Source organism: Thermobaculum sp. T2p (assembly GCF_059335935.1).
In genome coordinates this window covers 1-48550 of sequence record NZ_JANZYQ010000023.1, presented here as the reverse complement: position 1 = coordinate 48550, position 48550 = coordinate 1, and the positions used below count along the sequence as shown (strand labels likewise).

The following is a 48550-nucleotide window of genomic DNA, read 5'->3' as shown; positions in this document are numbered from 1 at the left end:
ATGAGTGTCCGAATGCGGTTTGGATATTAATTCCTGAAAATGGTTCGCTAACTAGTGATTGACAACGCCCGTAGTGAACCGAAAAAATGTTCTCCACAAAGTCTTGACTGACTCATAGCGGGGTATATTGGGCTCGACAGGTACATCCTGCCCCTGGTTGGGGTGCCGGGGCACGCAGGACCGGTGGTCGAAAGGATCCTCCAGCGCGATGCCTCTCCGGTGGTCACGCCTCGATAGGCATGCGCTCCAGATCTCTGCCGGCCAGCTCTTGCTGGCCGGTCTGCATATTTAGAGTGAGGTAGTTATGGGTAGATATCACTGATGGCTCGCCACACTTCCTCCGAATCAAACAGCACGGATCACTCATGATGTGGAGGCAGGGTCTGACGTGACTTGAGCAGATGAGTCCCCACAAACTGTATTACCTGATACGCACTTGAAAGGAGATCAAATCATGAGGGTTCAACAATTGGAGAGGAAGCTGCCGACTTTGCTGGACGGATTCTTGAGGTTCGCGGTCGTTGCCCTGTCCCTGCGGCAGTGGTTTGGGCACACCGAAGAAGGCTGCCATGTGTGAATATGGGAGAGACAAGCACCAGTTGTCGGGTTTGAGCGAGCAGGAGGCACGTAGGAGGCTCCGGGAGGTCGGTCCCAACGAACCTGTGCAGGGGAGGCGCGTTGGGACCGTCGGCCGGCTGCTAGCTCCTCTGGCCAACCCTTTATCGCTCCTCCTGCTTACCGCGGCAGGAGCTTCGGCGCTCGTTGGCGAGCAAGTCAACGCTGCGATCATTGTGGCGATGGTGATGCTCTCTAGCGCCCTCAGCTACGTGCAGATCTACCGCTCACATCGGGCGATCGAGCAGCTGAGGGCCCAGGCCATACCCACTGCCAAGGTAATGCGTGATGGGACCTGGCGGGTCGTCCCGCGCCGCGAGGTAGTACCGGGGGATCTGGTGAGGCTCGTGGCGGGAGATCCTGTGCCGGCCGACGGCTGGCTGCTGACGTCCGAGGGGCTGCAGGTACAGGAGTCGGTGCTAACCGGCGAGTCCCTACCAGTGGAGAAGCCGCCAGGCAGGGATTCGCACGTCTACCTCGGCACGTACGTGGTGAGCGGCAGTGGCATCATGTGCGTCACTGCCACAGGGGCGCGCACTCAATTCGGGGAGATTGCGGCCAGGCTATCCGAACGACAGCCTGAGACCGAGTTCGAGCGAGGGTTGCGGACGTTCAGTCTCCTCATCATGAGGGTGATCCTCTTCTTGGTGGGTTTCGTGCTCCTGGCCAGCCTCCTGCGGAGGCGCGACCCTCTGGAGGCGTTGCTCTTCTCAGTTGCCCTGGCGGTGGGGCTCACACCTGAGTTCTTGCCCATGGTCACGACGATCGCCTTAGCCTACGGCGCAATGCGGATGGCCAGTCGCCGCGTGATCGTCAAGCACCTGCCGGCGATCCAAAACCTCGGGAGTATCGACATGCTGTGCAGCGACAAGACGGGCACACTCACCACTGGAGAGATGCGGCTCGTGGAGCATCTGGATGCTCTGGGCTCCCCAAGCGACAGGGTGTTGGAGCTGGCCTTCCTCAATAGCTACTACTCTGCAGGAGCGGACAATCCGCTGGATGCCGCCATCCTCGCCCAAGTCAAGTCCCCGGCCCCTAGTTACATCAAGTTGGGTGAGGTGCCGTTCGACTTCGATCGGCGCAGATTGTCGGTGATGTTGGAGGGCAGCGAAGGATACCTGCTGGTTACGAAGGGGGCTCCGGAGAGCGTGCTCCCCATCTGCTCCAGCTACGAGATGGACGGTGAGGTCCTCTCCCTGGACGAGGCAGTGCGGGAACACTGCCTAGCAGTCCCGAAACGCCTGGGTGCTTTGGGTTACAGGACGTTGGCCGTGTCCTACCGGCTGGCGGATCGGCCCACTCAGCTAGCCGAGGCGGAGCTGGTGCTAGCGGGGTTCCTGGCCTTCCTCGATCCCCCGCTGGACGATGCCGGGAGCTCGATCGCCACACTGGCAGCGGACGGAGTGAAGGTCAAAATCCTCACTGGGGATAGCGAGCTGGTGGCCAAGCACGTCTGTGCCAGCGTGGGCATAGATGCCTCGCGCATCGTCCTGGGGACGCAGGTGGATGCACTCGACGATGCCGGGTTGGGACGGCTCGCCGAGGATGTCCAGGTGTTTGCCCGCGTGTCGCCCGTCCAAAAGAGCCGCATCATCCTGGCGCTGCGTGGCAGAGGTCACGTGGTGGGCTACCTGGGGGACGGCATCAACGATGCTCCGGCCCTGCGGAACGCCGACGTAGGGATCTCGGCCGCCAAGGGGACAGAGGTGGCCAAGGATGCGGCCGACGTCGTGCTATCAGAGCGCAGCCTGCGAGTTCTCCACGAAGGGATCGTGCACGGTCGCAGAGCCTTCGGCAACGTCATGAAGTACATCCTGATGGGCACCAGCTCAAACTTCGGGAACGTGGTCAGCATGGCCGCGGCAGCCTTGTTGTTGCCCTTCCTGCCCCTGCTGCCCACGCAGGTGCTGCTGAACAACTTCCTGTACGATCTCGCGCAGGTCAGTATACCCACCGATAACGTGGATCCGACCTTCGTGCGCAAGCCCAGACGGTGGGATGTGGGCTTGGTCCAGGAATTCATGTTGGTCATGGGGCCCGTGAGCTCGGGCTTCGACCTACTCACCTTCGCCGTCCTGCTCAAGCTGTTCCACTCTTCGGAGAGGATGTTCCACACGGGTTGGTTCGTGGAATCCTTAGCGACCCAGACCCTAGTCGTGCTTGTAGTCCGGACCTTCGGCAACCCCCTCGCATCGCGGCCCAGCAAACCGCTAGCGGCGACGGTCGCGTCGGTGGTCCTCTTGGGCATGGCGCTGCCCTACTCTCCCCTAGCTGGCAAGCTGGGCTTTGTGCCGTTGCCCGCCGGCTACCTGCTGGTCATGGTGTGTCTCTTGGCGACATACCTGGTCATGACAGAGCTGGTCAAGCGCTGGTTGTACTCGCGGCACCTGGGGCGGCCGCGGAATTCAACCCTACAGGGGCAGCCTGACCGTGAAGGTCGAGCCTGATCCTTCCTTGCTGTCTACCTCGATCGTCCCGCCATGTTGCTCGACTATCTGCTTGGCGCTCGCCAGGCCCATCCCAGTGCCCCCGGAGGTGCCCTTGACGTTGCTCGCCCGATAGAAGCGGTCGAACACACGCCACAGCTCCGCCGCAGGTATGCCTATGCCGTTGTCCCGCACCGTCAACACGCCTATCCCGCTATTGGCGCCTCCCTCCAAGCGGACGCTGATTTCTACGTCCTGCCCCTCAGGACTGTACTTGATGGCGTTGGACAGCAAGTTGGCAACCACCCGCTGCAGGCGGGCAGCATCCCACATACCGATGGGTTCGGGTTGGTCGATTCTGAGCCGCAGCTGGTGCCCCCGGGCAGTCCTCCTGAAGTCCTCGACGACCTTCCTGACGACCTCCGCCAACGATACCGGGCGCCGCACAAGCTCCAGTTTCTGGCTGCTCTGCAGTCGGGCTATGTCCAAGAGCTCTTGGATCTGATCGGCCATCTGGTGGATGACACGCTCTATATTGCCCAGTATGGCCTCGATGCCTGGATCCTCGTCCTGGCCACTGGAGGCGAGCCGCAGCCTCAGGGCCTGGAGGTACGTACTGGCTGCCGCCAGGGGGGTCTTGAGGTCGTGAGTGATCATAGCTAGGAAATCGTTCCTGGTCTTGATCGCATCCTGCAACTCCTGATAGAGACGGGCGTTGTCCAGAGCTACGCCGGCGCGTCGGCCGAGCTCCTCCCCCAGTGCTAGCTCCTCCTCCTTGTATCTGTCGGGCTCACTTGAGAGGAGCAGTATGGTGCCCAGCACTCGATCTCCGGCCAAGAGCGGCACGCAGAGGTACGAGCGCGGGGCGAGTGTCTCCAACAGGCACAGTTGGCTGGAAGAGCTCCCCAGCCAAGCGTCGTTAGGCTGGGATGACAGGCAGGCGCGGCCGGTGCGCAGCACCCTCCATATGGGATGTTCGCTGCCCGGCTCGGCTGTGTACTCACCCAGCGCCTCCTGGAGACGCACTTCCAGATCGCTGTCCTTGTGGCTGATCGCCACCCTCTGGAGGCGGCCATCGCCACTCAGCACATCCACGATGCAGCAGTCGGCTAGCACGGGCACCGGCAAACGGGCCGTCACCTGCAGCAAGGTATCACGGTCGATGGCGGACGCGAGCAACCTGCTGGCCTCCGAAAGGAATCGCAAGTCATCCTCAAGCCTCTTACGAGGGGTGATGTCGCGCACCGCGGCCGACACGAGCAGGCCATGGTCCGTGTCCAGCGGGCTGAGGCTGATCTCCACAGGGAATTCCGTGCCATCCTTGCGCCTTGCCCAGAGCTCCAGCCCTATCCCCATGGGTCTAGTGCGGGGCGCTCGGGAGTACTCTTGGCGGTGGTGCTGGTGGATCTCTCTCAGCTTCTCGGGCAGCAAGATCTCGATCGTCTGTCCGAGCAGCTCCTCCCGGTGGTATCCGAAGAGCTGCTCGGTTTGCGAGTTGGCGAAGAGTATCAGACCCTCGCGGTCGACCGTGAGGATCGCGTCGGGCGCCATCTCCAACAGCTGCCTGAGAATGCTCTCATCCAGGTGATGGTTGTGGGCATGTATACCCATCTCCCTCCTCCCCAGAGCTTACCAGTGCGGTCATTATACCACCGGTTGCACGGCGGGTGCGAGCTAGACTACCCCAAGGGGTAAGGCTTGCTTCGCTAAGACCACCCTTAGGTGTGTGGTGCCTAGGCAGTCCACGCGTTATCCTGGGCTTAGGTGCGATAGGAGGTGCGGTGATGAAGGTGCTCATAGCGTACGCCAGCCGGTTGGGATCGACGGCGGAGGTCGCGGAGTTCATGGGGGAGGAGCTGCGGCGCCTAGGAGCTGAGGTGGACGTTATGCCGGTGGGTGCGGTGCGGAGGGTAGCTCCGTACGACGCCGTGCTGATCGGCAGCGGTGTTCGCCACATGCACTGGTTGCCCGAGGCCACGGAGTTTGTAAGGGTGTATCAGGACGAGTTGTCAAAGAAGCCCGTTGCTCTGTTCCTCCTGAGCATGATTATGAGCACGGATACGGCGCAACACCGTCAGGAGGCGATGCGGACGCTGGAGGATGTGCGCCAGCTGGTGCAGCCAGTGGCCGTTGGACTCTTCGGCGGGGAGGTGGCGGGCAGGATGGTGCCTTTCATGTCGCGGCAGCAGGTTGGGCTGCCGCGGTCGGAGGAGCGCGACTTCCGTGATTGGGAGGCCATAAGATCCTGGGTGAAGAGAGTATATCGGCAGTTTGCGAGGCTCAGCGGTCATAGCGCTGTCAACGAAGGAGGCGAACTATGAATAGGTATGATGCCAAGTTATGGGTCTACGTGCTAGTTGGTTCTACTGCCCTGCTGTTGCTTATGCCCTTGATGGGCATGGGCGCGATGATGGGGTGGGGAGGAGGCTGGGTGCACAACTGGGGTTGGGGATGGGGCATGGGCGCGGTACTGATGCTCCTCTTCTGGGGAGCACTGATCTTGGGAGCCGTAGGGCTAGCCCGATCCCTATCCCGACCGCAGGATGACGCCGCGCTACGCACGTTGCGCGAGCGCTATGCTCGCGGGGAGATCGATCGCGAGGAGTACGAAGAGCGTAGGCGTGTGCTGACCGATGACTCAGATCATTAGCATTAGATAGGAAGGTGGTTGGGATGCGAACTCTACTGGTGCCATTGGATGGTTCCAGCCTGGCCGAGCAGGCCTTGGCCTACGCCGAGGTGCTGGCTTCTAGGCTAGAGGCGAAGTTGCTGCTGTTGAGGATTTCCGAGCTTGACGATCGACGCGAGGCGTACTTGACCGCGAGAGATGAGGAGGCTCATCACGCCGCGGGGAAGTACGTGGGGGCGCTGGCGGAGGAGGTATCCCGACGTGGGGTCCCAGCCCGGGGCATAGCACGGTGTGGGAGGGCGGCAGCGTGGATTCTGGAGGAGGCGAGACTGCACCAGGCGGACCTGATCGTTATGACCGCCCATGGGATGGGGCGCACGGGTCCGGCCGCGTACGGCCGAGTCGCTAGCGAGGTGCTATCGCGTGCCCAGGTGCCCGTGCTGCTGGTGCCCACCGATCCCTCGAAATCCGTAGCGTTGTTGGCCCAAAGGCACCCCGGGATCCTCGTGCCTTTGGACGGCTCGCTGGCTGCCGAAGAGGCATTGGTTGTGGCCAAGTCCCTGGCAGATCGGTTGTGGGCTGAGCTATGGCTGTCAACAGCCTACCCTCGACGGGAGGATGTATCGCGGCGGCAGATGGTGCTTGGCAGGATCGAGGCGCTAAGCTACCTGGCGCAGCTTCGGCTCCAACTAGCCTTGGAGGGCTACAGAGCTCGGATAGAGGTGCGCCCTGGACCGCCGGCCGAGGTCATAAGTGAGGTCTATCATCACAGAGATGCGGCGCTGGTAGTGATGGCCACGCACAGCCGCATCGGACGAGACTGGCTGCCGACTGGGAGTGTGCCGTCTCGGCTCGTCGAGAACGGTACTATGCCGCTGCTCCTGGTACGGCCCCGTAGGTTCGGGTGGACCAACTATCTGTATCTACCAAGCTCCGACTGCCGATTGGAGCTTGACGGTTCTGAGCGTGTACTCGTATGGGCGGCGCTCAGAGCGTTGTCCCAAGCTATCCCGGACGGCGAAGAGGATGCTCGTAATATCCTACAGGATCTGGAGCGGAAGCTGCTATCCCCGGAAGAATAGCGCACGTTTCCTCTAAGGAGGTATCCAGCATGAGTTTCTTCCCAACAACTATCCTACTGGCCACGGACGGCTCTCCCGACTCCAGGCTCGCCATGCTGGCAGCCTCGGATCTAGCCAGCAGGACAGGGTCCAAGCTGCACCTGATCCACGTTGAGAGGCCCAAGCGCCTGGCGACGCACCCCTTTGGGGTGGACACCGGGTTCGAGGGGGCGGAGGAGAGCTCTTGGGAGCTACTGCTGGGAGAGGCACGGGAGGTGGAGCGGTGCGGTACTCCCGTAGCAGATATCCACTTCGTGGAGGGCAGACCATCTCAGGAGATTGTTAAGCTCGCGCTCGACCTGTCGGCGGGGCTTGTGGCGATGGGCAGCCGCGGGCTTGGCCGTCTCCAGCGGTTGGTGCTGGGCAGCGTATCCGAAGGGGTTGTGCGGCACGCTCCGTGCCCCGTGCTAGTCATGCGCGGTGGGGAGGCGGCCTGGCCGCCTCGGTGGGTTGTGGTGGGGGAGGATTTCTCCCCCGAGGCTGAGAGGGCCGCCGAGATCGCCTGCGAGCTTGCCAAGCTCTACTCAGTCAGTGCGACGTTGCTGTGGGCCTATCCCCAGCCACCTGGGGGCGAGGCAGATATGCCTCCGGCGTGGGAGGAGATTCTGAGGCTCGCGCTGCGGCACCTCAACGATCGGGCTTTCGACCTACAGGGAGTGGCTGGCCGTAGGCCTGAGATCCGGCTGGAGGCGGGCGACGCGGCGGAGGTGCTGGTGCGAGCCTCCGAGGAGTTATCGGGGCGGGCGCTCCTCGCTGTGGGCCGCAGGGGACTGGGTGCTGCCCAGCCTCCCGACCTTGGCAGCACCTCGATCAAGGTGTTGCACGCTGCACCTGGTCCGGTCCTGATATGCCCTTCTAGGGAGGCTCCTTAGCTGTGAGGCATTGTCTGAGAGCGGAGGCCGTTTACGGTTTGTCGGACAAAGACCTCACTCGGGAGGAAGCTCCGCATGGCTAGTCCCGGTGAGCTGCGCGAGACGGTGCGCGACGCGGCCTCCCGCTACATCGGGGATCTGGTGTACGGAGCCAACGACGGCGTCGTCACCACCTTTGCCGTCGTAGCCGGCTCCGCTGGGGCCGATCTCCCACCCTATGTGGTCCTGATACTAGGGGTGGCCAACCTGCTTGCTGACGGCTTCTCGATGGGTGCGAGCAGCTACCTCGCCATCCGCTCGGAGTCGGCCAAACTGGAGGCGAGCGGCCGGGAATCGGACGGCCGCTCGCCTTTGCGGCATGCTTTGGCAACGTTTGGAGCCTTCGTTGTGGTGGGTGGCCTCCCGCTAATCGCCTTCCTGGCGCCGGTGGCTCCTACTCATCGCTTCACGCTCACAGCAGCGCTCGCGCTGACCACCATGTTCGCGTTTGGGGCCGCACGTAGCTGGGTAACCCATAAGTCGTGGTGGCGGAGTGGGCTGGAGATGCTCCTCATAGGCGCTGCCGCGTCTGCAGTGGCTTACGCCACGGGCGCCCTTGTGGCGGTCCTGAGCAGCACATAAGGTGTGGCTCCACGCGGAGCCATACCCCTGATTCTTGGGTCTCGAGAGCCAAGCGGGCGTGCGGCGCATCTCCGGCCGCATATACTCATAGGGGTGGTGCGATCGCACCACCCCTATGAGTACGAACTGGGAAGGCGACTGTACGGTTAGGTTGCCTCTCGGGCTCGCGCACTCGTGGCCCGGCCCTCGCCCCACAATGGTTGGATGCGTGGAATGATCCAGCGGTCCAACCCCCACCAGCCGGCAGGCCGCCAGCCTATGATCAGCACCAGCTCTAGCGCGAGCATGATGGGGTTGGTAGAGACCGCGCCCGCCAACAGGAAGTTGGCGTTCATAAACCCGCCGAAGAAGGCCGCTATCCCCGTGAGCACCCCAAGGATCAGCGCGATGCCCACCAGCACCTCTCCCCACGCCACCAGGTAGCTGAACAGTGTGGCGTTGGGCAGCACCAGCTCCCGCAGGAACCAGGCATACCAACCTTGGACGTTAGGGTGCTCGCCGCTGGTCTGAGCGAGCGCTCCTTGCACGAACCCCCGCAGAGCTACTCCAGCCTGACTACCGGTCCATGCAGGACTTGTCACTTTCTCCCATCCGGATGAGAGCCAGAGGTAGCCCAGGTAGATGCGGATGGGCAGGAGGAGCACCGCCGCGTTGTACCCATGGCGGAGGAACTGGTACCACTTCCATTCGCGATGGGGGAAGTCGTCAGGCCCGGGCGTGTAGTCCCCCGGCTTGTAGGCGCTTACTAGTACCCAGGTGGTGGCTACGAAGAGGATCACGCCGACCACCAGCGCCGCGAACGCCAAGCCTTGATTGGCTCCCCTTAGACCACTATAGTAGAGCAACAGACCTCCTATGATGGCAGCTACTAACGCCCCCCACATCAAGTTCTGCTTGCTGTCGCGCATAGCTTTACCTCCTTTATCTGCGATCTGATGTGGTATCCCACATCTACTATCCTAAGCGTACGCAGGGCAATCCAAGAGGGACAACACCCCAATAGGTGGTTTCGTCCCACACCTTTGGGTGGCGCCTTTGGGCTAAGCACCGGATAGAGGATTGTATTAGAGAACGTACACACCTTGAGGTGATGCAATCCCAAGGTAGACGACCGGACAGTCCCTACGTGGTGCTAGTCTTGGACGACCTCGCAATCACCGAAACTACCTCTGACCTTGCTAGCTTCCTGATGGGATTTGAGTCCCTATAGGGTAACAGGTTGGCGCACATCTGTTATGGGCAATGCCCGTGGCACTCTTCGCGAGCACGTCATTGTCGGAGTGACGTGTTGCGGTGCTACCTCCTGCCTCCAGTCATGGATCGTCCACCCGGGGGCCAGTAAGTATGGCGACCAGAGCATGAGTCCAGCCAACACTGCCCTTTTAGGTAGCAGCCAGACTACCCGCTTATGTTTCACCAACCACCCCACGTCGCGGTCCGCATTGTAGGCGGTTGGTGTACCATGGGTGGAGAGCGAAAGGAGACAAGATGGGTAAGGGACTGAAGAGTAAAGGTATGTGGGGGCTCGGGCTGATACTGCTGGGCACATGTGTGGCGGCTAGCTCGATATTGGGGCCGCTCGTCCTGGAGGTGATCAGGTTTCGGGTATCAGCCAGTGCGGAGATACAACTGGTAGGCGGCGAGATAGTGTCGCTCCTGATCGTGGCTCCGATGGCCATAGCTGCTGGGCTACTGGCGATCAGAGGGCACAATTTGGCTCCTCCCCTCGCGCTTGCTTCAAGTTTGTATGCCCTGTACCTGGCCTTCTCGTTGGTTCTGGGCATCGACTACGCGAGGTATCCAGGCAACAACGAGCGGTTCTTCCCCCTGTACTGGGCGATCACCGTACTGGCTGCCTACGGTACTCTGGTAGCTTGGGCGAGACTATTGCGGCAGGAGATGCCCGAGCCAGGGACCCGACTGAGGTGGACGACCTCAGGCGTGCTCATACTCCTGGGAGTCCTGCTGGGACTGGCTTGGAGCAAGTCCATTTGGGATGTGCTCTCGGGCTCGAACATTAGCCAGGAGTACCTGAGTGACCCCAACACCTACTGGGTCATCAGGCTACTGGATACGTCCTTCGTCATCCCGGCGGCACTGGCTACTGGCATGGGCCTCCTCATGCGCAGGCGATCTGCTATCAGAGCGGTGTATGGCCTGCTGGGATTCCTGATGTGCGAAGCTGGCGCAGTGGTCGGGATGGCAGCAGCAATGGCGATCAGGAGAGATCCCTTTGCCAGTGTACCTTTCCTCGTGATCACGGCCATAGGCACCGTGGTTCTGGCTGTGCTGACCGCTTGCTGGCTTCTGCTGTATGCGACTCATACAAGAGATGTTTCAGATGCTGTGATGAGCCAGCAAGCGGCGTGACAATATAGCAATAATAGTAGATGCTTGGAGGGAGATCGTGGAGACACGTAGACTGTACCGCTCTAGGGAGAATCGAATGATATCAGGTGTGGCCGGCGGGATAGCTGAGTACTTCGGAGTGGACCCTACGCTAGTTAGGCTTGCGCTGTTCTTTGGACTGCTGTTCACCACAGGGCCTTTGGCTCCCCTGATGTACTTCATCCTGGTCTGGATCATCCCTAAGAGGCCCATAGGCGAGTAGGTGCAACGAGGAATACTAGGAGGAGTTGACATGAGGGTACTGGTGTCCTTTGCCAGCAAGCATGGCAGCACCCGGGATATCGCACAGGCGATTGCCGATGAGCTGCGGACACAAGGTGTAGAGACCGACCTCCATGAGGCCGGTAATATTGGGGAGATCGCCGGGTATGACGGTGTGATCCTTGGGAGTGCCGTGTATATGGGCCGGTGGTTGGAGCAGGCGCGGGAGCTAGTCGCTCGACACGCCATAGAGCTGGCAGAGCGACCTGTTTGGCTGTTCTCCAGCGGGCCCATAGGGGGCAAACCATTGCCGGAGGAGGCGGTAGATGTGTCCGAGATTATGGAGACCACTAGGGCACATGCCCACCAGGTGTTGGCTGGTAAGCTGGATAAGCACAAACTGGGTTTTGGGGAGAGAGCGGTCGTGTTAGCGCTAAGGGTCTCAGAGGGAGACTTCCGTGACTGGGAGCTCACCCGGCAGTGGGCACGGGGGATCGCTACCGAGCTCCATACACTAGTTAGCCGTCATCCTGATGGCTAACGTCCTAAGACGTTTGTTAGCGTGCCACCGCTGCTGTGGCCGCGAGTTGATGTTTGGAGTTCCTGTCTCAGCTCTTTGCCTGCGCGGGCTTCATCGAGGCTTGATGCAAAGCTAAGGAGGATCATCATGACCAACGATGCGGAAGCACTGGTCCGTCAAAAACATACAATTACGCGTGGGTACAGTCCTGAGGAGGTACCGGTCAGGGTATCCGGTGTCGTCGTGGGCCTCTCGCTGCTGGTCGTTCTGCTTGCGGCCATTGCGATGGCAATCTGGTTGCTGTGGCGAGGCGAAGGAAAACCTTACCTCTACGAGACGCCGCGGAGGCAGACGGCCGAGATTCACGGGCGAGGTCTCTACCGCTACGACACGTTTTTCCAGGACGTGGGAAACACGGGCACTGACCTCACGTTACTGCTTCTGGGTATATCGTTGCTCCTGGCATTCAGGTCTATCGATCTGCAGGCGTTGAGGACCCATTTCTCAGTCCACATGCCGCGCCGAGTGCCAGCAGGAAGAGGGCTGGCAAGCGGCTTGGTGTCCCTAGCCATATGGCTTATAGAGCCAGTATCCTTGCTCATCCAGCACGAGCCCCCACAACACTTGGATACCTATACTACCCTGTTCGCCAACGTGCTGGATATGGCAACGCAGTCCCATGGGTTACCTGATAGCACTGCTGCTCGTGCTGAGATATTCCTGGCACCGGCGATCGGCCTTCAAACGCCGCAGCAGGTGCGGTCGGGAGTCAGATTCAGTATGGGTGAGATCATGGGCCAGATAGTGAGCTTTGGAATGTTCGCCATTCTTGCCGCCGTGATCGTGACCCACATAATGAGCAACATCCCGAAGAAGCTTCTCATACGAAGGATTAGCTGCTGATAGCTTGCTATGATTAGATCAAAAGTGCTGTGTATGGAGAGGGCTGATGGTGCAGGAAGTGAAGCGATATTGGAACAACTGGCAGGATGAGGTAGACAGTGCGGCGCTGTACAGGGCGCTGTCGAGGGCGGAGCGTGACCAGCAGCTGGCCGAGGTGTACAGAAGGCTTGCGGATGCGGAGCAGGCACATGCCGAGTTTTGGGCCCGCAAGCTGCAGGAAGCAGGGGTATCGGTACCGACAGCGCGTCCAGGCTGGAGAACGCGCGTGCTGATGCGCCTGGCTTACTGGCTAGGTCCGCAGGTGGTGCTGCCAACGATCGCTGACATGGAGCGGGCGGACAGTCACAGCTACTCGGGGCAGGAGGAGACCATCGGCACCGGTATGTCGGGCGAGGAGCTATCCCACGCGCGGATCCTGCGCACGATCTCCGCTCGTGGACTACAAGGGCCAGCGCTTGCGCAGCTGGAGGGTCGGCACCGGGCAGCGGGAGGGAACGCGCTGCGTGCGGCGGTGCTGGGAGCAAACGACGGCCTCGTCTCTAATCTTAGCCTTGTGATGGGCGTTGCGGGTGCAGAGCTATCGGGTCGATCCATACTGATAACAGGGCTTGCGGGACTGCTGGCAGGTGCGGGTTCGATGGCGATGGGCGAGTGGCTCTCAGTGCAGAGTGCGCGCGAGCTGTACCAGCGGCAGATCCAGATCGAGGCCACAGAGCTACAGGAGATCCCACAGGAGGAAGAGGAGGAGCTGCGGTTGATCTACCAGGCCAAGGGACTTCCCGAGCAGGAGGCCCGTGACCTAGCTCGTAAGCTGCTGGCGGACCATGAGGTGGCGCTGGATACCCTTTCGCGCGAGGAGCTGGGTATAGATCCGGAAGAGCTGGGTGGGTCCGCGTGGGTGGCGGCAGGCATGTCCTTCGTCCTGTTCGCGATCGGTGCTATCGTGCCGGTGGTGCCGTTCATGTTGCTCTCCGGGATCATGGCCGTAGGAGCCAGTCTGGTGCTCAGCACGCTCGCGCTGTTCCTCATCGGTGCAGCAATCACGCTGCTGACCGGACGCAGCGCAGCCTACTCTGGACTCCGGCAGGTGCTGATCGGGCTGGCCGCAGCGTTGCTCACCTACGGCGTCGGGCGGCTGATAGGGGTGACCATCTCGGGATGAGGTGCCGCGCGATGCGGGCATCGGTTGACCACCCAATAGGTCAGGTCAGGACCACCCTTATGGGTGTGGTGCAGCCTATGGGATGATGCTACCCTAGCTTGACATCTATAGTGGAAGGGTGGTTGATGAGGTACTCGATCGAGACGGTACCTAACAGGTCGGTTATAATCCTGAGAGTCCAGGAGGACAGATGGTCCCCAGATAACCATCAGGTAGAGATCTCCGAATCGGAAGCGAACAACTACGTCGACCTGGAGAAGCTGGTGCGCTGGTGGCGATGGGTGGAGTTCGAGCCTCGAAGGCTTGGCCATGCCTACCTTGGGCTGGCGAGCATCCTTGCTACTCACCTCTCAGGATGTACGACATCACCCTCCTCGCCGATGCGCGGACGAGCGGACGTGGCCGCGGAGTACTATAATCAAGGTTATGAGGGTGCGTTTGACGCTTTCTAGGTTGAAGTGGGTCACGGTGATTGCGCCGATCCTGTTCATAGGGCTGCTGGAGTTTATCCGGCGTGCTCTCGGGGATGCCTTCATATCCTCCTGGGCGGGTTACCTGTTGCTCGGAGGTATACTGCTCCTGGGCACCCTGCTCTTCTCTGAGGCGGTGTTCAGGTACGTCGAGTATCTGCAAGAGCAGCTAAAGCATCAGAACAGCGAGCTACTGGCGCTGCACGAGGCAGGACTGGATATCTCGGGGGAGCTCGAGCTGGAGAAGGTGCTGCAGCGGATTGTGGACCGCGCCCGCCAGCTCGTAGGTGCGCGCTACGGAGCCCTGTCGGTGCTGGGAACCGATGGGGAGGTGGAGTACTTTGTGACCTCGGGAATTACCCCTGAGGAGCGAGAGAGGATAGGTCCACCTCCTCAAGGGCATGGACTCTTGGGAGTTGTGCTGGAGGAGGGCCGCAGCCTTCGCCTACGCGATCTCACGCGGCACCCCCGCTCGGTAGGATTCCCCCCTAACCATCCCCACATGCGATCTCTTCTGGCCGTGCCGATAGAGGCGCGGGGCAAGATATTGGGCAGTCTGTACCTGACGGAGAAGGAGGGAGCTCCAGAGTTCACCGAGGAGGACGAGCAGGTCCTCTCGAGATTCGCTACCCAGGCAGCGCTGGCGATCGAGAACGCTCGCCTGCACCGTCAGGTGCTGGAGCTGGCTATATCGCAGGAGAGGGCTCGCATAGCCCGCGAGATGCACGATGGCCTGGCCCAGGTGCTGGGCTACGTGAACCTGAAGACGCAGGCCGTGCGCACCCTGCTGGAGGCAGGGCAACTGGAGCGTGTGGAGAGGGAGCTCGCGCGCATGGAACAGGCCGCGCGCGAGGCCTATACCGATCTGCGGGAGAACATCCTGGCGCTGCGAACATCCCCTGAAGCCCAGCGGGGCTTCCTTGAGACGCTGAGGGCGTATCTCGAGCAGTGGGAAGACCAAAGCAACATCCAGGCCGAACTGGAGGTGCACGTCTCCGAAGAGGAGCTGGGGCTACCCTCTGGGGCCGAACTGCAGCTGCTGCGCATCGTGCAGGAGGCGCTGGCCAACGTGCGCAAGCACTCGGGCGCGTCTCGCGTCAAGGTGACTTTGCGGGAGCAGGATAGCTGGCTGGAGGTATTGGTAGAGGACAACGGCGTGGGGTTCGATCCCGGATCTCCCTCCCGCGGGGATTTCCCCAAGTTCGGGCTCTCGACTATGCGGGAGCGCGCCGAGAGCATAGGAGGAAAGCTGGAGATAGATGCTGCTCAGGGCAGGGGCACCAAAGTAATAGCGCGGGTGCCCCTGCGGTCCAGAGTAACTGCTAGGAGGTAAGGTATGCGGGTGTTGATAGCTGATGATCACGCCCTGTTTCGCGACAGTCTGCGCACCTTGCTGGAGGCGCGGGGCGTGGAGGTGGTGGGAGAGGCAGAGACCGGTAAGGAGGCCGTAGAGCTGGCGCGCGAGCTCCGACCTGACGTGGTGCTGATGGATCTCAAGATGCCTGAGATGGACGGCCTGGCAGCCACTCGGATGATCAGCGCCGAGATGCCCGAGGTGAAGGTAGTGGTCCTGACGGCATCTGAGGATGACGAGGACCTCTTCGAGGCGGTCAAGTCGGGCGCACTGGGTTACATGTTCAAAGATGTGCGCTCGGACCAGTTCTTCGAGCTGCTGGAGGCCGCTTCCAGAGGGGAGCCAGCCTTCACTCCGGGACTGGCTCGGAAGCTCCTGCGCGAGATGAGCAAGCCGGCTGGGCGCGCGGAGCGAGAGCCAGAAATACTCACCGAGAGGGAGCAGGAGATCCTCGAGCTGCTTGTGCAGGGCGTGACCTCTAACAAGGAGCTCGCGGAGAGGCTGATACTCTCCGAGAACACCGTTAAGTACCACCTGCGCAACATCCTGGACAAGCTGCATCTCCAGAACCGCACGCAGGTCGTGGCCTACGCCCTCCAGCACGGTCTGGTGCGCCGTCGCCCCGACGGTCGGGAATGAAGCGCGGTCTTGCCTTCAATCGCGCTGCAGGCGCTGTGGGCGCGTGAGCACTATGGGGATCTGGCTCCGCAAGAGCATAGCGTGCGCGACGCTGCCGAGTACCAAGCGGCTGGCGCCCGTTCGCCCGTGGGTTGCCATGACTACTAGTGCTGCCTTGCACTCAGAGGCCACGGCCTCGATTACGCCAACTGGACCTCCCACCTTCACATAGATCTCAGTCTCTCGCCCTTCCGAGGCTAGTCTCTGAGCTATCTCCACCAGATACGCCTCGGCTTCTTGCTCTCTGGTTTCTAACTCCTCCGCCAGGTAGGAGGCTACCATCCACTCCTGCGCGAGCGTGGCGGACGGGGGGTACACCGCACGTACGAGCGCTAGCTCACCGCCCAGTGTATCTGCCAATCGCCTGGCCATCGGTAAGGCTTCCTCTGCAAAGGCCGACCCGTCCAACGGCACCAAGATACGCGGTGCATGCGCTAAGGCTTCCCATTGTGGCTGCATCTGCCACGCTCTGACCATCAGGATGGGCACGGTCGATCGGGTCAAGACTCCTTCAGCGACGCTGCCGTACAGCCACCTGCCTATACCGGTTCTCCCGTGCGTGGTCATCACGATCAGATCGGCCTGCCTCAACCTGGCCTCTTCGGCTATCCACCGCACAGCGTCGCCTAGCGGCACGGATGTTTCCACCTGGATCTCCCCACTGGCCAGCCGACTGGCAACCTCTGCCAGGTACTCATTGGCCTCGTGCACCTCTCTTAGATGTGCCTCGATCGGGTCGGGCACCCCACGGGGCTCAGGCACGGCGCGCAGCAAGATCACACCGGCACCGCTCCGACGCGCCAACATTTCGGCGTACGGCAGCGCCTGCTCAGCGGCTAGAGAACCGTCCAGCGGCACGAGCAGCTTCCTGATGGGATCTGTGTTTATGCTCTCCATGATTACCTCCTATCTCTTGATCTTTGGCTGGAACCTAATGGGACTTAGCTTGCCCCTGCGCTCGAGATATCTGGTCCAGCAGGCGGGCTATGCGTGCCCTTGCCGACTGGTCATCGGCTGGCAGCGTACGTGCATACGCTGCCAGCGCCGACTCGATCAGCGAGGCGTCCTCGACACCTAGCTGCAGGCTCAGCTGAGGCACGTCGGCCGGGACGTGATCCTCACCCTCACGCGACGAGGCCGCCATGGCCGTGCGTGGGGGTACCATCACCAACGGCGTTGTGCCGACGTGCAGCACCTCCTCGGCCGTGCTACCTAGCAACAAGCGCTTGATCCCAGTGAACCCGTGGGTGCTCATTACCATGAGCCCTATATCTCGCTTTCGGGCAGCGTCCACTAGCGTCTTGCCTACCGTCTCGCCTACCTCGGACACGCACACCTCCACCATCACGCTCCTGCCGCGCTCCGCTATCTTCCTGGCGAGCCCCTCCAGGTAGCTCTGGGCCTCAGCCGCACCCGTCTGGATCTCCGATTCCAGCAGCGGCCAGACAGCCCTATCGGGACCGAATACCAGATCGGGAGCCGGCACAGCCCGCACGAGCGCTAGCTCGCCATGCAGAGCATCTGCGAGCCTCTCAGCAACTGGCAGGGCCAGTTCAGCGAACGGGGAGCCGTCCAGCGGCACCATGATGCGGGGGTGATCGGCGATACGGTCGGCAACGGTGGGGTCCTGCCAGGCCCTGGCCAGCAACACCGGCACCTCCGCCAGACGCAGCACGCCCTCAGCGACGCTGCCGTACAGCCATCTGCCCACACCCGTCCGCCCATGCGTGGTCATCACGATCAGGTCGGCCTCGCGTCGTTGTGCCTCCAGCGAGATCGCCTCGGCCGCGCCGCCCTCGAGGATATCGAGCTGGGTGACTATCCCGGTCCGTCCGAGTTTCTCGGCGATCCGCTGCAGGTAAGCTTGAGCGTCCGACCTGGCGTCGCCCTGTGCTGGGTCCTCCCAGACCACCCGGACTAACAGGACGTGTGCTCCCGTAGCTTGGGCCAGGACGCGAGCGTAGGGCAGCGCTCGCTCGCCGACTTCCGAGCCATCGAGAGGTACCAGTAGGCTCTTGATCTTCCCTTCCGCTTGCGCATGCTTTCGTGAGTCCATCGCTCGCTCCTTTCTCGATATATCCTTATATCCAAAAGCCGCTGTAGAGCTACCACCCCGCCCTCAGCGCTCTCCCGTGAGCACTCTTGGGTCCCCCTGCCCGCGCACGGCAGCAAGCTCCTCTGGGTCCAGCAGATCCTCGGGTGCGATCTCGAGCCCCTCGGCGATCGCGACCAGGGCATGGGCCCAGGTACAGCGGTTGGCAAACAGCATCCCATCGATGCTGAACGTCCCGCCTCGGTTGATATAACCCAGAGCACGCGTGCGTCCATAGCCCGTGTCTAGGGGGCGCACTGTCCCAAGAAAAGGCTCCGGCCTCGTGTGTACTAGGAAGATCCGGGTCGAGGCTTTGGGAGGGAAGAGCGTCGCCGCGGTCTCTGGGGACGCTACGTGGGTCGCCTCGATGCTATCCCTTGGAGTCCGGAACCTCCCAGGCTCAAGGACGTACACGACCGAGTGAGGGATAGCCCTGGCCTCGAGCCTTCTCGAGGCCAGCAGGGCTTGCTCCAGCTGGTAGGCCCCTACTGCCCCCAGCAGCACATCCTCGTCGCCTTTACCCCGGAGGCGCCAAGCCCCATGCTCGATCAGTGCAGCGGCCTCATCTGGCTCAAACCAGACGGGTACGGGGTTCTTGGGCACGACGACGGCCCAGACCTGCCCGCGGGTCCCGTACGCTGCTCGCAGGGTCGCGCTTGCCGTGTTCCAATCGGCTGGGAACACTACTCGGGAGACGTCGGACATCTCCCCCATTAGAGCCTCGGCCAGCGTGGGGTCCTGGTGGGACTGCTCGTTCTTGGCGTTCTCCCAGGTATGGGACGTCAGCACCACAGGCACAGAGAGCCAGCCAGGATCGTAGCCGGCTTCCCTCTGGTGACGGGCGAAGATCAGTTCTTGGCGGATGGCGCCCAACATCTTGACAGCGAATGCCTCGTAGGTCACCACCAGGTTGATGCCGCCTTTGTTGGCGAGCGCCGCGGACACCACGGCCTCCTCGTTGAGCGCGGTAATCACCTTGCCGTCCACAGCCTCGGGCACGTGGGGCTCTGGGTCGGTCACCCGGTGCTTGAGCATCTCCAGGGTAGCGTGCATACGGTTGCTGCGCATCTCATCTGGGTTGCCTACCCTCGGGCGCAGCTCCGGATTGGCTCGAAGGACCTGACAGAAGTAGGCGTCGATGCCGGCCATAGGGGTGACACGTGCCTGGAGCGAGGGATTCCGCCACTCTGGCTCCGGGAGATCAGGGGGGAGCACTTGGCGGTTGGCCAGGGGGTTGTCGCGCTCTCGGGGCCTATGTGTGGCTTCGTGGTTGTTCAGGATCCCTACAGCCCGCCTTATCTCAGGCAGGGGCACCCACAGCCGACGGGCGCCAGCGTTGAACTCCGAGCGTGCCTCGAAATCGAATGCCGGGACGGCCCCGAGAGGCAGATTGTGCGCGAGGTTAGTGCCTTCCCCTGGGAAGCCATATCCCTTGATGGTCTCGGCTATGGCGTAGGGCAGCGGGACGGGGTAGCGTATCTTACCCTCTTGGATCGCACCAGCGAGGGCCGTGAGCCTCTCCTCCATCTCCAGGATGGCCCAGGCGAACGCCGCAGGGTCTCGGCCGTCTATGTCTAATGGGTCGAAGCCGTTGAGGCGCAAGTGTTCTCGGAACCACTCGACACCTCCCTGCTGGGCCATGGTCGTGCGTTGGTCGATCCTGCGGCCGTTGGCTATCATGATGGGACACACCAGTCCACAGTCCTCGGCCCGCCACCAGCGCGGTGCCCAGTCGCTGCCGCGCTGCTCCTCGAAGGAACCATCGGAGAGGAATGCCACCAAGCGTTCGCCCGGCAGGGGCATATGCACGTACTGGAGCTCGGCGAACCCTAGGTAGCCACCCTCCATGAGGCCCCCAGCTGTGTGCGCGTTCACGTGGCTACCGCGCGGCGACTCCGGCCGACCATCCGGTGTGATGATGTAGGAGTAGAAGTCACGCACGAAGCGGGTCAAGCCCTCGTCCGAGAGGTCGTATCGCTCGGCATGGGCGCGGGACATGTTGCCCACGAGCAGGTTCACCGAGTCGATGGCGGCCACGCAGTGTCCCTGCCCCATCAGCCAGGCGCGAGTCACCCTGGAGATGGCGTTGGCTGCCAGGTAGCCCACGTAAGCCGGCACCATGTTGAGCGATCCCCCCGTGTGTCCCTCGGGGTTGGGCTTGAAGTCGGCCGCGTGCAGGTCCCGGCCATCGGTGTACACGTTGCGCGCGTAGGTCGAATGGACCACGAGCCACATGCCTGCGCTCGTGATCCTGTCCGCTGCTGCCAGTATCCGGTAGACCTCTTCGGGCGCCGCCACCACCCCGCGGGCGTGCAGCAGCTGTGCCATCTCCCACACTCGGACCTGCGTAAGATCTGTGTGCTCTATCACTCCGTAGCCGGCAGCCCAACCCGCGAAATCCGGGCTCATCTTCCGGTACAGAGCCGCCATCTCCTGAATCCTGATGGCTTCTGGGGCGTATCCTCGCTGCGTCATCTACATCTAACCTCCCTCGTCAGCGATCTTTGAGACCACCCTAATGGCCTCCTCTGCTAGCACCGCGGTCTCGTCTACGGGGATGACCCACACGTCCAAGCTGTCCGCTAGGCTGATGCGGTGTTCGCCAGAGATGGCCGCCGCGTTGGCCTCGGGATCCAGTGCTATCCCGCACCACTCCATATCACGCAGGATCGCCTGGCGCACCTGTGGGGCGTGCTCCCCCACGCCACCACCGAACAGGATGCCGTCTGCACCCTCCAACACCGCCATGTAGGCTCCAACGTACTTGCGGGCCCGGTAGCAGTAGAGATCCACCGCTAGCCTGGCGTCGGGGCTGTCGGACCTCAAGAGCGCGCGCATGTCCCCGCTGAGGCCGGACAGCCCGAGTAGTCCGGAGTGTTTGTTAAGTAGCTCATCGAGCTCATTGGCCCCCCACCCGAGCACCCTTTGGAGATACACTATCGCTCCAGGATCGACGTCGCCGGGACGGGTGGCCATGACGAGCCCCTCCAACGGGGAGAACCCCATAGAGGTATCTAGAGGTTGTCCGCGAGCTATGGCCGTCGCTGAACAGCCTGCGCCGAGCTGAAGGGAGATGACCCTACCCCCTTCCTCTAGATCCGGGCGCAGCTGACGCCACCGCCGCCACATCGCCTGATGGGCAATCCCGTGAAAACCGTACCGCCGGATCCCAAACTCCCTGCAGGTCTCTAGGGGCAGCGCGTAAGCCTTGGCCACTTCCGGCAGATGGCAGTAGAAGGCGGTGTCGAATACAGCCACCTGAGGGACCTCGTCCCCCAACACCTGGCGGCACCCCCTGATCCACTGCAAGGCCGGAGGGTTGTGCAGAGGGGCAAGCGGCGCCAGACGCTCGATCTCCCCCTCAACGTCTGCGTCGATCAGGCAGGAGGACGTCAGGTGCTCACCACCGTGCACCACTCTGTGCCCGACAGCATCCACCTCAACAGGAACCTGCATCAAAAACGACTCAAGCCAAGCAACGTCGATCTGCGTGCCCTCGTACTTTACCTCGGCAAGTCGCCTGATCACCTCTCCATCGCCATAGCACATTCCTAGGCGCAGAGACGAGCTGCCCGCATTCACGGTCAACACGCGCATGCGGTCACCTCCCGCGTTGGGCGGGGCTCGAATGGGCCGTCCCTCATTGAGATGTATCCTCCAGAGATGACCACGGTAGCTTCATCGTGCATGCTCTGATTGCCTTGCATCGTTGGTATCATAGTAGCCCATGAAGGTGCTTGCTGACACATCCTCTCGGATAGTCATGATGATCTATAGGGGTGGTGTTCCAGCCACCCATCGGGGCGGGAGGCAGGTCGTGGGCTATCATATTTTTAGTTGGCCCTGGCATGCCTGATCACCTTCTCGATCTCGAGGGCCACGAGGATGACCGAGCTAGCTGCCACGCTCAAGACCAGATCCATCGTCGACATCCTTACCGTACCAAGCACCGACCGCAGGGGGCGGGCGTAGACCGCTACTATCTGCAGGAGCACGGTCAGGGCCACCGCCCCCAGTAGGTAGGTATTGGACCTTAGACCTAGGGTGAGCAGCAGCTTGCGCTCGGAACGGGCTGCCAGAACGTGGGCCATCTGGGACAAAGTTAGGGTCATGAAGATCATGCTCTGCCACTGAGGAGCACCATTCTGCCAGTATATCGCGCCAAGGCCTAGAGAGATAATCCCCATCAAGAGGCTAGCCAAGATGATGCGGGGAGTGAGCCCTCCTCCGAGGATATGTTCGTCTGGGCTACGAGGTGGTCGCTCCATCACGTCAGGCTCGGCGGGTTCCAATCCGAGCGCGAGAGCGGGCAGGCCGTCGGTTACCAAGTTGATCCATAGGATCTGCAAGGGCAGCAGCGGCAGCGGCATGCCGATCAATGGCCCAAGGAGCATGACGAGCAACTCCGCCGCGTTGCTGGCCAGCAGGTAGCGCACGAACTTGCGTATGTTGTCGTAGATCGCTCGACCCTCCTCCACGGCTGCCACTATCGTGCTGAAGTTGTCGTCCAAGAGTACGATCTCCGCCGCCTCTTTGGCGACGTCCGTTCCCTTGAGCCCCATAGCCACGCCGACATCCGCGGCCTTGAGCGCTGGGGCGTCATTGACGCCGTCACCGGTCATCGCGACCACGTGCCCTCGCCGCTGGAGCGCTTGGATTATCTTCAGCTTGTGCAAGGGGGACACACGGGCATATACGGACACCTTCTCCACCACGCTCACGAGATGGTCAACATCCATAATATCCATCTCCTTCCCGGTCAGCACATGGGCGTCGGTGGCGATGTCCAGGTCCTGGGCGACGTGCAGAGCTGTGAGGGGATGATCCCCAGTGATCATGATAGGCCGTATCCCCGCACGCTTACATCGGGCAACGGCTGCGCGCGCCTCCGGACGAGGTGGATCCTTCATGCCGATCATGCCGACGAAGGTGAGCGCTTGTTCGATGGGGTCGTCCATCGAAGGTAGAGCCTCCAGCGGTCTATAGGCGATGCCGAGGACGCGCTCCCCGCCTCGAGCGATCGCATCGTGCGCCTCCATTAGCTCCCTGCGGCGGGAGTCATCCATCGGTATCGTCCGGCCATCGACCCAAAGGTAGCTGGATACCTGCAGGATGCTGTCTACGGCTCCTTTAGTGAATGCCAAGTAGGAACTACGGGATGAGGGCAGGTGCGTGACCCACCAAGGTGTTTGTGCCTTATCGGTCACGAGGTCGTGCCTCACCTGGTGCACGGTCGTCATCCGCTTGCGTTCCGAATCGAACGGCACCTCCGCAACCCGCAGCAGGTACTGCTCCACCTCGAACTTCCGCAGGCCCCGCTGGGCGGCAGCCGCCACGATCGCCGCCTCGGTGGGATCCCCTAGCACCTGAGGGTCAGCTTCTGCAGCCTCCTCAGGCGAAAGCCAGGCGTCACTGCATAGGGCGCCACCTAACAGGAGAAGGACCATCCCCGACCTATCTGCCTGGCTGCGGGCGGCATCGCCTGGGAAGTCAGGCGGGCTCATCCTCTTGCCCGGCACCTCCAGGGTCGTCACCCTCATCTTGTTCTCCGTGAGCGTGCCTGTTTTGTCCGTGCAGATCGTGGTGACCGCTCCGAGCGTCTCCACGGCCGTCAACACGCGGATCAGGGCTCGGCGCCTTAGCATTCTCTGAGCGCCCAGTGCCAGGGCGATCGTCACCACGGCAGGCAGCCCTTCTGGCACCGCGGCGACGGCAAGGCTCACTGCCGTCAAGAAGATCAGCTGCAAGTCCTCGCCGCGAAGTAGACCGAGCGCAAAGATGATCAGGGCGAGGGCTACGGCGACGCCTGCCAACAACCTGCCGAGGTGGTTAAGCCTCACCTGTAAGGGCGTGGGCTGCGCTCTCACCGAGCCCAGCAGCGCCGCTACAGTGCCGAGCTCGGTGTTCATCCCGGTCTCGGTGACCACAGCTGTGCCACGGCCGTAGGAGACGAAGGTGCCTGCGTACACCATATTGCGTCGGTCGCCAAGCGACAGGTCTCCGGTGAGCGTGGCCACTTGCTTTTCCACGGGCTCCGACTCACCGGTGAGCGCGGCCTCCTGCACGCGCAGATTGGAGCCCTCCAGCAGCCTGCCGTCCGCGGGGACGATGTTGCCCGCTTCCAGCAGCACTATGTCTCCGGGGACGAGCTGCCCAGCCGGCAACTCCAGTACTCGTCCCTCACGCCGTACCTTCACCACGGGCGCCGACAGCTGCCTGAGTGCAGACATAGCCCGCTCCGCTCTGTATTCCTGCCAGAAACCTAGGAAGGCATTGAGCAGGAGTATTACGGTGATTGCCGCGGCATCGACGAGGTCTCCCAGGACTAAAGATGCCACAGATGCCCCCGCCAGGACGAGGACCAGCGTGCTCCTCAACTGCGCGGCCAGAAGTTCGATCGGTCGCCTGGAGCTGCGATCAGGCAGCAGGTTAGGGCCGTACTTGTGTAGGCGCCTGGCTGCCTCGAGGTTGCTGAGCCCTTGATTCGAGTCAACCCTCAGCAGCTCAAGCACGCGGTCGATGTCGAGCTTATACCAATCGTACGACCCTTCAGCAGCACTACTTGCGCTCAATGCCGCGGCTCCTTCCTAATGGTGAGTTCTGGTGTCTCATGCTCGGGTGCGTAGAGGACCCTTCGGTACCGCGCACGAGGCGCTCCCGTACCAGCCTGGCTGCATCCCTGGCGAGCGCCTTCGGATTCGCTCGAACACCTACCAACTCGTAGCCCGCAACATCAGTTGGGATCAGTATCCGGCTGCCGGCGTACCCGGCAGCGGCCGCTGTCACTGCTGTCTCCAGCAACGCATCCAGCGGCAATATGAGGGCATCCGCCCCAGTAAGGGCCGACGATATAGCCTCGAGCTCTCTCGTCCCAGAGACCCTTACCTCGGCGGTTGGCAGCTCGTGCCGTAGACCGTCGACTATCGCCTGCTGCAGGGGTTGATTCGCCACGACGGCGATTATGGTGCCGCTGCCGGTATCCACTGTGATCCTACCTGCCCTGCGCACCAGCATGGCATGATGGGCCGCAACAGTGGCAGCAACGAGGAAGTACGCGAGCCAGCGACTGAGGTCAGTTGTCGGGTTGGGTGGTGCCCCCAGGATGAACTGCAGTACTACTCTCAGAAGCATGACTCCGGTGACGATCGTCGCGGAGATGCCGAACAGGAGCGCCCCGTACAGGTAAATGCGGCGGGTGAGTGTCCGCTCCTCCGCGGGCGATCTGCGGACTAAGCTCTCAATGGCTCGCGCGGTGACGGCGTAGATCGGCAGCGCCACAGATGATAGGGCCAGATACGTGCTGAGCGGCTCACGCCAGCCAGCACCGATCGCGTTCGAGGGCAGGAGCATCTGCAGCAGTGCGTACACCAGTCCCCCGAACCCAAAGAAGAGTGCGGAGAGTCCTACAGCTGCCGTCAGATACCAGATCACTCTCCTGGCCGTATCCTGTCGTGCCGGGATGTCCGCCAGCAAAGCCTCCTCAGTGAGCTGTCTCCGATGGTAGGCCCAGATCGGTAATGCCACCAGGATAGTTGCGATCGCAGGCGTATAGTCTTCCAGCACTGATATCCAGCCAGTACCACCGAACATGGCGAGCAGGATGGCGCGCAGGAGTGAGGCGGCTGCTCCCAGAGCAGCCGCCGCCGTTAGGGTGATCACGACCGCCTCGTACACCTGTCTCAAAGGCGACCATGCCTCGTCCTCGCGCAGCGGCCCAGATCGACGAACCAGCCGCCGCGCCCACAGGTGATGAGGCAGCCAGACCGCCAGTCCGGCCATGAGCCTTGCAACCATCCAGCCAAAAGGAGGTGCTTGGCCTATCGCTGGCACTAGCCAAACCCGCAGGAGCTGGCTGATAAGATTGGCCGCAGCCAAAGCCGCCGTCGCTAGACCAAATGCCTGGATGACCACTAAGTACCACCGTCGGAGCGTCGCTGGGGCATCAGCAACCTCTACCACGACCCTGTCGGCTGCCATGACTCGCCAGTGGTACGCCCATATAACGCCATAGATCAGGAGAGAGGCGATGGCCCGAGGAATCCATTCGGGCGTTAAAGCAAACTCGGGAGGTCTCAGGGTCCCTCCGATCAGATCCTGGATCGAGAACAGCAGCACGAGCATCGATACGGTCAGCACCGCATAACCGTATAATCTGCGCACCGGCGAGTATCGCTCCTCCGAACGATCTACACTCTTCTGAGCAAAGTACCAGTGGAAGCCCCATAGCGGGCCCCCTACTATGAGCAGCGCGACGGCCAGACTCAGCCGCTGTACTTCCTCTCTCGGGGTACCAACCGCGTTAGCCGATACCCGCTCGAGCAGCATGGAGAGTATATCCCGGGATCCAACCGCTGTCAGCTGCAGGCCAAGGAATGCTGTCGCATAGACGTATAGACGTCTTACGACGGCGATGCTCAGCCGCTCACGGGTGATAACCCAGATAAGCAGTACCGGCGCTAACATTACGAGGCCTGGCGCAAGAACTTCTATTACGTTTGGTCCAAACATGCTATAACTCCTCCTGCAGCAGCCTCCCTAGGTAGTATCATCTGGTCACCGGCAATTCCTTAGGTAGCAGTTGAAACGCCTCTCCCGTGATCTTCCATGTGCCGGCCTCGCGTTGCAAGTACACATCACGACGCTTAGTCCACTCCTCAGGCCCGAACGTCCCAATGGGACCGAATCGTGTTATGGCCACCTCTACCTTGTCGCTGTCGTCTTGCACCTTAGACATGCCTACCTGGATCCTACTGCCGCGGAGTTCTGAACCGAGCTGCTGCTCCAAATCGTCGGCAGAGATGCGCTGCCTGGCATCTTGGGATAGGTAGCTGTAGGCGCGGGTTGAGTTTCCGTTGTAGGCCGCCAGGTAGAACCGCTGTACCACTCCTTCTGGCGTAGTTGGTGGCGCTAGAGGAGGGGCTTGTCTAGGGATGATCGCGAGGGCGAGCAGGCCGAGTAGGATCAGGGTGCTCCCTCCCAGGATAAGAATCAGCAGACCAGCATCAGCCTGCCGCATGCGCGCCCTGAGTTTATCGGCCATCGCCACACCTCCGTCAAACCTCACTCCCATTATGCTCATGGATATGCTGGAGCACCCCACCCTAAGGGGTGATTGCTCCGTCACAACGGGTAGTATCCGTGTTATAATAATGGCTATCTTCCGAGCTACGACCCATGGTGGCATGGTGCAGAGGAGGATAGATATGCAGAGGCGCGAGCTACCTGCGGCAGCGCTAGCGGTGTTGTCCACCCTAGTGCTGCTCGTGCTCATCTACATAGGATCGCGCGGGCTGCGAGACTTCGACTCCGCGCTGATCGGGTACGCGGTGGCCACAGTGTTCGCCCTGGCGGCGATCGTCTACCGATACACGCTCTGGCTCACGCGACCTCCCACCTGGCGGTACTTCAAGGCGGGCTGGAAGACGTTCCTCTCCTGGCGGAACTTTCGCCGCTACACGATGTTGATCCCGATCGCCTGGTGGCGCGATATCTTCGGACAGACATTCATCCTTCGACGCAGCCGGCAGCGGTGGATCATGCACATGTCGATCTTCTGGGGGGTGGTGATCTCCTGCCTCATCACCTTCCCTCTCACCTTCGGTTGGATCAGGTTCACCTTCATGCCTCCTGACCACTATCAGCTGTGGTTCTTTGGCTTCCCGGTGTTCACCTTTCCCACGAGGGCGGGCACGGGCTTCGCACTGTTCCACGCGCTAGACTTCACTGCGTTGTTGCTGATCATAGGGGTGGGCATTGCCCTGTGGCGGCGCACTATCGACGTGGGGCTGAGGACCACTCAGCGCTTCGGGTTCGACCTGGTGCCGATCGTGCTGCTGTTCGCCATTGCCATAACGGGGCTGGCGCTGACGGCGTCCTCCTTGTGGTGGCACGGCAAGTTCTACTGGTTCATATCGCTGATCCACCAGGTGACGGTGGTGGCGTGGCTCCTGTCGATCCCATTCGGCAAGTTCTTCCACATCGTCCAGCGGCCGAGGAGTATCTCAGGATGGCTGAAGACCTGGGTGCGGAGATTGTGCGGGTTTGGGACCGGGATGTGGCTCGAGCGTTGGTGCGTGTGGCTCACGACAAGAACGTGGATAGTCTAGTGTTGGGACACTCCCGACACGGTTGGCTGCACAGGCTACTGTGTGGGTCCGTTACGGAGCGGTTGTTGCGCATTGCCCGGGACATCGACCTACACATAGTCGCCGACAGGCGTCTGGGCGGTAGCATGCTCACCTAGTTACCGCCCAGACGCCCAGACGATTTCTAGCAGAGACATTAGAGGATATACTAACTACCTGTCAGTAAGCCCGACGATGGTGCTGGCATCAGATGTGCCCGAGCGGTATAGAATCGACCTGGGCACCGCGACGGCTGAACAGCTCCGCGGCTATCTCCTGCTGCTTGGTCTCCGTCAGGTCGAACCACAGCACCGACAGCTGCAATAGGGTACAGATTGCCGGTACCAACCCTATCGCCACGAGTAGGCCCGCAAGCGTTCCGCTGCTCTGCTCCACATTGGGCACGTAGCCGATGATGGACAGGCTCGTGGCCGCGATCGCGCTGGCGAGCGCGTTGGCCAGCGTTTGGAAGAAGCCAGAGAAGGACCCTATAAAGGCCTGCATCTGCTTACCGGTCTGCCACTCCACGTAGTCCATCGCTGCCGGGAGCATCGTGCCTTGTGCGGGGATAGACAGTCCCTGGAAGAAGCTCCCGAGAGCGGACACCCCTACATAGATCCAGGCGCCAGTGGCCGAGGCCGGCATGAGCAGCACGGCGGCGTTGGTCAACGCGCCCACTACGGTGGCCACAAGCAGGTTGCCCCTGAGTCCTATCGCCGTGGTAACGCGCCGGCTGAGTGCTACACCGAGGAGCATCGGGAGGAAGCCTGCCAGCCCTGCTGTGGCCATGAGGTCGGTGTTGTGGAAGTAGTACCTGAACAGGTAGATCGTCAGCGCCGACCTGATGCCGCCCGATAGGTTGATGGCGAAGGTGAACAGGTACGGAATGAACACGTATTTGTTAGTGCACACTACTCTGACCATCTCGCGTACCGGCAGTTGCGTGCCCGCAGAGTTGATGTGCGAGTACCTCTCCTTTATGGTCACGGCTTGAAAGATAGCCACCACCACCCCCAGAAGGGCGGCAAACCCCATGATGATGGAGAAGCCTGTGGCTGGGGATCCTCCCAGCCTAGGATACAGCACCGGTACCGCTACCTGGGCGACTATCGAGCAGACTATTATCAGCACGAAGCCGATCTGTCCTAGCGTCAGCCTCTCCTGCAGGCTCTTGGTAGTAGTACTCATCAAGGCGCCGGCTGGGGCTTGCTCCATGGGCTTGAGCCCGCTGTACAGGAAGTAAGTCAGCGCCACGTAGGCCAGCAGCAACATCCCTCCTATGGGTGGGCGCGTGAAGCTCAGCCATCCGCACACCCCTATCAGCGCTCCGGTCAGTATATACCAGGGCTTGTACTTGCCCCACCGCGTGCGCGTGCGGTCGACGAATATCCCAAACGCTGGACCAAGGAAAGCGTCCACCACCCGTGCTACCAAGAATAGGGGGGCGATGAACTTGGCGCTCAGCTGCAGCACGTCGGTGTAGAAGAACATTAGGTAGAGCTGGATCATCTGGTTGTGGAAGCTGCCCGTGCCTCCATTGATCACCACTGCCACTCTCTCAGCTAGGCTCAGGCGGTCACCGGTCCTGGACGTGGTTTGCTCCGTGGTTGCCATTGTAATCCTCCTGCACTATAGCTACTCCTTTGGGCTCGAATATACCGGTCAGGGGACGGCCTTACTAGCAATATATTGGAAATAATAGTACAATATTGCTTAAGGTCATGACGGTCGAGCTGGATAGGATAGCTAGCTTCATAACTCGCCTGCTGGGAATGAACCTATGGGTCATCGATTCTCGGGGAAACGTGAGCCTCCGTCAGCTAGTCCTCTGGCCTCCTGAGCCTCTGTTCGACAACCTGCCCCAGCCACCAGCCGGCCTGGCACTTGAGGATCCAGCGGTTGCCCAGGCGGTCCTCGTGCACGTTAGCCCCCTCGATCTAAGGTATCTATCTGCGCCGATGCCTTCGGCTGAGCTGCTGGTGGTTGGACCCTACCTGCAGAATCCACCCCCCCAGCAGTGGGTGGATCGCATGCTCCGACGGCATGGTCTACCCCTGTCGCTGCGGCACGCGCTGCGGCAATATTATCTATCGCTGCCCGTGATGAGCTTGGGCAGGGAGAGGTTGGTGATGGACCTGCTAGCCCTGCTAGTGAGCGCCCAGGAGGTTGACCGCCCCGCTCTAGAGTATTCCCCGCGCATGACCACGCTGCTCCCGCGCCGCAATCTTGGGGCCCAGCTGCTTAGCCAAGAGGAGGCTGCCGAGAGAGTGGAGGCCAACTACCGACTTGAGGAGAAGATGCTGCGCGCCGTAGCGGAAGGCGACCTGGAGGGGCTCAAGCGCATCATTACCGAGCAACGGTCGGTGGATGTCCTGCCGCTCCTCTCGAGGGCCCCGGGCGATCCCTTGCGCGCGATGAAGAACGCCTGCCTGGTGTTGAACACACTGCTGAGGAGAGCGGCCGCTAGCGGTGGGGTGCATCCCGTGTACCTGGATAGTATCTCCGGGCGCTACTCGGTGCTGATCGAGAGGTGTACCACTTTAGCACAGCTTGGGGACCTGACTGAGGAGATGCAGCTAGAGTATTGCCGGCTAGTGTTGCAGATGTCCATCAAGGGCTACAGCGATCTGGTGAGGCGGGCGATCGAGTACCTGCGCGTGCACTTCGTACGCGACGTGCGCCTGGAGGAGGTGGCACGTGCACTGGGAGTGAGCCCTTTCACGCTATCTCGCAGGTTCAAGCGTGAGACGGGAAGGAGCTTGGTGGACTATATACACTACGTAAGGATCCAGCATGCACGCGAGCTGCTGCGGGATCCCACGCTCAGCATCACAGAGGTGGCACTGAGCGTGGGTTACAACGACCCCAACTACTTCTCCAGAGTGTTCAGAAAGCTCGTGGGGACCCCTCCCTCAGAGTACAGGAAGGGTTTGATTCCTAAGTGATGAGACCTCTACTCCTCCAGCGCCTCGATGTGTAGCGTCCTATCACCGTAAGTTGCATACCCATAGCTCTTGGGGAGGCCGTCGCTGCCTCTCTCGAACAGCAGCCTCACCGGCTCTTGGCTTAGCATAGGGGAGAATGTCGCGCGGAGCTGCATCTCTCCGGGGGTAGGCCCCCATAGCTGCAGCTCCGCTTGGTAGTAGCTCTCTTGGGTGAAGCCGTAGCTGCTGCGCTCGTAGCCGCTGTAGTAGTTGATCCCATCGGTGCTGAACGAGTGGTAACGTATCTCCGTGCGCCCTGAGTGACCGTGCACCTCCATGGCCACCTCTACGTACCCTGAGATACTCTCTATCCTGCCGCTCAGGCTATGTTGCCCCAGCTGCGAGAGCACCTCGAGGTCGTGGACGGCGTAGGGCAGGTCGATGGGTGTAGTCGTGGGGCGCACCGAGGGCCCTGGCTCGTAATCTAGCAGCCTAACCACCTGTAGCCGCATATGTGCGCCACGACTGCCCCTGCGCATCTCCGGCCACATGGCGCGCTTGCCGTCGGGGTGCCAAGACATGGGAGAGCAGTACACCCAGTCCTCATCGGTGGTGAGCTGCACCCCTAGGTAGTTCCTATCACGCATGGAGCGCTCTATTTCGACCAGCGCGGGCCCGATGTTGCCCCGCCTGTGGTTGCGCACTCCCGTCACGGCGTAGGTGTACAGATACCAGATCATGCCCGCTAGGGCTATGGTACCGTAAGGCCTGGGCACCAAACCGAAGATCGCTGGATCCGTGCGCGTTGAGAACCGCGTGCTCATTACCATACCGAGCCGCTCGTCCGGTGAGAAGATAGTCGTCTCGTTGTAGCCCGGCGTACACGTGACCTGTGTAAGGCTGCCAGATGGTAGGTCCAGCACCACTGAGTCGGGTGTGGCGTTGTCCAGTGCACCCACGAGCGATATGGCTTTACCTCCACGGACGAACTGCTTCACCTCACCGCCCCTCACCGGCTGCGACAGGAGATGACCGGGCCTAGAGGGGTCGGGCTGGAGGCCGGAGAGCGTGCTGATGATCCGCACGTCGTCAACTTCATAGGCGTCAGACTCACGCCTCAGCGTTCCCAGGGCTACTGCAGAGTAGCCCTGGGTCAGGATGGTCCAGCTGATGTGGCGGTTGTCTGGGGAGATGATCACTTCCGACCAACGGTGGGTGATGTTGGGATCCTTGTACAGCAGCGCTGGGTACCGGATCGGTACCAGCTCAGCCTGCCTACAGGTGTCGATGTCCGGGCTGCATTCCAGCACGTAGTCTCCGAGCAGCACCCGGTGGTTGTCCTCGAATGGTAGGTAGCGCACGCCGTTGGCCCGGGGTAGCTGTGGGATCTTGCCGGCGAAGATCGGCCTAAAGCCGTTCCCGTCGTCCTCCATCACCGCCAACCTATGGTGGTCTTCAGCCGTGTCCTCTGTGGTCCTGTAGGCTACTAGCACCTTCCCGGAGTAGGTATAAGTTCCGCTCTCCACGTGCACGTCACTGGGCAGCTGTAGGGTGTGTACATCCACATCGCCTATGCCCTCGATCAGATGGTTTGCAGCCTGCTTCGACATCTCGTCCTCCAGCACTCAATAAGACTCCTGAGTTTGTTGCGCTCAGGATAAACGTCTACGGCACATCACTGCTAGCAAAATATTGTTATAGGTAGTATATATTTGCCCAACTAGATGGTTACCTCATACTCCCCGCTGCCCACCTCGAACACTACCCTGCCCTCCTCGTAGCGGGCATCTGGGTGATGAGTGGCTACATCGTCCAGTGCTTTGGGGGGAGCTGGAAGCCTCACCTCAGCCCGTGTGTTGGCGGGTACGGAGAAGCGGTAGGTCACGTGCTCGCTGCCTCTCTCCCAGCTGGAGCGGATCGTGCCGTAGGGCGATTCAAAGGTTGCCCTGGCCCACTCCAAGCTGCCTCCCGGCAGCGGGCTGAGGATGAATCGCCGGTAGCCTGGAGCCTCCCAGCGGGGACGGATGCCCACCACGTAGGAGAAGAGGAAGTCACACACCGCTCCGTAGGCGTAGTGGTTGAGGGAACCCGACACCTCTCCCTCTGGAGATACCGCATCCCACTGCTCCCAGATAGTGGTTGCTCCCTTCGTAATAGCGTACAGCCATGAGGGACACGTCTCCTGCTCAAGTAGCCGAAAGGCTGTGTCGGCGTACCCATAGTCCACCAGCACCGGCAGCAGGAAGGGCGTGGATAGGAATCCTGTGTTGAGGTGGTATCCTTTCTCCCTTACCAGCTCGTCGAGCCTGGCGGCCACCGCCGCACGCTTGCTCTCGCTAGCCAGGTCGAACGCCAGCGTCCGCACGTTGGGGGCCTGCCTGTCCAACAGTATCCTGCCGTCTGGAGGCACGAAGTGCTTGTCGTATACCTTCTTCACCCTCTCCGACAGCGCTGCGTACCGCTCGGCGTCGTCGACTTTCCCTAGCACCTCAGCGATGCGCCCTAGCAACCCTGCCGAGTGCGCCAGGTAGGCTGTGGCCACCAGTGGATCTCCTTCCCGGAAGCGTCTCTCCAGCTCCTCGCGCAGCTCATCATCCTGCGCGCCCGCCAGGTCGGCCTCCAGCCACTCTCCCCAGTGGTAGCCAGTGTCCCACACGTAGTTAGCGTCCAGCTCGCCATCGGTGTACGAGCTGTACCAGGACTTGTCTCTATGCAGCTCGTTGGACTCTCTGGCCCTCTGGGCCATGTAGTCCACCCAGGCCTTGGCGGAGGCGTACTGCCTCTCGAGGATCTCCCGATCGCCGTAGCACAGGTACAGCGTCCAAGGTATTATCACGGCTGCGTCGCCCCAGCCAGCTGAGCCGTCTATTGGGGAGGGCTCGCCAGGACGATGAAGCATCATCAACATGAAAGGGTCCTGCACGGTGCTTCGCAGCCGCTCCCACTCCTCGACGTTGTGCAGGCCGTTGATGTTGGGCACCGTGTTGCCCACGCAGCCGTTGGGGTATTGTTCCACCGAGAGATCTGTTAGCCACTTCTCGAAGAAGGCGTAGACATCCATGAAGAGCGTAGCGGTCTTACAGTACAGCTGGGCATCTCCGGTCCAGCCCGCGCGCTCCCTAGTGGGGCAATCTGTCGGGATATCCAGGAAGTTGCTCTTCTGGCTCCAACGGGCATTGGAGACCAGCTGGTTGATCAGGGGATGGGAGCACTCGAACGTCCCAACACCCTCCAGGTCAGAGTATATGGCGATGGCGGTGAAGTCCTCCGGGCGCACATCTCCAGGGTAGCCCCGCAGGAGCACGTAGCGAAACCCGAAGAACGCAAAGTGCGGCTCGTAGCGCTCCCTGCCCTCGCCGCGAAGGATGTAGCGCACCTCCTGAAAGTCACTCACATCTTGGGTGAACATCGCCAGGTTGCGCAGCGTGAAGTTGCCGTCGCGGTCCAGCGCCTCACCGTGCACCAACACCACCTCTGTCCCGGTTGGCCCCTCGACCTCCATCTCCACCCAGCCGGCGATGTTCTGTCCGAAGTCCAGCACCGTCTCTCCGTTAGGTGTACGTAATACCTGTGGATGGAAGCGCTCGTGCCTACATACCCTAGGGCCTGCAGATGCCACCAGGTTATTCAACCCCAGCGGCACCTCTCTTACCGGCCGCCATGTGGAGTCGTCGTATCCGGGTTCGCTCCATCCATCTAGGACGATGCGGTTGTCGTACACCTCGCCAGCCTTGAGGTCCGACTTGCGCAGCGGCCCCTGATTGGTCTTGAAGCTGGCATCCGTGCCGACCACCTGCGTGCTGCCGTCGGCATATTCCAACACCAGCTGACCTAGCAACGCTAGCTTGTAGCCGAAGTTGTTGCGCAAGCTGCCCGCTCCGGTGGAGCCTCGCCACCAGCCATCGCCCAGGATGATTCCCCAGGCGTTGGTGCCTTCGCGCAATAGAGCAGTGATGTCGTAGGTGCGCACCTGCAGCCTGTGGTAGTAGGATGTAAAGCCGGGCGCAAACAGCTCATCCGTAGCCTCTATGCCGTTTAGGTAGAACCTGTAGAGGCCCCTCGCGGTGAGATAGGCGCGAGCCCTCACAAGCCCTGGTCCCACCTCAAACTCCTTGCGTAGGTAAGGCGCCGGCTTGTAGGCGTCCGGATCTACCTCCTCCTCAGGCTCTACCCAAGAGGCCTGCCAGTCGCCGGCCTCTAGGAGACCCAGCTCGAACCATGCGGGCTCGCTGAATTCCGATACCTGTCCATGGTTGTCCCACACCCTCACTCTCCAGTACACGCGCTGTCCGGATCTTAGCTCGGGACCATCGTAGCGCAGGCCATGGGATCTCGAGGACTCCACCCTACCGGTGTCCCATAAGGGGCTGCTTGCGGCCTCTGAGGGAAAGGCCTGCACCTGGTACGCCACCTGCATGACATCTTGGCGATCGCTACGGAGCTTCCAGGAGAGCCGCGGCCTTCTCTCCCCGATCCCTAGGGGGTTCTCCAGATGCTCGGTGCGTAGGGCATAGACTGCCAGCATGTGTTTCCTCCTGTCATGCTTCCCACACCACTTGGTGTGCATTATAGTGTTGTTTTGTGTAATATTTCCGCAAATTGTAATATCTATGCACACAATATTGCAAGTATCAGCTATAGCTCCTTCACGGTGATCTCCAGCGACCTGGGCTCACAGCCCTCCGCGCCGGCTGTGACTGTGATGGTGCCTGGGCTCGTGGGACGTATCACTGCCAGAGCTCGGCCGTCGAAGGTGGAGTGCTCTGGATCCAGGAAGCTCTCCTCGGTGATGGGGTTGGCGCTTCCCAGGCCCTGCAGGACGCCCGCGCCCTCGACCCTCACCCACACCCTGCGGTCCGCTGAACCGTACAGGTTGCCCTCCTCGTCCACGAGCTCGATGGTGACGAAAGCCAGATCACCATCCAGTGCCGATATCTCGCGGCGGTCGGCCTCGACGTGAAGCCTCACTGGCCCGTGCGCTGACCTCAACGCCGCTCTTCCGATCTCCTGTCCTTGAGAGTACGCTACTGCTACCAGCTCTCCGGGCTCGTAGACCGTGTCGAACTCCGCGCGATAGCGGTGAGTCTCCCCTGCAGGGACCCTGCCAAGGCTCCTGCCGTTTTGGAGGAGCTCGACCTCCTCGGCATCTGCGTACACCTCCACCCGGATCGGCCTCCCTTCCCATCCTGGCCACGTCCACGATGGCACAACGTCTGGCCAGCCCCAGCCCATGTGTAAGGGACGTCTACCGTGGTGTTCGGGCCGCTCCACTGCGATGTACGGTTCGCGGCGCAGCCCAAACACGATCTCACGGTAGTAGGATGCTGGTCGCCTATAACCGGTGATGTCGATGTCGCCGCACCAGGCGGTCAGCCAGGGATATCCTGCTTGGAAGCCTGAGGCTAGCTCTGAGGGATCATAGATCACCCTGCCGATGCCGACCTCCCCCAGGTAGTCCCATCCCGTCCAAGTGAAGTCACCGATCACGTGCGAGTGCTCTTGTACTAACTGCCAGATGCGGTCTATCTCACCAGGAAAGCTCTCTGTGCCCACGATGATCCGGTTCGGGAAGAGCTCCAAGTCCATCTTATATCGTACCCAGGCATAGTTGTATCCCGCTACGTCGACACAGGCGAACGCCTCGGCAGTGCGCCGAGTGGCCGACTCACTCACAGCTATGCCGGCCATCATCTCGGCCGCGTCAAAAGTCATGCTCCCTGACCCTTCCTCTCCTGAGGACATGGCTCGCCGTTGCTCGATCAGCTCATCCATGATGGAAACCAGCGGGTTGATCGCTATGGTCACGAAGCGGGTGTCATCGAGAGCACGAATATGCTCGGCGATTCTTCTGCCCCAAATGGTGCCTATTGGGCTCCCTGTCTCCGGTATCTCGTTCCCAATTGAGTACATGATGACACATGGGTGGTTGTAATCCTTGGCCACCATGGCCTCCACGTCTCGTTGCCACCACTCGGGGAAGTCCAATGAGTAGTCATAAGGGTTCTTCGCGATCGTCCACATGTCGAAGCACTCGTCCATCACAAGCATGCCTAAGCGATCGCAGGCAGCAAGCAACGCCTTGCTCATGGGATGGTGGGCGCTGCGTAGGGCGTTGAAGCCAGCCGCTTTGAGCGTCTCTACACGCCTCTCCTCAGCTCGGTCGAAGGTCGCCGCACCTAGGATGCCGTTGTCGTGGTGGATGCATGCTCCCCGAAGCTTGACGATCTCTCCGTTGATCAGTAGGCCATCCTCTGGATCTAAAGACAGCGTCCGTATACCGAAGGTGGTGAACTCCTCGTCTATCTGCTCGTCTCCTACATACAGAGTGGTGCGGCAGGTGTAGAGGTAGGGTGCATCCACACTCCACAGGCTAGGTGACCGCACGTATAGCTTTTGATGGAGCGTTGCGTCCTCCCCGGCCACGGTGGTCAGAGGTGCCTCGTCTCTCGCCACGATACGGTCGTTCGCGTCGATGATCTCGGTGCGGACGCTGACCGTCGCAATGCCGGTCCCATCGTGCTGGACCGTGGTCGCCACGCAGACTACTGCTCGCCTTGCGTCGACGTCGGGGGTGGAAACTCTAATCCCATCTGGAGCTACGTGCACGGGATGGGCGACGATCAGCCATACGGGACGGTAGAGGCCAGCGCCGGAGTACCAGCGCGAGTCCTTGTAGTTGCGGACGCTGACCTTCACCTCGTTGGTGCTCCCGTAATTAAGGTAGCGATCTACCTTTACGTAGAAGTGGCTGTAGCCGTATGGACGCTCTGCGGCCAGCTCACCGTTGATGAATACCTCCGCTCTGCTATAGGCCCCTTCAAACTCCAGGAACACAATCTTCCCTCTGTGCTCTTCTGGTACGAAGAAGCTCTTGGTGTAGTCGTATTCAGCTTCTGGGAAGAAGGCTATGGCCGGGTTGCCTTCGGGTGATCGCTGCTGTGTGTCCCACATTGCATCGTGTGGTAGCCTCACCTCCTTGGCCGACTCCTTGGGACCCATGAGCTCCGCAAACAGATGTCTTGCTGGCCTCACCTTCCAGCCGCTGTTGAACGTAGTACGTTGCATAGAACCTCTCCTCTCTATGGTGTAGTGAGTCCCTCTGATGGTAGTGATTGTAACTCAGTATCCCTGCCTACCAGGGTTTGCCTCCTGCTCCTCATCTCTTGCACTAGCTGTTGATGTCTATCGTCTGTAAGGTCCCACCATAGGAGTGCTGCTCCAAGAATGAGCACCGCTGCCGGTATCACCGACATCAGGGCCTTTATCCCAAGGAGTGCTGTTGAGCTCTGTGGTACGTCGGGTATGTAACCAGATAACATTAGCGTACCTCCAACTATTCCCCCGGACAGGGCTGTGGCCAGCGTCTGGGTGAAGCTGGCAGCTGCCCCAAGTAGTGCTCCAGTGTTGGCCTTGAATCTCCACTCTCCGTAGTCGATGGCCATGGGCATCATAATACCCTGGGCAGGCTGTGCTAGGCCCAAGAAGATATTGGCCACCAGACTAAGGAAGATCAGCCCCACCAGTCCATATCTTGTCGCTGGCAAGAAGAAAGTTAGGATACAAGTCGTGAAGTTGATGACCAGCATCAGCAGTAGGTTGTGCCTAAGTCCGATGCGACGCGTGAGCCAAGAACTAAGCAGCACACCTATCAAAGTGGCAAGGAGGCTCAGCGCATTGATCATCGATAGCATAGCTGTATCTTTGAAGTAGTATCGCAGGTAGTAGATAATGACTGCGGTCTTTATGCCGCTAGTCAGGTTGATCACCAGGATGTAGATTAACGTTATGAGGGCGTACTTGTTGCCCACCACAAAGGGTATCATCTCGCGCCAGCTACGTACAGATTGCTGCTCGGATAGCAGGAACCTCTCCTTGACTATGCCGGCGATGAGCCCTATCAGCACCAGGTTAATACAAGTGCAAACTAGCGCATAGCGCATGAACCCCTGCCCTTGATCCCCTCTGCCGAGCAGGTTGATGAGTGGCCATCCCGCGATGGCCACTAGAGAGGAGAATACCATCACCCATACGAACCCCATCATGGCTATCTGCATCCTATCATCCTGCCGTTTGCTGATGGCGGCTGCCAAGCCCATGCCTGGCCCGCCACCTAGTGATAGGCATAGACTGAATGCGACGTACGTGCATGTGGCATAGAAGATTCCTAGGGATGATCCGGTGCCCACGGGGCTGAAAGTCAGCAGGCCTAACATGGTTGTTGCCAGTAGTGTCAAGATGACCCAGGGCTTGTACCTTCCCCACTTGGTGGGATGACTTCGGTCTATGTAGGCTCCGAACAGCGGAGCAGCCAGGGCGTCCAGGACTCGCACGACGACGAACAAGGTGCTAACGTAAGCTACGCTGAGCTTCATCACGTCTGTATAGAAGAACATCAGGAACATCGAGGACATTAAACATTAATAGGTAGAAGGTCCCTATGCCATTGGTGGATGAGAACATCAGCTTCTCAGTGAACGGGATGGGTCTATCGATGCCCACCGCATCCTGCTTTTGACTCATGACACTACTCCTCCAGTTTTTCTTCAAGATGATGCACCCTATGGGAGAAGTTATTGTAAGATAACGATGGTATTTGTATATTAGTGATATGGTTGTTCATGAGATCGATCTTCATTACCTATGCACGCACCTCGAGGAGGTTTTGGAGGTGCCCATAGCATACCTGCCTGAGGGCGATCCCCATAATGGGTCTTTTTGGGGCTGCGATGGCCGGCTCCCACCATGCTGTGCAGGGCCAGCAGATCTCTTCCGCGCCGTGCTGGAGATGCACTATAAGCCCTGCCCACCAGAGGTGCGCGTGAACCATCGCCTGGAGCAGTATCTGCTGCTAAGCGTCGAGCTAGAGTCATGTCAGGGGTTATTGTGCGTGGGGCCAGTGCTAAGCTACTTGCTTGATGACGATGCAGTGCTTGGGATGTGCCGGGACCTAGGTGTGGATCCTCACAACAGACGTGCGTGGCTGGATTACTACCGCTCGTTGCCGGTGCTGGGTAGACATCAGTTGCTGCATCTCGGGATATTGCTGCACTGGTTGCTGAGCGGCGAGAAGCTGGAGATGGGGGCTATCTGCCAGCGGGACATGATTGTTCCCCGGTGCATCGCTACTACCGCCGCGGATACTAACTTGCTGCAACGGCGCATGCTTGTGGACTTACATCCGGCGGCAGACGTGGAGGGCTGGATATTGGCCTGCATCCGTGAGGGCTACCCCGAGGGTCTTAGGGACCTAGCCAAACTTACACCTAAGGGGGGATTGAAGACTGTATCCTTGGCGAGCCATAGCTACCTGAGGAGCTTAAAGAACATGTTTATCGCTTTCCTGGGGGCCTGCGCGCGGGCAGCCGTAGAGGGACAGCTGCCCAGGGAAGAGTCTTATACCGTGACAGACTTATATATTCGTGAGATAGAGGACCTGCCGGACGTGAGGACCGTGGAAGACGCTGCGTACAGAGCTTTCCTGGAGCTTGCTACCAGGGTTCAACGGACGGGAGAGAAGGAGCTATCTCCCATCGTGCGGACCTGCAGGGACTTCATCTGCGATCACCTGTACGAGGAGATCACCTTGGAGCAGCTTGCGAATCTTGTGGGGGTTAGTTCTGGTCATTTGTCGCGGATGTTCACCAGGGAGGTGGGACTATCTCCTATACGGTACGTTCGTTGGATGCGGATTGAGGAGGCCAAAAGATTGATCGCCCTGACGAACAACTCTCTGGTGGATATAGCTGCGATGCTGCGGTTTCACGATCAAGCACATTTCACCAAGGTCTTCAAGCAACAGGTAGGGTTAGCGCCCGGGAGTTACAGAAGGTTATCTCAACAGCTTCCCTGATCTCCCCCTGACAAACTCATTCTAGCATGACTAAGTCCTGCTTTATAACAAGGTACCTTATATTATTTACATAGATAGTAAATTACTCTCATCAGACCGCTGCAGCTATCAACGTGCTAATAGCTAAAAACTCTTGAGACTCTGTTGACATCTGAGTGCGATAGCTTATAATACGTATTAGTAATACGTATTATCTCGTGATAAATGGTAAATGGAGAAATGAATTCTGAAGGTGGTATGACTAGGCGACCCACACAGGAGGATGTGGCCCGATTAGCTGGGGTATCACAAACAACTGTGTCAATGGTGCTGAATAATAGAGGTCACTTGGCCGTGCCTGAGGAGACACGCCGCAGGGTGCTGGAGGCTGCCGAACAGCTAGGATATGTGCCGGACACTAACGCTCGTAGCCTGCGCACCCGTAAGACGTACACTATAGCCAGCATCATCCCTGACATTACCAATCCCTTCTACCCTGAGGTGGAGAGAGGACTACAGGACATCGCTGATCAGCACGGCTACGATCTTATCGTGTACAACACAGACGGACTAGAGGAGAAGGAGAGGCAATGTCTCTTGTCGGTCATGCAGCGTCGGGTAGATGGTGTGGTAGCTTCTCTCTTCCACCTAAGGGTGCCCGATCTGCGCCCTCTACTCGAGCGCGGTGTGCCTGTCGTGCGCCTAGAGTCGCGTCCCCAGGAGACCGGCCCTCTACCTCTAGATAACCTCTATGTGGATAGTATATCGGCTGCGCGAGATGCCACGAGCTACCTGCTGGATCGTGGATACTGGCCACTGGCGATCATTGCATCCAAAACAGGTCCGGGTCCCTTGCGGCTGCAGGGTTATATGACTGCGCTTGCCGAGCACGGCTTGTCGGTGGAAGAGGATCTTGTGGTCGATGCTGACTTCACGGAACATGGTGGCTACCTGGCTGCCCAGACACTACTAGAGAGACGCAAACCGAGGGCGATCTTTGCGGCCAACGATCTAATGGCCATGGGGGCTCTCCTGGCACTCAGGGAGAGTGGTCTGAGGGTGCCCAATGATGTGGCAGTAATGGGCTTCGATGACATACCCGCTGCCAAGCTCGTGCAGCCGCCTCTGACGACCGTACGTCTCCACCAAAAGCATCTCGGCAGGAGGGCTGCAGAGATGCTATTTGAGCGGCTGGCAGGCAAAGCGCCTTCATGGGGGCGCTCTGAAGCTATGCCCTTTGAGGTCATCACTAGGGATTCTGCTTAAGTCCTGTTGGGGAGGTGATAGTATCGAGAAGTAGTTATCTGATTTTGAGCCTTAATCGCAAGACATTATAGGTGCAGGAGGTGTCAGCTATGCAGAAAGGGTTAAATCATACTAGGATCACTCGACGGCAGTTGCTTAGGGGAATGGGAGTTGGCGTGGGGCTATTGGCCATTGGCGGATTAGCTCAGGCCTGTGGCAGTGAAGGCAGCACGCCGACCAGTAGCGTCAAGACATCATCCTCTCCATCCCAGGTTGTCACCCCTAGTGCATCTCCCGCTACGGCGGCATCACCGACTGGGGCTGTCCCAGTGGGCACTCAGCCTGTAGGCTACAGTGGTCCCAACGCCACACTCTCCATGTGGTTTGACACTACTGGTGGCGCACAGGGAGCCAAATGTGTCGTTGATGCAGCCATCACTCCCTTCAATAGCATGCAGTCCAAAGTCAAGGTGGATCCTACGTTTCGAGCCAATGCCTGGGATGCGACAAGGACCGCATTGGCTGGAGGTGGCGGTCCGGATTTGGTGGGTACTCCGGGACCTTCTTTCGCAGTGGCTTTGGCTACAGCTAACCAGTTAGCTCCTCTAGATGAGTATATAGCGCGTTATGGATGGAAGGAGCGCTACCTTTCATGGGCGCTTCCCCTAGGTTTGGTCAACGGCAAGATCTACAGCTTACCCAATGAGATGGAAACTTTGGTCCTGTACTACAACAAGACTCTCTTCCAACAGCATGGCTGGAAGCCGCCACGGACTATGGATGACCTGATGAAGCTGGCAGCACAGATAGATGCTGCGGGCATCATCCCGTTTGCTCATGGCAACGCGGACTGGAGACCGGCCAACGAGTGGTTTGTAGGCGAGTTCCTCAATCATGTAGCGGGGCCGGACGCAGTGTATCAAGCGCTGATGGGGCAGAAGCGATGGGACAGCCCAGAGTTCATCCACGCCATAGACCTGCTTGTCCAGATGCAGAAGAACGGCTGGTTTATGGGTAGCCTTGCTCGTTACTACACGACAAACACCAATACTCGACTAGCGGCCTTCGGTGATGGCAAAGCTGCGATGGACATAGAAGGGACTTGGGTCATTGCGAACCTCAAGAACTACTTTGGCAAGGCTGCACACAATAACAACGAGTGGGATTGGGTGCCGATGCCCTCCTCCTCCGGCAAGGAGATCTTCGATCTGGCGATAGGTTCCACTATGTCAATCAATGCCAACTCCAAGAACCCCGATGCAGCGGCCTACTTCCTAGATTACTTCTTCTCTCCCAATGTGGATGCACGTGTGATCACCCACTGTGGAGTTGAGCCTGCTCCCATCAAGATCAGCGCAAGCCAACTTAAAGGGATGGATCCCAGGCAGATCCAGATCTTTGAGCACCTTGTGCAGGCGTCCAACGAAGGAAGTTATGGTTACACTACATGGACGTTTTGGCCCCCCGCTGCCGAGAACTGGCTGATAGAAAAGATCGAGGATGTTTGGGCTGGCAAGATGACTGTCAAAGAGTATCTGGAAGGGCACCAGAAGGTGTTCGATCAAGAGAGGAAGGAAGGCAAGGTGCCACCCATTCCGAAGCGCTAGGTTGTGCTCTATAAGTCAATAGAAGGGGAGATTCTGATATGCGAAGTCAGCTACAGGAGAGGACACTGGGTGCAGAGCATATTGTCGGATTAGGTGGGTCATCTTGGAAGCGGCGTAAGTTGGTATTACCTTGGCTCTTTGTGCTGCCAGCCCTTGGGCTGAACTTGGTGGTGACGATAGGTCCAGCAGTGGGCGCTATATACTATTCTTTTACTGATTGGTCAGGTGTAGGCAAGGCGACATTTGTGGGGCTAGATAACTACCGGCAGATGCTGCAAAGCTCCTCAGGGTTCTGGTCGGCACTGGCACATAATCTTCTATACATGTGCTTCTTTCTAACGGTGCCGATGGCAATGGCCCTGCTAGCCTCCAGCCTGCTTGCGCCTATACGTAGAGGAGCAATGCTCTACCGTATGGGGCTATTCCTGCCTTACGTATTACCCAGTGTGGTCACAGCCTTCATTTGGCAGTCACTAATGGATCCAGATCTTGGTCTGGGATCCCTTATAGCCAGGTGGACTGGGTTCAGAGGGCTGGCTCAGCCTTTCCTGGGTCAGCCCCATACCGCTCTGCCGGCGATAGCCTTCGTTGACAACTGGCACTGGTGGGGCTTTCTCATGGTGTTGTTCTTGACGGCAATGCAGGGTATCCCCACGGATCTCTATGAGACCGCCAAGATCGAGGGAGCTAGCCGTTGGCAAGAGTTCTGGTATGTGACACTGCCAGGTATTAGGCCGACAGTAGCAATTATGATTCTCATGACGTCGATCTGGTCATTTCTGGTCTTCGACTACATCTGGATTCTCACACAGGGAGGACCGGCCGGAGCCTCAGAGGTGCTGGCCACGTTGGTATACAAGGCGGCCTTCCAGAACTTCCAGGCAGGGTACGCTGCAGCTATAGGACTTACCATGAGCTTGCTGGCTGGCGTAGTCATCGCGATCTTCGTCGTACTACGCTGGCGAGGTTGGGAGATATAGAAGTTAATGAAGTTAATAATAAAAGGAGTGGCCCTATGCTTAGAACTTTGCAAAGCAAGCACCTTAGGTTGCTGCCCAACTATGTTATACTTACCCTGCTTCTGGTTTTTGCGCTTGGTCCCCTAGTAGTACTTGTGTTCAACTCCCTGAAATCTGCTGCGGAGATCGGCCGAGACCCGCTTGGCCCCCCTACTCAAGCCCTCTGGAGCAACTACCTGCGGGCCTGGGAGATAGGTAGGTTCAGTGTTACTACTCGTAACAGCTTAATCTTGGTAGCTGGTACTGTTGTGGGAGTTCTGATCCTGGGGGGTATGGCCGCTTACAGTTTGGCTCGGTTACACCTTAAGGGTGGCGGGATAGTGATGCTTTACCTGCTTGTTGCAACTACCTTGCCGATTCAGCTGTTTTTGGTGCCCTTGTTCTTCTTATGGAGACATTTGGGACTGGTGGACAACCTATTCGGGCTCATCATCATCTATGTAGCTCTTAACTCACCGTTTGCTATTTTCCTTCTGCGATCCTATATGCTGCATATTCCATCGGACTTTGAGGATGCGGCTAGAGTAGATGGGGCTGGGGAATGGCAGGTATTTACTAGGGTAATAGTACCCCTATCTTGGCCAGGTTTTCTGACAGTGGGGCTGGTGGTAGCATTGTCCGTCTGGAATGAGTTCCTCCTAGCACTCACCTTTCTCACTGACGAAGACCACTTCACGGTCGTTACCAGCTATTACAACTTTACCACCCAGTTCAGTCGGGATTGGAGCCTGACTAGCGCTGCGGCTGTAATGATGATCTTCCCTATAGTAGTGACATTTCTGCTGCTGCAGCGGAGGTTTGTGGAGGGGCTAACATCTGGAGGGTTGAAGATGTAGGTGTCGTTTGGATTGTCCGTTCAGTTCAACATGTGCTGTAGAAAGGAGGCTCTAGTAATGGTGATACCCGAGGATTACCTGGAGCGTGTTTATGCTGGCGTGTTAGGGAAGATCATAGGAGTGTATCTTGGCAGACCTTTCGAAGGTTGGACTTATGATCGTATTATGAGGGAGCTGGGGGAAGTCCTCTACTATGTGCATGAGCGACTTGGTAAACCGCTAGTGGTTACAGATGATGACCTATCTGGCACTTTCACCTTCGTACGTGCACTGAAAGACTATGGTGCTGACTTCACACCTGAAGATGTTGGCAAGACTTGGCTCAACTACATCGTTGAGCATCGTACGACTCTATGGTGGGGGGGTATGGGTAACTCCACCGAACATACGGCCTTTATACGCTTAGCCTCGGGTATACCGGCACCGAGCAGTGGGAGTATAGAGACCAATGGCAGGGTGGTGGCCGAGCAGATAGGAGCACAAATCTTTGTGGACGGCTGGGGCTTAGTCTGTCCTGGTGATCCTGAGAAGGCTGCGTCGCTGGCTCGTAGGGCGGCTAGTGTAAGCCACGATGGGGAGGCGCTGCACGCCGCTGCGGCGATCGCGGCTATCGAGGCCCAAGCTTTCGTCGAACATGATCTTCAGATGCTATTGGAAGTAGCATCGCGCTTTATTCCTCCGGACTCCACCGTGGCTAGAGTACATTGGGAATTGCGTGAGTGGCGGGAGCGCGAGCCGGATTGGCGCCGAGCTAGAGAGCTGGTCGCCTCTAGGTACGGTTACGATCGCTTCCCAGGCAACTGCCATGTGGTGCCCAACCACGCTCTGGTGATCCTAGCGCTGCTCTATGGTGAGGATGACTTTCAAAGATCCCTCATGATAGCGAATACTTCTGGCTGGGACACGGACTGCAACTCGGGCAACGTTGGCTGCATCCTCGGGATTAAGAACGGCCTAGCAGGAATAGATGCCGGACCGGACTGGCGTGGACCGGTCGCCGATCGTCTCTTCGTGGTAAGTGCCGCGGGAGGCGAGGTTATCACGGATGCTGTACGTGAAGCCTGCAGGCTGGCCAATCTGGGAAGAAAGCTAGCTGGATTGCCGCACTCGGAACCCAAGCGGGGAGCTAGATTTCACTTTGATCTACCTGGCGCCGTGCAGGGCTTTCGATCTGATGATTCCGAGGACTCGCGAGGAGTAGCTAGTCTCGAAAACGTTATTGGGCACAGTGCCCTTGGTCGTAGGAGCCTCTCCATCAGATTTAACCACTTGGCACCTGGCAGAGCTGCTCGTGTGTTTTCTCCTACTTTTATCCAACCCGAAGAAGCTGCTATGCCAGGATACAATTTGGTTGCCTGCCCGACTATCTATTCAGGACAGCTACTGCATGCTCGTCTTGAAGCTGACCCACATAATGATCACCAAGTCTTTATTCGTCCACTGGTGAGCTGCTATGGGGCGAATGACACTCTTCGCAGGTTATATGGTGATCCTATCTGCCTAGGGCCTGGAGAGGTGGGTGAGATTGCATGGCGTGTTCCTTCCACAGATGGTCAACCCATAGCGCAGGTTGGTTTGGAGGTGAGAGCAGATTTCCCATGTCAAGGTGCGGTGTATCTCGACTACATGACCTGGGATGGAGAACCGGATTTTCTCTTGCGTCTGCCTGCTAGTGAGGGAACAATGTGGAGGCGAGCTTGGGTTGATGGTGCTGAGCAGTTTGGCCGCTGGTGGGATCACCCGTTTCGGATCAGTCAATCCAGGGGAGTGGGGTTGGTCATCCAAGGTACGGGGGGATGGCGAAACTACAAGGTACAGGCTCAGGTTATGGTGCATATGGCTAAAGCTGCAGGGATAGCTGCCCGCGTAGGAGGCATGAGGCGATACTACGCACTGCTACTGTGTGACGATGGCTGGGCTCGACTGGTGAAGTGTGTAGATCAATGCAAGACGCTCAGTGAGGCATCAGTACAGTTTAGGACATATGAGCTGCATGAGCTGGCGCTGGAGGTGGATGGGAGCGAACTGCGAGGTTGGGTGGACGGGAATCTCGTGGTGGAGGCAACGGATGACCATCCGCTTCCAGGAGGTGCTATGGGCTTGCTATGCCAGGAAGGCACGGTTTCGGCTCAATGGATCAGGGTAACTCCCCTGCAAGAGATTGCAGGGCAGGAATAATTTAAGTCTATTAGCCTCTGATCTCATTCCGTTAGATTAAATCTCTAGGGGAGATGCTGTAAGGCTCTAGCCTCTATGATAGGATGCAATTAGCAGGGGGCCATATTACTGTTTCTACATGATCCACTCAGGAGATACGGGTAGTGGATGGGAGTTATCGTACGCTGCTGGTTTGTATGCTATAGGATTTGCTGTTATTTATAACCTATAACTATCTAGGGGCCGTTAGGCTAAGGTACGGGGCAATGCGCCAGTTGTGAGAAGATACCCCTATTAGGGGAACACAGAAAAGAAAGAATAGTGACTGCACCCAGTCCTAGGTCCAAGGTTTAGGGAACTTGATCAGCTGGCGTATTGCTCTAGATCTTGGGCAAGGTTATTCCTCAGGCATATCCCCAGTCAAATATCACTAGATTCTCTGGAAAGGAGCATGTTCTAGCACCTTTACTCACAGTGACCTCACTTGTTGGGCATTCTTTGTGTTTGTGATAAGTTGGGTTTACAAACCACATGAATTAATCGCAGCGTGGTCGTAATACGCTTGCTGTCTGGTGATAGTCGACTTACATTGTAAGGCTGCAAAAGTAGTTAGTCGCCGATCACGGTAGTGCGTTGGATGTGGGGATCGGTGAAGATGTCGGTCTCGTCCCTGCTGTGTGTGGAGAACTCCGAGACTATTGCCCCCTCGGGTCCTGCCTGGAACCAGTGCAGG

General features: G+C 59.5%; 40 protein-coding genes and 1 pseudogene. 23 read left to right on the top strand and 18 right to left on the bottom strand.

All coding sequences use genetic code 11. From position 1 onward, the window contains the following. Nucleotides 1-223: 223 nt before the first annotated feature. Entirely contained in the window at nucleotides 224-349 is a 126-nt protein-coding gene (locus N2245_RS11335; RefSeq protein ID WP_494536849.1) for a hypothetical protein, read from the bottom strand. A gap of 105 nt (nucleotides 350-454) precedes the next feature. On the opposite strand from N2245_RS11335, the gene N2245_RS11330 reads away from it, so the two are divergent. Further along, a complete protein-coding gene (locus N2245_RS11330; protein ID WP_494536848.1) occupies nucleotides 455-577 on the top strand; it encodes a hypothetical protein in 123 nt (40 codons plus the stop codon). After that, entirely contained in the window at nucleotides 570-3065 is a 2496-nt protein-coding gene (gene mgtA, locus N2245_RS11325; RefSeq protein ID WP_494536847.1) for a magnesium-translocating P-type ATPase, read from the top strand. The genes N2245_RS11330 and mgtA overlap by 8 nt, the downstream gene beginning before the upstream one ends. On the opposite strand, the gene N2245_RS11320 is transcribed toward mgtA, so the two are convergent. Then, nucleotides 3030-4655 (bottom strand): sensor histidine kinase, encoded by a 1626-nt coding sequence (locus N2245_RS11320; protein ID WP_494536846.1) that lies wholly within the window; start codon nucleotides 4653-4655, stop codon nucleotides 3030-3032. The two genes, mgtA and N2245_RS11320, sit on opposite strands and share 36 nt — an antisense overlap. Nucleotides 4656-4711: 56 nt before the next feature. Here N2245_RS11320 and N2245_RS11315 point away from each other — a divergent pair, with 56 nt between their 5' ends. The 5 genes from N2245_RS11315 (at nucleotide 4712) to N2245_RS11295 (ending at nucleotide 8287) form a co-directional block, all read left to right on the top strand. After that, nucleotides 4712-5365, top strand: a complete 654-nt coding sequence (locus N2245_RS11315; RefSeq protein WP_494536845.1) for a flavodoxin domain-containing protein — start codon at nucleotides 4712-4714, stop codon at nucleotides 5363-5365. Beyond that, nucleotides 5362-5694, top strand: a complete 333-nt coding sequence (locus tag N2245_RS11310; RefSeq protein WP_494536844.1) for an SHOCT domain-containing protein — start codon at nucleotides 5362-5364, stop codon at nucleotides 5692-5694. The genes N2245_RS11315 and N2245_RS11310 overlap by 4 nt, the downstream gene beginning before the upstream one ends. 23 nt (nucleotides 5695-5717) lie before the next feature. Further along, the gene (locus N2245_RS11305) at nucleotides 5718-6755 is read left to right on the top strand and encodes a universal stress protein (protein WP_494536843.1); all 1038 of its coding nucleotides are present in this window, start codon (nucleotides 5718-5720) and stop codon (nucleotides 6753-6755) included. 29 nt (nucleotides 6756-6784) lie between these two features. Further along, nucleotides 6785-7666: a universal stress protein gene (locus N2245_RS11300; RefSeq protein WP_494536842.1), complete on the top strand. Its 882-nt coding sequence runs from the start codon at nucleotides 6785-6787 to the stop codon at nucleotides 7664-7666. Nucleotides 7667-7741: 75 nt separating this feature from the next. Continuing rightward, entirely contained in the window at nucleotides 7742-8287 is a 546-nt protein-coding gene (locus tag N2245_RS11295; protein WP_494536841.1) for a VIT1/CCC1 transporter family protein, read from the top strand. Nucleotides 8288-8433: 146 nt separating this feature from the next. Here N2245_RS11295 and N2245_RS11290 read toward each other — a convergent pair whose 3' ends face one another. Continuing rightward, entirely contained in the window at nucleotides 8434-9195 is a 762-nt protein-coding gene (locus tag N2245_RS11290) for a DoxX family protein (RefSeq protein WP_494536840.1), read from the bottom strand. A 580-nt stretch (nucleotides 9196-9775) separates the two neighbouring features. On the opposite strand from N2245_RS11290, the gene N2245_RS11285 reads away from it, so the two are divergent. The 8 genes from N2245_RS11285 (at nucleotide 9776) to N2245_RS11250 (ending at nucleotide 15945) form a co-directional block, all read left to right on the top strand. Continuing rightward, on the top strand, nucleotides 9776-10657 hold the full coding sequence (locus tag N2245_RS11285; protein WP_494536839.1) for a hypothetical protein: 882 nt from the start codon (nucleotides 9776-9778) through the stop codon (nucleotides 10655-10657). A gap of 37 nt (nucleotides 10658-10694) precedes the next feature. Continuing rightward, complete coding sequence (locus N2245_RS11280) at nucleotides 10695-10898, top strand: PspC domain-containing protein (protein WP_494536838.1); 204 nt, start codon at nucleotides 10695-10697, stop codon at nucleotides 10896-10898. A gap of 30 nt (nucleotides 10899-10928) precedes the next feature. Next, entirely contained in the window at nucleotides 10929-11438 is a 510-nt protein-coding gene (locus tag N2245_RS11275) for a flavodoxin domain-containing protein (protein ID WP_494536837.1), read from the top strand. A 126-nt stretch (nucleotides 11439-11564) separates the two neighbouring features. Beyond that, a complete protein-coding gene (locus N2245_RS11270) occupies nucleotides 11565-12320 on the top strand; it encodes a hypothetical protein (protein WP_494536836.1) in 756 nt (251 codons plus the stop codon). A gap of 46 nt (nucleotides 12321-12366) precedes the next feature. Then, nucleotides 12367-13482 (top strand): VIT1/CCC1 transporter family protein, encoded by a 1116-nt coding sequence (locus tag N2245_RS11265; RefSeq protein ID WP_494536835.1) that lies wholly within the window; start codon nucleotides 12367-12369, stop codon nucleotides 13480-13482. 125 nt (nucleotides 13483-13607) lie between these two features. After that, nucleotides 13608-13934 (top strand): hypothetical protein, encoded by a 327-nt coding sequence (locus N2245_RS11260; RefSeq protein ID WP_494536834.1) that lies wholly within the window; start codon nucleotides 13608-13610, stop codon nucleotides 13932-13934. Next, the gene (locus N2245_RS11255; RefSeq protein WP_494536833.1) at nucleotides 13915-15285 is read left to right on the top strand and encodes a GAF domain-containing sensor histidine kinase; all 1371 of its coding nucleotides are present in this window, start codon (nucleotides 13915-13917) and stop codon (nucleotides 15283-15285) included. The genes N2245_RS11260 and N2245_RS11255 overlap by 20 nt, the downstream gene beginning before the upstream one ends. Before the next feature lie 3 nt (nucleotides 15286-15288). After that, nucleotides 15289-15945, top strand: coding sequence for a response regulator (locus N2245_RS11250; protein WP_494536832.1), 657 nt, complete (start codon nucleotides 15289-15291; stop codon nucleotides 15943-15945). Between the two features lie 15 nt (nucleotides 15946-15960). On the opposite strand, the gene N2245_RS11245 is transcribed toward N2245_RS11250, so the two are convergent. The 8 genes from N2245_RS11245 to N2245_RS11210 form a co-directional block, all read right to left on the bottom strand. Next, nucleotides 15961-16881 carry a universal stress protein gene (locus N2245_RS11245; RefSeq protein ID WP_494536831.1) on the bottom strand — a complete coding sequence of 307 codons (921 nt, stop codon included), beginning with the start codon at nucleotides 16879-16881 and terminating at the stop codon, nucleotides 15961-15963. Nucleotides 16882-16915: 34 nt separating this feature from the next. Next, complete coding sequence (locus tag N2245_RS11240) at nucleotides 16916-18040, bottom strand: universal stress protein (RefSeq protein ID WP_494536830.1); 1125 nt, start codon at nucleotides 18038-18040, stop codon at nucleotides 16916-16918. 63 nt (nucleotides 18041-18103) lie between these two features. Continuing rightward, the gene (locus N2245_RS11235) at nucleotides 18104-20551 is read right to left on the bottom strand and encodes a phosphoketolase family protein (RefSeq protein WP_494536829.1); all 2448 of its coding nucleotides are present in this window, start codon (nucleotides 20549-20551) and stop codon (nucleotides 18104-18106) included. Nucleotides 20552-20557: 6 nt separating this feature from the next. Further along, a complete protein-coding gene (locus N2245_RS11230) occupies nucleotides 20558-21673 on the bottom strand; it encodes an acetate/propionate family kinase (RefSeq protein ID WP_494536828.1) in 1116 nt (371 codons plus the stop codon). Nucleotides 21674-21909: 236 nt separating this feature from the next. Then, the gene (locus N2245_RS11225) at nucleotides 21910-24648 is read right to left on the bottom strand and encodes a cation-translocating P-type ATPase (protein ID WP_494536827.1); all 2739 of its coding nucleotides are present in this window, start codon (nucleotides 24646-24648) and stop codon (nucleotides 21910-21912) included. After that, a complete protein-coding gene (locus tag N2245_RS11220; RefSeq protein ID WP_494536826.1) occupies nucleotides 24635-26584 on the bottom strand; it encodes a DUF5671 domain-containing protein in 1950 nt (649 codons plus the stop codon). Before N2245_RS11220 ends, N2245_RS11225 begins: the two co-directional genes overlap by 14 nt. Nucleotides 26585-26621: 37 nt before the next feature. Continuing rightward, on the bottom strand, nucleotides 26622-27116 hold the full coding sequence (locus N2245_RS11215; protein ID WP_494536825.1) for a hypothetical protein: 495 nt from the start codon (nucleotides 27114-27116) through the stop codon (nucleotides 26622-26624). A gap of 411 nt (nucleotides 27117-27527) precedes the next feature. Next, nucleotides 27528-27692, bottom strand: a complete 165-nt coding sequence (locus N2245_RS11210; protein WP_494536824.1) for a hypothetical protein — start codon at nucleotides 27690-27692, stop codon at nucleotides 27528-27530. A gap of 27 nt (nucleotides 27693-27719) precedes the next feature. Here N2245_RS11210 and N2245_RS11205 point away from each other — a divergent pair, with 27 nt between their 5' ends. After that, the gene (locus tag N2245_RS11205) at nucleotides 27720-28319 is read left to right on the top strand and encodes a universal stress protein (protein WP_494536823.1); all 600 of its coding nucleotides are present in this window, start codon (nucleotides 27720-27722) and stop codon (nucleotides 28317-28319) included. Nucleotides 28320-28407: 88 nt separating this feature from the next. Here N2245_RS11205 and N2245_RS11200 read toward each other — a convergent pair whose 3' ends face one another. Further along, on the bottom strand, nucleotides 28408-29814 hold the full coding sequence (locus N2245_RS11200; RefSeq protein WP_494536822.1) for an MFS transporter: 1407 nt from the start codon (nucleotides 29812-29814) through the stop codon (nucleotides 28408-28410). 95 nt (nucleotides 29815-29909) lie between these two features. On the opposite strand from N2245_RS11200, the gene N2245_RS11195 reads away from it, so the two are divergent. Continuing rightward, entirely contained in the window at nucleotides 29910-31145 is a 1236-nt protein-coding gene (locus N2245_RS11195) for a helix-turn-helix domain-containing protein (RefSeq protein ID WP_494536821.1), read from the top strand. A gap of 8 nt (nucleotides 31146-31153) precedes the next feature. Here the strand turns inward: N2245_RS11195 and N2245_RS11190 are convergent, their stop codons facing one another. The 5 genes from N2245_RS11190 to N2245_RS11170 form a co-directional block, all read right to left on the bottom strand. Beyond that, the gene (locus N2245_RS11190; RefSeq protein ID WP_494536820.1) at nucleotides 31154-32734 is read right to left on the bottom strand and encodes a hypothetical protein; all 1581 of its coding nucleotides are present in this window, start codon (nucleotides 32732-32734) and stop codon (nucleotides 31154-31156) included. A 110-nt stretch (nucleotides 32735-32844) separates the two neighbouring features. After that, nucleotides 32845-35649: a glycoside hydrolase family 78 protein gene (locus N2245_RS11185; RefSeq protein ID WP_494536819.1), complete on the bottom strand. Its 2805-nt coding sequence runs from the start codon at nucleotides 35647-35649 to the stop codon at nucleotides 32845-32847. A gap of 110 nt (nucleotides 35650-35759) precedes the next feature. After that, nucleotides 35760-38189 (bottom strand): glycoside hydrolase family 2 TIM barrel-domain containing protein, encoded by a 2430-nt coding sequence (locus tag N2245_RS11180; protein WP_494536818.1) that lies wholly within the window; start codon nucleotides 38187-38189, stop codon nucleotides 35760-35762. Between the two features lie 14 nt (nucleotides 38190-38203). Then, nucleotides 38204-39517 carry an MFS transporter gene (locus tag N2245_RS11175; protein WP_494536817.1) on the bottom strand — a complete coding sequence of 438 codons (1314 nt, stop codon included), beginning with the start codon at nucleotides 39515-39517 and terminating at the stop codon, nucleotides 38204-38206. Then, nucleotides 39471-39644, bottom strand: coding sequence for a hypothetical protein (locus tag N2245_RS11170; protein ID WP_494536816.1), 174 nt, complete (start codon nucleotides 39642-39644; stop codon nucleotides 39471-39473). The genes N2245_RS11175 and N2245_RS11170 overlap by 47 nt, the downstream gene beginning before the upstream one ends. A gap of 148 nt (nucleotides 39645-39792) precedes the next feature. Here N2245_RS11170 and N2245_RS11165 point away from each other — a divergent pair, with 148 nt between their 5' ends. From N2245_RS11165 to N2245_RS11140, 6 genes are all read left to right on the top strand, one after another. Then, the gene (locus tag N2245_RS11165; protein WP_494536815.1) at nucleotides 39793-40974 is read left to right on the top strand and encodes a helix-turn-helix transcriptional regulator; all 1182 of its coding nucleotides are present in this window, start codon (nucleotides 39793-39795) and stop codon (nucleotides 40972-40974) included. A 219-nt stretch (nucleotides 40975-41193) separates the two neighbouring features. Beyond that, nucleotides 41194-42219 (top strand): LacI family DNA-binding transcriptional regulator, encoded by a 1026-nt coding sequence (locus N2245_RS11160; RefSeq protein WP_494536814.1) that lies wholly within the window; start codon nucleotides 41194-41196, stop codon nucleotides 42217-42219. An 89-nt stretch (nucleotides 42220-42308) separates the two neighbouring features. Next, nucleotides 42309-43805, top strand: a complete 1497-nt coding sequence (locus N2245_RS11155) for an ABC transporter substrate-binding protein (protein WP_494536813.1) — start codon at nucleotides 42309-42311, stop codon at nucleotides 43803-43805. 38 nt (nucleotides 43806-43843) lie between these two features. Then, the gene (locus tag N2245_RS11150; protein ID WP_494536812.1) at nucleotides 43844-44785 is read left to right on the top strand and encodes a carbohydrate ABC transporter permease; all 942 of its coding nucleotides are present in this window, start codon (nucleotides 43844-43846) and stop codon (nucleotides 44783-44785) included. A 35-nt stretch (nucleotides 44786-44820) separates the two neighbouring features. Continuing rightward, the gene (locus N2245_RS11145; protein ID WP_494536811.1) at nucleotides 44821-45660 is read left to right on the top strand and encodes a carbohydrate ABC transporter permease; all 840 of its coding nucleotides are present in this window, start codon (nucleotides 44821-44823) and stop codon (nucleotides 45658-45660) included. Nucleotides 45661-45717: 57 nt separating this feature from the next. After that, the gene (locus N2245_RS11140; protein WP_494536810.1) at nucleotides 45718-47838 is read left to right on the top strand and encodes an ADP-ribosylglycohydrolase family protein; all 2121 of its coding nucleotides are present in this window, start codon (nucleotides 45718-45720) and stop codon (nucleotides 47836-47838) included. Between the two features lie 588 nt (nucleotides 47839-48426). Here the strand turns inward: N2245_RS11140 and N2245_RS11135 are convergent. Further along, a pseudogene (locus N2245_RS11135) lies at nucleotides 48427-48550 on the bottom strand (D-lyxose/D-mannose family sugar isomerase); the annotation flags it as partial.

Bases quoted from the DNA above. Each gene is read 5' to 3' on its own strand.
- N2245_RS11230 (WP_494536828.1), bottom strand. From the start codon at position 21,673: ATGCGCGTGTTGACCGTGAATGCGGGCAGCTCGTCTCTGCGCCTAGGA.
- N2245_RS11200 (WP_494536822.1), bottom strand. From the start codon at position 29,814: ATGGCAACCACGGAGCAAACCACGTCCAGGACCGGTGACCGCCTGAGC.
- N2245_RS11275 (WP_494536837.1), top strand. From the start codon at position 10,929: ATGAGGGTACTGGTGTCCTTTGCCAGCAAGCATGGCAGCACCCGGGAT.
- N2245_RS11175 (WP_494536817.1), bottom strand. From the start codon at position 39,517: ATGTTCTTCTATACAGACGTGATGAAGCTCAGCGTAGCTTACGTTAGC.
- N2245_RS11285 (WP_494536839.1), top strand. From the start codon at position 9,776: ATGGGTAAGGGACTGAAGAGTAAAGGTATGTGGGGGCTCGGGCTGATA.
- N2245_RS11220 (WP_494536826.1), bottom strand. From the start codon at position 26,584: ATGTTTGGACCAAACGTAATAGAAGTTCTTGCGCCAGGCCTCGTAATG.
- N2245_RS11310 (WP_494536844.1), top strand. From the start codon at position 5,362: ATGAATAGGTATGATGCCAAGTTATGGGTCTACGTGCTAGTTGGTTCT.
- N2245_RS11245 (WP_494536831.1), bottom strand. From the start codon at position 16,881: ATGGAGAGCATAAACACAGATCCCATCAGGAAGCTGCTCGTGCCGCTG.
- N2245_RS11155 (WP_494536813.1), top strand. From the start codon at position 42,309: ATGCAGAAAGGGTTAAATCATACTAGGATCACTCGACGGCAGTTGCTT.
- N2245_RS11300 (WP_494536842.1), top strand. From the start codon at position 6,785: ATGAGTTTCTTCCCAACAACTATCCTACTGGCCACGGACGGCTCTCCC.
- N2245_RS11140 (WP_494536810.1), top strand. From the start codon at position 45,718: ATGGTGATACCCGAGGATTACCTGGAGCGTGTTTATGCTGGCGTGTTA.
- N2245_RS11150 (WP_494536812.1), top strand. From the start codon at position 43,844: ATGCGAAGTCAGCTACAGGAGAGGACACTGGGTGCAGAGCATATTGTC.
- N2245_RS11190 (WP_494536820.1), bottom strand. From the start codon at position 32,734: ATGTCGAAGCAGGCTGCAAACCATCTGATCGAGGGCATAGGCGATGTG.
- N2245_RS11330 (WP_494536848.1), top strand. From the start codon at position 455: ATGAGGGTTCAACAATTGGAGAGGAAGCTGCCGACTTTGCTGGACGGA.
- N2245_RS11295 (WP_494536841.1), top strand. From the start codon at position 7,742: ATGGCTAGTCCCGGTGAGCTGCGCGAGACGGTGCGCGACGCGGCCTCC.
- N2245_RS11160 (WP_494536814.1), top strand. From the start codon at position 41,194: ATGAATTCTGAAGGTGGTATGACTAGGCGACCCACACAGGAGGATGTG.
- N2245_RS11290 (WP_494536840.1), bottom strand. From the start codon at position 9,195: ATGCGCGACAGCAAGCAGAACTTGATGTGGGGGGCGTTAGTAGCTGCC.
- N2245_RS11240 (WP_494536830.1), bottom strand. From the start codon at position 18,040: ATGGACTCACGAAAGCATGCGCAAGCGGAAGGGAAGATCAAGAGCCTA.
- mgtA (WP_494536847.1), top strand. From the start codon at position 570: ATGTGTGAATATGGGAGAGACAAGCACCAGTTGTCGGGTTTGAGCGAG.
- N2245_RS11265 (WP_494536835.1), top strand. From the start codon at position 12,367: ATGGTGCAGGAAGTGAAGCGATATTGGAACAACTGGCAGGATGAGGTA.
- N2245_RS11305 (WP_494536843.1), top strand. From the start codon at position 5,718: ATGCGAACTCTACTGGTGCCATTGGATGGTTCCAGCCTGGCCGAGCAG.
- N2245_RS11145 (WP_494536811.1), top strand. From the start codon at position 44,821: ATGCTTAGAACTTTGCAAAGCAAGCACCTTAGGTTGCTGCCCAACTAT.
- N2245_RS11320 (WP_494536846.1), bottom strand. From the start codon at position 4,655: ATGGGTATACATGCCCACAACCATCACCTGGATGAGAGCATTCTCAGG.
- N2245_RS11270 (WP_494536836.1), top strand. From the start codon at position 11,565: ATGACCAACGATGCGGAAGCACTGGTCCGTCAAAAACATACAATTACG.
- N2245_RS11170 (WP_494536816.1), bottom strand. From the start codon at position 39,644: ATGAGTCAAAAGCAGGATGCGGTGGGCATCGATAGACCCATCCCGTTC.
- N2245_RS11250 (WP_494536832.1), top strand. From the start codon at position 15,289: ATGCGGGTGTTGATAGCTGATGATCACGCCCTGTTTCGCGACAGTCTG.
- N2245_RS11180 (WP_494536818.1), bottom strand. From the start codon at position 38,189: ATGCAACGTACTACGTTCAACAGCGGCTGGAAGGTGAGGCCAGCAAGA.
- N2245_RS11235 (WP_494536829.1), bottom strand. From the start codon at position 20,551: ATGACGCAGCGAGGATACGCCCCAGAAGCCATCAGGATTCAGGAGATG.
- N2245_RS11260 (WP_494536834.1), top strand. From the start codon at position 13,608: ATGAGGTACTCGATCGAGACGGTACCTAACAGGTCGGTTATAATCCTG.
- N2245_RS11215 (WP_494536825.1), bottom strand. From the start codon at position 27,116: ATGGCCGATAAACTCAGGGCGCGCATGCGGCAGGCTGATGCTGGTCTG.
- N2245_RS11185 (WP_494536819.1), bottom strand. From the start codon at position 35,649: ATGCTGGCAGTCTATGCCCTACGCACCGAGCATCTGGAGAACCCCCTA.